We start from the raw sequence: 57671 nt of genomic DNA on the forward strand, positions 1-57671 counted from the left end.
AAATCTCTAGAGCGAAGGACTTCGTCGCCAGCAGCGCCGCCGCCCTCGTTCAGTGAGTGGGCTTATAGATCCTACCCCTTTTCTAAGTCAACAGCGCAAAACAAAGTTTTTTGACATTTTTGTAACACGCTGATTCGATTGACGGATTTTCGGGAGGTGCGGTTTTGGCCGTTCTCAGGGCACCGGAACGGCGACTCTCGGCTGTGCTTTTGGCGCAGCTTCCATTTTCAGCTGCAGAATCCCTCTCTCTTACCTCTGTGGCGGTCCCGAAGAGAGACGACTTGCGCAAAGGCGCGGTGTCAGTAGGTTCACGAGCGATGCAACCCCGGGGAATGACCGCATGCCGATCCTGACGGAAATGCGCCCCGCCCACGCTTATGAGATGAAGACGCGCACGTGACCCGCATGACTTTGCCGGACCTTCCGGTCTCAGACGTTCTCCCGGATATCGGCGCGGCGCTCGCCGCAGAGCGTCGCGCGGTGCTGTCTGCCCCTCCCGGCGCCGGCAAGACTACGCTTGTACCCCTTTATCTGCTTGATCAGGATTGGCGTGGGGATGGCAAGATCGTGCTTCTCGAGCCGCGGCGTCTGGCAGCCAGGGCAGCGGCAAGCCGTATGGCATCGTTGCTCGGTGAGACCGTAGGTGAGACCGTCGGCTATCGCATGCGCCTCGACACCAGAATATCGGCCAAGACCCGCATCGAGGTAGTCACGGAAGGCGTGTTCGCACGCATGATCCTCGATGATCCGGAACTCTCGGGCGTGTCGACGGTGATCTTTGATGAGTTCCACGAGCGTTCGCTCGACGCCGACTTCGGACTGGCGCTGGCGCTGGACGTACAATCCGCTTTGCGCGAAGACCTGCGGGTGCTGGTGATGTCAGCGACGCTAGACGTCGCGCGCATCATGACACTCCTGGACCAACCCCCGCTCGTCGAAAGCATGGGGCGCAGCTTTCCGATCGATATCCGCTATCAGGATCGACCTGCAAGCGAGCGCATCGAAGAAACGATGGCGCGCGCCGTCACTAGCGCGCACGCCAGCGAAAGCGGATCGATCCTTGCCTTCCTGCCCGGCCAAGCAGAAATCGCGCGCACCGCTGAGCGGCTCGAAGGGCGCTTCGGGTCACAGACACTGATCGCTCCGCTCTACGGCAATCTCACACAGCGGGAACAGGACGCGGCGATCCGGCCGGCCGAGCCAGGAACGCGCAAGATCGTGCTCGCCACCTCGATCGCCGAGACATCAATCACCATCGACGGTGTGCGGATTGTTATCGACAGCGGTCTGCAGCGGCTACCGGTGTTCGAGGCGTCGACCGGCATCACGCGGCTGGAGACGGTGCGTGTGTCGCGCGCCTCGGCGGACCAGCGCGCCGGGCGCGCCGGCCGAACCGAGCCGGGTATCGCCATCCGCCTGTGGCACCAGGGACAGACTGCCGCACTGCCGGCATTTACACCGCCACAAATACTCTCCAGCGATCTCTCCGGCCTTGTCCTCGACTTGGCGAATTGGGGCGTTCAGGACACGCGTTCGCTCTCCTTCGTCGATCAGCCGCCGGAGACGACGCTTTCCGAAGCACGTACGCTGCTAGTTCAGCTCGGTGCACTCGACAAGGAAGGTGCTTTGACGCGGCGCGGAAAGATGATGCGCGATCTTGCCCTGCCACCGCGTCTGGCCGCCATGGTGATTTCGGCAGGCGAGACGGGGCATGCAAGAGATGCAGCGGAGCTTGCGGTGCTGCTGACTGAACAGGGGCTCGGAGGCCCCAGCATAGACCTCGAAGAGCGGATGCGGCGCTTTCGCTCGGAGCGTGGCGATCGCGTCGAAGGCGCGCGTCAGCTGGCGGCTCGACTGGCCAAGGGTCTCGATGTCACCAAAGCAACGGAACCGAGCCAGACGGGACGGCTGTTGCTGCACGCCTTTCCGGACCGCATCGCACTGCAGCGCGGCGGCAGAGGCCGCTTCCTGATGGCGAACGGGCGCGGCGCCGAACTGCCGGAAACCGAACGGCTCGCCGGCAGCCCGATGCTCGTCATCGCAGACTTGACGGGTCGGGCCGCGCAAGGGCGCGTCCTGTCGGCAGCCGAGATCTCACGCGCCGACATCGAGGAGGACCTGCCCGGCGCCATTTCGACCGGCGATCAGATCGTCTTCGACCGGCAGAGCCGGCAGGTGAGAGCCAGGCGGGCGACACGGCTCGGCGCCATTATCTTCGACGAGACACCTCTGCCCCGCCCCACCGGCGAAGCCGTCAGCCGCGCGCTGGCAGACGGTGTGCGCGAGTTGGGGTTGGAACAGCTGCCGTTTTCCAAAGAAGCCATGCAGTTGCGCGAACGCATCGGCTTTCTTCATCGCAGCATCGGCGGCCCGTGGCCTGACGTCAGCGACGCGGCACTGGTTGCGCGCCTGGACGATTGGTTCGTTCCCTACCAGACGGATGCCCGGGGGATTTCCGACATCTCTTCGTCCGCACTTTCGAACGGGTTGATGGCGCTGATCCCGCACGAGCTGCAGCGCGATCTCTCACGTCTCGCGCCGACGCATTTCGAAGCGCCGACCGGACAGCGGCATCCAATCCAATATAGCGGCGAGGAGCCTGTTCTGACGATCCGTGTGCAGGAGCTGTTTGGTCTCAAGCAGCATCCGGCGATCGGCGGCGGACGACTGCCATTACTTCTCGAGCTGACCTCACCGGCGCACCGGCCGATTCAGACGACGCGTGATCTGCCCGGATTCTGGGCCGGATCTTGGAAAGATGTGCGGGCCGAGATGCGCGGCCGCTATCCCAAGCATCCCTGGCCCGAACGCCCGGAAGACGCCATGCCGACGACACGGGCGAAGCCGCGTGGTACATGAGCCCTAGCATAGCCCATGGGGATATCAGATGGTCGATAATGTCGTGAGTTCGCCGGAAGAAGATAGGCACAGCAGCAGGCGCCTGAGACTTCAAACGCTGGTGCGGCTGCGATGGCTTGCCGTGGGCGGCCAGGCTGTGACCGTGTTCATCGTTGCCTTCTGGCTCAAGTTTCCGCTTCCACTTGGTGCCTGCGCGGCGCTGATCGCAGCCCTGGCGGCCGTCAATTTCTACCTGATGATCCGCTATCCGCCGACACACCGGCTCTATCCCGGCGCGGCCTTCGTGCTGCTCGGCTTCGACCTTCTGCAGCTCTGCGCACTGCTCTTCATCACCGGCGGCCTGGCCAATCCCTTTGCGGCCCTCGTCTGCGTTCCCGTCATCATTTCCTTCGCATCGCAGCCGATCCGCTTCAGCACCGTGCTTATTCTGATCGCGATGGTTTGCATCACTATCCTCGCCTTTTCCCCCTTTCCCTTGCCGTGGTTCGATGGGGTCGAGATCAACGTCCATACCGTGATGCAGTTCGGTGTCTGGTGCTCGATCGCATCGACCATGGCTTTTGCCGCTTTCTATGCATACCGGGTCTCGATGGAAGCGAGCCAGCTGGCCGATGCGCTGGCGGCCACCGAGTTGGTGCTGCAGCGCGAGAAGCACCTTTCTCAGCTCGACGGTCTTGCTGCCGCCGCCGCACACGAACTGGGAACGCCACTCGCCACCATCAGCGTCGTTGCCAAGGAAATGGAGCGCGAACTGAAGAATGACGACCGCTTTCGCGAGGATGTGCAACTGTTGCGCAGCCAGAGCGAGCGGTGCCGCGACATCCTGCGGCGGCTGGCAACGCTTTCCGCGGAAGGCGAAGCTCATCTCCGGCGGCTGCCTTTGTCGTCAATGATGGAAGAGATCGTGGCGCCTCACAGAGAATTCGGGATCAAACTCGAACTGATCGAGAAGAGCCCGCGCAAGGGCGAGCCAGTGACTGACCGCAACGCCGGCATTATGTACGGGCTCGGCAATTTGATCGAAAACGCTGTCGATTACGCGCGCGACGAGGTGATCGTGACCGTCGAGCATGATGTCAGAAAAGTTCGCATCACGGTGGAGGACGACGGCGACGGTTATTCCCCTGATATCCTGACCCGGATTGGCGAGCCCTATGTCACCAAGAGGCAGAGGGAAGACCGGGCCGGCGGGCTGGGGCTCGGCCTCTTCATCGCCAAGACTCTCCTCGAACGATCGGGCGCGTCGCTGGTGTTCGAGAACCGCATGCCCGAGACGGCTGGAGCGCGGGTGCGTGTCGAATGGCCGCGCATGCTGATCGATGCAAATTCGACAAAATGACGCTATCGGCTTAATGAACAGCGGGACACTTGACTTTTATCAGGCAGGCAGCTGCCGGGATTGACGAACATGAACGAGCTTGACCACGACTCCTCCCTCGCAGATGCGGATCATATTGGTCCGGATGCCAGCCTTCTGATCGTCGATGACGATGGCCCGTTCCTGCGCCGACTGGCGCGCGCGATGGAGACACGTGGCTTCAAGGTCGAGACTGCGGAATCGGTCGCGGAGGGCGTTGCCAAATCGAAGAGCCATCCGCCCAAATACGCAGTGGTCGATCTGCGACTTGGCGACGGCAACGGGCTGGATGTGATCGAAGCCATCCGCCAGCGCCGTGATGACACCCGGATCATCGTCCTCACGGGGTACGGAAATATTGCGACCGCTGTTACGGCCGTGAAACTTGGCGCCGTCGACTACCTGGCGAAGCCCGCCGATGCCGACGACGTTTACGCCGCCCTTACCCAGCGCGCCGGCGAGAAGGCGGAACTGCCGGAGAACCCGATGTCGGCCGACCGTGTGCGCTGGGAGCATATCCAGCGGGTTTATGAGATGTGCGAGCGCAATGTTTCGGAGACTGCACGACGGCTCAACATGCATCGCCGCACGCTGCAACGGATCCTTGCCAAGCGCGCACCGAAGTAACGTCAGATATCGTCGACCTCAAACGGCTTGCCATTTGCCCACTCGGCCATCAGCAGGCGCTGGGCGGCTGCGCGGGAGAAGTTCAGGGTGACCGATTTGCGGGTAGCGGGCGCAAGCCGATGTTCGGGCGCCTCCCTGATCATATGCGCGCCGTAGCCATCCGACAGAAACAAGCCGCAGTCCTCGGGGAAAATCTCGAGCGGAACATCTTTGTGCGTGGCGAAGAATAGCCGATCGCAATGCAGGCGATAGTCAGGCCACTTGCGGTCGACACGGAAATCCTCGATCGAGGTCTTGATCTCGATGATCCAGATTTCACCCTTCTCCGAAATGCTGATCAGATCAGCCCGTCGCCCGCTCGCAAGCGACAGTTCCGGCAAGACGGCGTGACGCATCTCATGAAGTAAAATCTGAGTCCCGCGACGGACCAGCATAGCTCTGTCCGACTGTCGCCCGTCTATTAACGGATTGTTATTGTAAACACTCAAAATCGTCATGGATAACCGTAGGTCTGGCGCGCGTGTTGTTGCAAAAAAACCATGCGATTCTAATTTGCCGCTGCGTATTGGTTTTGCCGCACTGCAACAGCTTGCAAAGGCAAAGTTAATCGAAAATAAACCATAATCAAAGATGGTTCAAAAGACCGTTCCTCCCTGCCTATTTCTTAAGAGACATCCATGCGCATCCGCAATGCATTTCCTGTATTCGGCCTGATGGCGACGCTCGCTCTGGCCGGCTGCTCCTCGACTACCGAGAGCGCCTCCGTCGAAGCCACGGTCGCGCCGGGGCCAACCGTTCAGACCGCGCAGATCTTCGACGACGCCTATGGCGTGACGACGGATGCCGGATATTCGCTGCCGGCGATCCCGATCCAGAAGGTCAAGCCGCAGTTCCGCCGCCAGATCGTCTCTTACGAAACCACCGAGCGCCCGGGCACGATCATCGTCAACACCCGCGAACGCTTCCTCTATTACATCCTGCCCGGCGGCCAGGCGATGCGTTACGGCATCGGCGTCGGCAAGCAGGGCTTCGCCTGGGCCGGCACGGCCTACGTTGCCTGGAAGCAGGAATGGCCGACCTGGCATCCGCCGAAGGAAATGGCCGAGCGCAAGCCCGAGGTCGCCAAGTACGTCGAGGAGGGCATGGGCCCCGGCCTCAGCAACCCGCTCGGCGCGCGTGCCATGTATCTCTTCAACGACAAGGGTCAGGACACCCTCTTCCGCCTGCACGGCACGCCGGAATGGGCTTCGATCGGCACCGCTGCCTCCTCTGGCTGCATTCGTCTGATGAACCAGGACGTCATCGATCTCTACAGCCGCGTACGTCCGGGCAAGACGACCTCGAAGGTCATCGTTATCCAGTAAGCTGTCGCTGAAATGGGGTATTAAAAAGGCCGCCGGAACATCGTTCCGGCGGCCTTTTCCATTGATTTGTCCTTATCAGATTGTCTGCTTGGCCTTCAGCTCGAGGCGGCGACGATGGAGGACCGGCTCGGTATAACCGTTCGGCTGTGCCCTACCCTTCAGGACAAGATCGAGTGCCGCCTGGAAGGCGATCGAACCGTCGAAATCGACGGCCATCGGCGCGTAGGCTGGATCGGATGCATTCTGCTGATCGACGATCGCGGCCATACGCTTCATTGTCTCGACGATCTGCTCTTCGCTTGTCACCTTGTGATGCAGCCAGTTGGCCATATGCTGGGCGGAGATGCGCAGCGTCGCACGGTCTTCCATGAGGCCGACATTGTTGATGTCCGGTACCTTGGAGCAGCCGACGCCCTGATCGACCCAACGGACAACGTAACCCAGAATGCCCTGGGCATTGTTGTCGAGTTCGCGCTGGATTTCCTCAGGTGTCCAGTTCGGGCGGACGGCGACGGGGACCGAAAGAATATCGCACAGCTTGGCGCGCGCACGATCCTTCAGGCCCTGTTGGACGCGGGCGACATTGACGCGGTGATAATGGGTGGCGTGCAGCGTCGCGGCGGTCGGCGACGGAACCCAGGCGGTATTGGCGCCTGCCTTCGGGTGCGCGATCTTCTGCTCCAGCATCGCCGCCATCAGATCCGGCATGGCCCACATGCCCTTGCCGATCTGCGCATGGCCGGAAAGGCCGCATTCGAGACCGATATCGACGTTCCAGTTCTCGTAGGCGGCGATCCAGGCGGCCTGCTTCATGTCGCCCTTGCGAATCATGGGCCCGGCTTCCATCGAGGTATGGATTTCGTCACCGGTACGATCGAGGAAGCCGGTGTTGATGAAGACGACACGCTCGCGGGCAGCGCGGATGCATTCCTTGAGGTTGACGGTGGTGCGCCGTTCCTCGTCCATGATGCCCATCTTGATCGTGTTGCGCGCCATGCCGAGAGAATCTTCGACGCGCGAGAAAATCTCAGCCGCGAATGCCACTTCCTCGGGACCGTGCATCTTCGGCTTGACCACGTAAACCGAACCGGTGCGGGAATTCTTGCGGCGGCCATCCGGACCGACGTCATAGAGCGCAATCATGCCAGTGATCATCGCATCCATTATCCCTTCGGGCACTTCGTTGCCATCGCGGTCAAGGATAGCCGGATTCGTCATCAGGTGGCCGACATTGCGAACCAGCATCAATGAGCGGCGATGCACTTCGAACGGCGTGCCTGACGGATCGCTGTACTGCAGATCAGGATTGAGTTTGCGAATGAAACTCGAGCCGCCCTTCGACACTTCCTCCTGAAGGTCTCCCCTCATGAGACCGAGCCAATTGCGATAGACGACGGCCTTGTCCTCGGCGTCGACGGCAGCAACCGAGTCTTCGCAATCCATGATCGTCGTGATCGCCGATTCCAGCCAGACGTCGGAAATATGGGCCAGATCGCTCTTGCCGATAGCCGTCGAGCCATCGATGACGATATCGATGTGGATGCCGTTGTTCCTCAACAGGATGTGCGTCGGAGCGGAGGCGTCGCCCTGATAGCCGGCAAAATGCGCTGGATCGGTCAGCGAAACATGCTCGCCGTCGGTCGAGGTGATCGCGAGAGCCCCGTCCTTGACAGCAAAGGTCGCAACATCCTTCCAACTCCAGCCATCGAGCGGCGCGGTGGTGTCCAGGAAATCGCGAGCCCAGGCAATGACCTTTTCGCCGCGTTTCGGATTGTAGCCTTTGCCCTTCTCGGCGCCATCGGTCTCGGGAATCGCATCCGTGCCGTAGAGCGCGTCATAGAGGGAGCCCCAACGAGCGTTGGCGGCGTTCAGCGCGTAGCGCGCGTTCATCACGGGAACGACGAGCTGAGGACCGGCAATCGAGGCGATCTCAGGGTCGACGTTCGTCGTCGTGACCTGGAAATCCGAGCCTTCCGGCAGGATATACCCAATGTCGCGAAGAAATGCCTGGTACGCTTCGATATCGGTCGGCGCACCGTGCTGGCGGTACCAATCGTCGATGCGAAGCTGGAGTGCATCGCGCTTGGCGAGCAGCTCGCGATTGCGCGGCGCCAGATCGTGGACGATGGCCGAGAAATCGGCAAAGAACTTTTCGGCGTCGATCTTCAAGCCGGGCAGCGCTTCCTTGACCAGGAAATCATGAAGGACGGCCTCAACAGCAAGACCGTTTTTATCGATGCGGCTCATTCAATATCTCCTTAGACCCACACGGGGTTTTGCATGCTGCCACTTTGCCCGGCTTTCATTCATAGTCAATTATGCAATAGTTCTAAAGATTTATGTCCGTTCAGGAACATATCTCGACGTGACGCGCATCGGTAGACCGTTTTGCGGCTGTGTCGTCAGTTTCTGCACCGGCCATGGATTGGTCTGGTTTGTCACATCGAAGCGGAAACGGTGCATCAGCACGGCGAGAGCGATGACAGCCTCCTGCAGCGCAAAGGTTGCGCCGATACAGACACGCGGCCCGGCACCGAACGGCAGGAACTGGAAGCGCCCGATGCTACTGCGGTTCTCCGGCAGGAACCGCTCCGGGATATAGGCGCGCGGCTTGTCCCAATAGAGTTCGTGGCGATGCAGCGTCCACGGCATGATGAGGACGGTGACACCTGCCTCGATCTCCACCGTTTCGCCTTTCGCGTCGGTCCAGCGATCGGCGGTGATGGCGGCGCGATTGATCGACGGCGCCGGCGGATAGAGCCGGAGCGCCTCCTCAAAGGCGGCGCGCGTATACGGCATCAGGTCGAGCCACTTCACCGGTTCGACATCCTGGGCCAGAACGCGATCGATCTCCTCCTCCATCGCCCCGCGGATGTGCGGCGTGTTGGCCACGCAATAAAGCGTCCAGGCAAGTGCGCGTGCCGTCGTCTCGTGGCCGGCGCCGATAAAGGTGAGGATATTGTCCTCTATTTCGTCATTCGTCAGTCCGCCGGTCTCAGCCTGATCAAGGAGCAAGGTCAGAAAGTCGTCCGGTGTGGAGGCTCGATCGGCCTGCATGCGAGCCAGGCGGGCATCCATGGTCTGGCGCACGATGTTGCGGAATTTGTCGAGCACTTTCTGCCCGCCGATACGCGTGACGCGCGGAACCCAAGACGGGGCGCGCAGCAGGTCCATCGGATCGACGCGGCCCATGCGATGCAGCAGGGCGTTTACGTCGTCGGCAAAGCTGTCGGAGGAGGTGACGATCTCGCCGGAAAACAGCGTATCGGCAAGAATGGCGAAGGTCAGCTCCGTCATGTCGGCGGCAACCTCGAAGACCTTGCCGTCACTGCCGGCTGCTTCGTATTTCCTCGCATAATCTTGGGACTGGCGCAGCATCTGCCCGGCAAAACCGTTGGCATGACGAGGCGTGAAAACCGGCGCCACCGCCTTTCGAGAGCGCTTCCAGACGTCCCCCTCCGCCGTCAACAGCCCGTCGCGCAGGATCGGACGCAAAATAAGCTGGCGAATATCCGACATACGGTAGTTCGCGGCGTTATCGACAAGAACATGACGGATCAGGCCGGGATCGTTGACGATCAGGGTCCTTTCGCGAAAGAACCGTGTCTGAATCCACGGCAGCGTGTAGGAGGGCTCGCCCCAGAGCTCCAGCGGGTTGCGCAGAATGGTTCGAATTATCTGAAGACGGCTCGGCGGCACCGTACGAGGTAACGGTGCGGGCGGTACGAAGGGATCCGGACGCATGTCCATCAGAATTCAGCCTTTTCGCAGGAGATCTAGGCTCTCCCGGCAAGGCGAAAGCTAGAGCAGACGCTCCAGCTCGTCCAGCTTGTCGTTGACCAGCCAGCCGTAATAGTTTTCTTCCGGCCAGACGGTTTCACCGGAAGCACGGTTCTTGGCAGCGAGAGCCGCCGCGCGCTGGCGCGAATTGCCGACATTGTAGAGCGTCGCGGTCAGTCCCGGGTTCCTCGAGATATCCATGTCGGCGATCTGCTTATAGTCGTCGATCGACCGCCGGATGGAGGCAGCGACAAAGGCGAGCGAGATATCCGGCTGCATGATCGCCTTGTAAACGGAACCGGCGTCCTTCTCGTTCAGCTTCTCGTAACCCGAGACCTTGGAGACCAGATCGGTCAACATCAGGGCCGTCAGCGGGTTGATCTGCCCAAGACCGAAGGTCTGGCCGGCGTAGAAAGGCTGGAAGAAAACTGCGCTGAAGCGGTTGTTCGGGTAGCTCTCGCCATCGACGGTCTTGCCTCGGAACTCGCTTTCCCAGATGTCCTCGCGGCAGCTCCACAGCGTGTAGGAATCGCCCTTGCCATTACATTCGGCAAATTGCGGCCGCCTGACGAAGTCATCCACATCCTCGCCGTTGTAGGCGAAGCGGAAGCTCTCACCCGCGTAGGACGCAGCCTTCACGTAGTAGGACTGCAAGCGGTCATAGGCGTCGACATTATAAGTATGCTCGCCGACGATCGCGCCGATCACATGGATCGGATCGATGCCGTAAGCGGCCGACACCTTTTTGATCTTGGCCATCAACTCGTGATCCGACGCCAGGAGGTCATGGACCTTGTCATACTTGCGATCGAACGAGCTCTTCGTGCCCTTGGTGCGGCGAACCGAGGCGCCCGGAATATCCGGCTGCTCGGCGTGACGATTGCCCGGCGGCACCACCTGCATGGCGAAGGCAGGTGCCGACGTCAGCACGACAGCGGCAATCAGGAGGCTTGTCAGAAGGCGTCGCACGATCAGCGTTCCCGTCGGTTCATGGCAATGTCGCGAAGCGCGCTGACTGGACCACAATCTTGGCCGAATAATGCTGGCGCCGACAACAAAACGGGCCTTTCACTAAAAAGTAAAAGGCCCGCTGTCGAGAGTTGAAGCTATCAAAATCGTGGCATCACATCAGTAAGGCGCGCCCCGATGCTTGTTCATCACAGGATGAAGCGTGACAGATCGGTGTTTTGCGCCAGATCGCCGACATGCTTGCGGACATAGTCGGCGTCGATCGTCACGCTTGAGCCGCCGCGATCCGGGGCATTGAAGGAGATTTCGTCCAGAACACGCTCCATCACCGTCTGCAGGCGGCGCGCACCTATGTTTTCAACGGACGAATTCAAATGAACAGCAACGTCCGCCAGGGAATCGATGCCATCGTCGGTGAATTCGAGGCCGAGGCCTTCGGTTTCCATGAGAGCCTTGTACTGCCTGATGAGGCTCGCCTCGGTCTCCGTCAGAATACGGCGGAAATCTTCCTTGGTGAGCGGGCGCAGCTCGACGCGGATCGGCAGACGGCCCTGAAGTTCCGGCAGCAGATCGGACGGCTTGGAGACGTGAAAAGCACCGGAGGCGATGAAAAGGACGTGGTCCGTTTTCACCGGGCCGTACTTCGTCGACACCGTCGTGCCTTCGACCAGCGGAAGCAAGTCGCGTTGAACGCCTTCGCGCGAAACGCCGGCGCCCATGCCGCCGTCGCGAGCCGCGATCTTGTCGATCTCGTCGAGGAAGACGATGCCGTCATTCTCGACGGCCCGGATCGCCTCGCGCTGAATGACTTCGTTGTCGATCAGCTTGTCGGATTCGTCGCGGATCAGATCCGTATAGGATGCCTTGACCGTCGTGCGGACCTTCTTGGTACGACCCCCCATCGCCTTGCCGAACATTTCGGAAAGGTTGAGCACGCCGATATTGCCGCCCTGCATGCCGGGAATATCGAAACCGCCCATGCCTGTGCCCGTATCGGCGATCTCGATATCGATTTCCTTGTCATCAAGCTCGCCACTGCGCAGCTTCTTGCGGAAGCTGTCGCGGGTCGCCGGCGACGAGGTGGCGCCGACGAGCGCGTCGAGAACACGCTCTTCAGCGCTCATGTGCGCCTTGGCCTGCACTTCGCTCCGCTTCTTTTCGCGAGCGAGGCCGATGCCGACCTCGACGAGGTCGCGGATGATCTGCTCGACATCGCGGCCGACATAGCCGACTTCGGTAAACTTCGTGGCTTCGACCTTGATGAACGGCGCGCCGGCGAGCTTGGCGAGGCGACGGGAGATTTCCGTCTTGCCGACGCCGGTCGGCCCGATCATCAGGATGTTCTTGGGCATGACTTCGTCGCGCAGATCCGGATCGAGCTGCTGGCGCCGCCAGCGGTTGCGCAGCGCAATCGCCACTGCGCGCTTGGCCTCATGCTGGCCGATGATATAGCGGTCGAGTTCGGAAACGATCTCGCGGGGGGAAAATGTGGTCATATCGAATATCCCATCAGGGCGTGGATCTTTGAAACCGGATCAAGCTTCGGCATCGAGCGTCTCTACGACCACGTTGTGGTTGGTGTAGACGCAGATATCAGCGGCAATATCGAGTGCTCGACGCGCGATCTCCTCGGCCGACTTGTCGGTATCCATCAAGGCGCGGGCCGCAGCGAGCGCAAAATTACCGCCGGAGCCGATTGCCATGGCGCCGTGTTCGGGCTCGAGAACATCGCCATTGCCCGTTATTGCAAGCGTCACCTGCTTGTCGGCGACGAGCATCATGGCTTCGAGGTTGCGGAGATACTTGTCGGTGCGCCAATCCTTGGCGAGCTCGACCGCGGCGCGCATCAGCTGGCCGGGGTACTGTTCGAGCTTCTTTTCGAGACGTTCGAGAAGCGTGAAGGCATCGGCCGTGGCGCCTGCGAAACCGGCAATGACCTCACCCTTGCCGATGCGCCGCACCTTGCGGGCATTGCCCTTCATCACGGTCTGGCCGAGGCTTACCTGGCCATCGCCGGCCATGATGACCTTGCCGCCCTTTCGAACTGTAACAATCGTTGTCATCTACTATACCTTTGCCCGTCTGCCGGGCTTGTTGCGTCGGGCCGAACGCCGGCCCTGTCGAGCCCTATGTAAGTGCGTGAAAGCCGATTGCAAATGGCGGCGTTTTCTGCCGCCGCGGTTCTGGATATTTCACGGCTCGCCTGATAAGGAACCCCCGTATTTCCTGATGGAGCAGCCATATGGCCGAGACCGCAGCAAGCCGCACGGGTACCGTGTCCCGCAAGACGAACGAGACTTCGGTTTCGGTTTCCGTCAATCTCGACGGTACTGGAAAGTCGAAAATCTCGACCGGCGTCGGCTTCTTCGATCATATGCTCGATCAGCTTTCGCGACATTCGCTGATCGACATGGAGATCGAGACCAAGGGCGACCTGCACATTGACGATCACCATACGGTGGAAGACACCGGCATCGCGATCGGCCAGGCGATTGCCAAGGCGCTCGGCGATCGCCGCGGCATTGCCCGCTATGCCTCGATCGACCTCGCGATGGACGAGACAATGACGAAGGCTGCCGTCGACCTCTCCGGTCGCCCCTTCCTCGTCTGGAACGTCGCCTTCACCGCGCCGAAGATCGGCACGTTCGACACCGAGCTCGTTCGCGAATTCTTCCAGGCGCTTGCCCAGAACGCCGGCATCACCTTGCATATTCTCAACCACTATGGTGCCAACAACCACCATATTGCAGAGACGTGCTTCAAGGCCGTTGCCCGCGCGCTGCGTACGGCGACAGAGATCGATCCGAGACAGGCGGGCCGTGTTCCCTCGACGAAGGGCACGCTCGTCTGAGCCCCCTAGGGAGCTTGACGATATGACTTCCAGCTATCTGGTTCTGACTGCGCCTGGCGGAACGGACACCAACCGCGAGAAGACGCGTTTCATTCGCGACGGCTTTACCGTGCTCGGTTTTCTCTTCCCCTGGATATGGCTCGCCTTCCACAGACTGTGGCTCTACGCCATCGCAGCATTTCTCCTGCAAAGCCTCGGCGGTGCGCTAGCGGACCGGGCCGATCTCTGGCCAGTCGGCGTCGCAATCACCTTCGGCACCAGTTTGCTGGTCGCGCTTGAGGGTCAGAATCTTCGCGCCCGTAATCTGGTTGCGAAAGGCTGGGGCGAAGCCGATCTCGTTTCGGCCGATTCGCTTGCGACCGCGGAAGAAATCTACTTTTCGAATATCCAGACCGATGCCGGCGACAGCCGACCGGCGCCCTCGCCGCAATGGGATCAAGCAGCCCATGCACCGCGACACGGCAACGCCACTTCGCTCGGTCTCTTTGGTTTTGATGGAGGACGCTGAATGCGCGTCGCAATTATAGACTACGGATCCGGCAATCTGCGTTCGGCGACGAAGGCCTTCGAACGGGCAGCGCGGGAAGCCGGCATCGACGCCGTGATCGAACTGACGGACAAGGCAGAGGCTGTGGCGGCCGCCGATCGCGTCGTGCTGCCGGGTGTTGGCGCCTATGCCGATTGCCGGCGCGGGCTCGATGCCGTTCCCGGCATGTCGGAAGCGTTGATCGATGTGGTCCAGAGGAAGGCCCGGCCGTTTCTCGGCATTTGCGTCGGTATGCAGCTGATGTCGTCGCGCGGTCTCGAGAAGACCGTCACCGATGGCTTCGGCTGGATTCCCGGCGATGTCGTTGAAATGACGCCTGATGATGCCAACCTGAAGATCCCGCAGATCGGCTGGAATACGCTCGATCTGAAATCCCCTCACCCGCTGTTCGACGGAATTCCGACCGGACCGAACGGGCTGCATGCCTATTTCGTGCATTCCTACCATCTGGCGGCGAAGAACCCCGGCGACGTGATTGCGACGGCCGAGTACGGCGGCCCGATCACCGCTTTCGTCGGGCGCGACAACATGGCCGGAGCCCAGTTCCATCCTGAAAAGAGCCAGAAGCTCGGCCTCGCCCTGATTGCCAATTTCCTGCGCTGGAAGCCCTGAGCTCGCGCACTGCAAGGACTGACAGAATGATTCTATTTCCAGCAATCGACCTCAAGGATGGCCAGTGCGTTCGCCTCAAGCTCGGCGATATGGAACAGGCGACCGTCTACAATCCCGACCCCGGTGCGCAGGCGAAGGCATTCGAAGATCAAGGCTTTGAATGGCTGCACGTCGTTGATCTCAATGGCGCTTTCGCGGGCGAAAGCGTCAATGGCGCCGCGGTCGATGCGATCCTGAAGGCAACGAAGAACCCGGTTCAGCTTGGTGGCGGCATTCGCACGCTCGACCATATCGAAAACTGGCTATCTCGCGGTCTTGCCCGCGTCATTCTCGGGACCATCGCGGTGCGCGATCCGGCGCTCGTGATCGAAGCCTGCAAGAAGTTTCCCGGTCGCGTTGCGGTCGGAATCGATGCCAAGGGCGGCAAGGTCGCGGTCGAAGGCTGGGCCGAGGCATCCGAGCTCGGTGTTATCGAACTCGCGAAGAAGTTCGAAGGCGCCGGCGCTGCCGCGATCATCTACACCGATATCGACCGCGACGGCATCCTCGCCGGCATCAACTGGGCATCGACGCTCGAGCTTGCCGAAGCCATATCGATCCCGGTTATCGCGTCCGGCGGCCTTGCTTCGATCGACGACGTGAAACGGATGCTGCAGCCCGACGCACGCAAGCTCGAGGGTGCGATCTCCGGCCGCGCGCTCTATGATGGACGCATCGACCCGGCAGAGGCGCTGGCGCTGATTTTGGCCGCGCGCGCAAAGGAGATTGCACAATGACCCTGAAGGCTCGTGTCATTCCCTGTCTCGACGTCAAGGACGGTCGCGTCGTCAAGGGCGTCAATTTCGTCAATCTGGTCGATGCCGGAGACCCGGTCGAGGCTGCCAAGGCTTATGACGCCGCCGGCGCCGACGAACTCTGCTTCCTCGACATCACCGCATCCTCGGACGATCGCGAAACGATCTTCGATGTAGTCGCGCGTACCGCAGAGCAGTGCTTCATGCCTGTCACCGTCGGTGGCGGCGTTCGCACCATCGCCGACATCCGCAAGCTGCTGCTCTGTGGCGCGGACAAGGTCTCGATTAACTCGGCGGCCGTCAACAACCCCGACTTCGTTGCGGAAGCCGCCGACAAGTTCGGTGACCAATGCATCGTCGTCTCGATCGACGCCAAGAAGCGGACCACGCCTGCCCAAGGCGACGTCAGCGCCTGGGAGATCTACACACACGGCGGCCGCAACGCGACCGGCATCGACGCCGTGGATTTTGCTCGAAAGATGGTCGAGCGTGGGGCGGGTGAACTGCTGGTGACCTCGATGGATCGGGACGGAACCAAGGTCGGCTACGATCTCGAACTGACACGCGCCATCGCAGATTCGGTTCGGGTGCCCGTTATTGCCTCCGGTGGCGTCGGCGACCTCGACGATCTCGTGGCGGGCGTCAAACAGGGACATGCCAACGCTGTGCTGGCCGCTTCGATCTTCCACTTCGGGACCTATTCCGTCGGGGAAGCGAAGCGCTATATGTCTTCTTGCGGCATCGACATGCGTCTGGACTGAGTGGGAAGCAGAATCATGAGCGAATTCACCCTCGCCGACCTCGAAAAGATCGTCGATGCCCGGTCGAAAGCCTCGCCGGAAGAGTCCTGGACGGCAAAACTCGTTGTTGCAGGCCAGCCAAAGGCGGCCAAAAAGCTCGGCGAAGAGGCGATCGAGGCCGTGATGGCCGCGATCACCGATGACCGCGAGAACCTCACCTATGAAGCCGCCGATCTTCTCTATCACCTATTGGTCGTATTGAAGGTGGCGGGCATTCCGTTGCAAAGTGTGATGGCGGAGCTTGAGCGGCGCACCGCTCAATCCGGCCTGACAGAAAAGGCGAGCCGGCAAAGTTCATGAGTATCGCAAGACAACTCATCGGAGCGCCCGAGACGCTCGATCATTTTCAGGCGAATGCGTATTCGCCCTACCACTTCTTTTCCTCCGAGGAATGGGCACGCTTCCGTGCCGATACACCGCTCACGCTGAAAGGCGACGAGGTCAAGCGGCTACGCTCCATGGGTGATCCGATCGATCTCGATGAAGTGCGGCGGATCTATCTCTCGCTTTCGCGGCTCCTCTCGGCGCATGTGGAATCGTCACAGCTGCTTTTCGAGCAACGCAATCGCTTCCTCAGCCTCTCTGACGTAGCAAAGACGCCGTTTGTGATCGGCATCGCGGGGTCGGTGGCTGTCGGCAAATCCACCACGGCCCGTATCCTGAAGGAACTTTTGACGCGGTGGCCGTCGAGCCCGAAGGTGGACCTTGTGACCACCGACGGCTTCCTGCATCCGAACGCCGTGCTGCAGCGCGAAAACCTGATGCAGCGCAAGGGCTTTCCCGAGAGCTACGATACCGGCGCGATCCTGCGTTTCCTGGCGGCGATCAAGGCGGGCCAGCCGAACGTCAAGGCGCCGTCCTATTCGCATCTGGTCTACGACGTGCTGCCGAACGAATACAAGATCGTTGACCGGCCCGACATTCTGATCTTCGAGGGCATCAACGTCCTCCAATCACGCGACCTGCCGGCCGGCGGCAAGATCGTGCCGATGGTTTCCGACTTCTTCGACTTCTCGATTTACATCGATGCGGATGAAAGCCGGATTCACGATTGGTATGTGGCGCGCTTCATGCGACTGCGTGAAACAGCGTTTCGCGATCCCCATTCCTTCTTCCACCGCTATGCCTCGATCAGCGAGGAGGAAGCGCTGACGATCGCCGAAGGCCTTTGGGAAAACATCAACCTGAAGAACCTGCGGGAAAACATCCTGCCGACACGCCCGCGGGCCGATCTGATCCTGCGCAAGGGCAATAATCACCTGATCGAACAGGTAGCTCTGAGAAAGCTCTAGGGCGTTACCCGGCGAAGCGTCAGGTTGATGCGACCACCGTTCTTCAGCAGCGTCGATGTTGATGGATATATCTTGTCGACGCCGTGGAAGCAAAGGCGCCCTTCCGCTCCCAAGACCACGACGTCACCGCTTGAGAGCTTGAAGGAAAGCGTCCGGTCGTTGCGCCCGAGACCACCAACGCGAAACAGGCAGCTATTGCCGAGCGAGATCGACACGACGGGGGCTGCGAGATCCTGTTCGTCCTTGTCCTGATGCAGTCCCATACGCGCCTCGTCGGAGTAGTAGTTGACAAGGCAGGCCTGCGGCGGCTTGTCGTGGCCGGAGACATCGTTCCAGATTTCCAACAGTTCCGCAGGGATACCCGGCCAAGGTTTGCCGGTCACAGGATGGGTCGGCTGATAGCGATAGCCACGCTCCTTGTCGGTGACCCAGCCGAGCGGGCCACAATTCGTCATGCGAACCGACATCGGCTTGCCGGTGCCGGGCATGATGGGCACAAACAGCGGCGCGTCCGCGACGATCGACCTGATGATATCGACCAATGCCTGCTGCTGTGGCCGGTCCAGATAGTCAGGGCGGTGACTGACGCCATTCGGCAGCTTCAGCATATCAATCACCGAGCGGTCGTCCGCGCATCTTCTTCACCTCCGACCGACCCGACTTCTCCTTCAGCCGACGTTCGACTGATCCTTTAGTCGGCTTGGTCTTCTTGCGCGGCGGCGGAGGCGGTTTTGCCGCCTCGAGGATAAGCTCTTTCAGCCGCTCTCGCGCGTCTTCCCGGTTACGATCCTGGCTTCGGAAGCGGCTTGCCTCGATCATCAGCACGCCTTCCTTCGAAAGGCGCTTGCCGGCGAGCTTCACGGCATTCCCCTTCACGCGCTCGTTCAGCGAAGGGGAGTTCGGAATATTGAAGAACAGCTGGACGGCTGTCGAAACCTTGTTGACGTTCTGCCCGCCAGGGCCGCCTGCGAGGACAAATTGCTCGGTCAGCTCCCACCCGGCGACGGTGATTCGATCGTTGATGTAAAGGGGTTCGCTGGCCATGCGCTTTCTATCTCATATCGGCCGGCCCTTGGAAACAGACAAAGAAACCCGACGGAGGCCGCCGGGTTTCACGTGAATCATCAATGTTTTGGCGCGTCACTCAGCGGCGGCGCGAAATCCCGGGGCCGCATCGCGCACCCCACCATCGACATGGCCTTCGAACTTCGCGAAGTTCTCGATGAACATCGTCACCAGCTTGCTGGCCTGCGCGTCATAGGCGATCGCATCCTGCCACGTGGAACGCGGATCGAGGATAGCCGTGTCGACACCCGGCACCGTAACAGGAACGGCGAAGCCGAAGTTCGGATCGACACGGAAATCGGCCTTGCCGAGGTCGCCCGAGAGGGCTGCAGCGAGCAGCGTGCGGGTCGCCTTGATCGGCATGCGCTTGCCGGTGCCGTAAGCGCCGCCAGTCCAGCCGGTGTTAACAAGCCAGCATTCAACGCCGTGACGACCGATGAGATCCTTCAAAAGATTGCCGTACTCCGACGGATGCCGCGGCATGAACGGAGCACCGAAGCAGGTCGAGAAGGTTGCTTCCGGCTCCGTCACGCCGCGCTCGGTACCTGCCACCTTGGCCGTGTAACCGGACAGGAAGTGGTACATCGCCTGATCCGGCGTCAGCTTGGCGATCGGCGGCATGACGCCAAAGGCATCTGCCGTCAGCATGATGATCGTCTTAGGATGACCAGCAAGGCCTGTCTTCGACGCGTTCGGAATGAAATCCAGCGGATAGGCGCAACGCGTGTTTTCGGTCAGCGACCCATCGTTGAAGTCGGGCTCGCGCCGGTCGTTGAGGACAACGTTTTCGAGGACGGTGCCGAAGCGCTGCGTCGTTGCGTAGATTTCCGGCTCCGCTTCGGCCGACAGGCGGATGGTCTTGGCGTAGCAGCCGCCTTCGAAGTTGAAGATGCCGTCCTCGCCCCAGCCGTGTTCGTCGTCGCCGATCAGCGTGCGGGCAGGATCTGCGGAAAGCGTCGTCTTGCCGGTCCCCGAGAGACCGAAGAAGACCGCGGCATCGCCGTCAGGACCGACGTTGGCCGAGCAGTGCATCGGCATGACGCCCTTTGCCGGGAGCAGGTAGTTCAGCACGGTAAAGACCGACTTCTTCATCTCGCCGGCGTAGAACGTACCGGCGATCAGCACTTCGCCGTTCGTCAGGTCGCAAGCGATGACGGTCTCGGTGCGGCAGCCATAGCGTTCCGGATCCGCCTTGAACGTCGGTAGGTTGATGATCGTCAGCTTCGGGGCGAAGGTCGCAAGTGCCGAGGCCTCCGGACGGATCAGCAGGTTGCGAATGAAGAGCGAATGCCAAGCAAGCTCGGTGACGACACGCGTCGGCAAGGCATTGTTTTCGTCGGCACCGCCGATGAGATCCTGAACGAACAGGTCCTTGCCGGCAGCGTGCGCGAGCATGTCCTGCTTCAGCAACGCGAAGTGCTGCGGCGACATCGGCTTGTTGTTGTCCCACCAGATCTCATCATCGGTGTTCCCGTCACGAACGACAAACTTATCGCGCGGCGAGCGGCCGGTGTGCTGGCCGGTCAGGGCGCGCAAGGCACCATGGGCGGTCAGCTGAGCCTCGCCCCGGCGAATCGATTCTTCATAGAGGGAGGCGGCCGTAAAGTTATAACGAGCACTGTTTGCGCTCCCCAAACCGATCGTCGCCAGCTCTATCGCCGGGTTGTGGACTCCGAACAGCTCCATGGTCTTTCCCTTCCCTTGAGGCTCGTGCCGTTAAGAACTGAGGGTGACCGTACGGGCGGTTTTTTTAAAACGCAATAGAGGAAAATTGATAAAATGTAGTAATATCAAACTATTAATCGATTTAAATTTTCCTGCCTTATTTTAAATCGTTTGAATCAGAAGTGGCCACGCGGATTTTCGATACATCTCTCGGTTGCGCTCAAAACTTTAGAACAATCCAACCCTTTATCTTTGCCACAATTTGTTCCACCTTTATCCCGATAAGCGCATCCGGTTCAGAGAGGCCGCCTGGGGACCTTCTAAAATCCTGGAGACGCGCATAGATGACGGAGACGAATACCATGCCGACAATCGCGCTCGTTGATGACGACCGCAACATCCTTACCTCGGTATCGATTGCACTCGAGGCAGAAGGATACAAGGTCGAGACGTATACGGACGGCGCCTCAGCCCTCGACGGTCTTCTTGCTCGCCCGCCACAGCTTGCCATCTTCGATATCAAGATGCCGCGCATGGATGGTATGGAGCTCCTGCGCCGCTTGCGGCAGAAATCCGACATGCCGGTCATCTTCCTCACCTCCAAGGACGAGGAAATCGATGAGTTGTTCGGCCTGAAGATGGGCGCCGACGACTTCATTACCAAGCCCTTCTCGCAGCGTCTGCTGGTCGAGCGCGTCCGCGCCGTCTTGCGCCGGGCATCGAGCCGCGAGGCTGCTGCTGCCGCCGGTGGTGCTGCACCAAAGCCGGGCACGGCACAACAGCTCGCTCGCTCGCTGGAGCGCGGCCAGCTGGTCATGGACCAGGAACGCCACACCTGCACCTGGAAGGGTGAGCCGGTGACGCTGACGGTGACCGAATTCCTTATCCTGCATTCTCTGGCCCAGCGTCCGGGCGTCGTCAAAAGCCGTGACGCATTGATGGATGCGGCCTATGACGAGCAGGTCTATGTCGACGATCGCACCATCGATAGCCACATCAAGCGGCTCCGCAAGAAATTCAAGATGGTCGATACCGACTTTGATATGATTGAAACGCTCTACGGAGTGGGCTACCGCTTCCGCGAAGCAGCCTGACGCCGAAGCGGCGCGGCATCTGATAATTGTCGAGAGTGACGATCGCGAAAGCGGTCCGCTCTCCGAAAGGGCCTGTGGTTGGCACAGTTGGTGCAGGAAAGAGATCTGGATGAGGCGGAAGGCGTGAGCAGCCGCCGCTTCAGGGGACGGCGTTGGTCGCACCCCTTCACGATCATCCGCCGCATCTTCGGCAACGCCGTCTTTTCGAGCCTGACGCGTCGCATCCTTTTCTTCAATCTGGCCGCGCTGGTCGTTCTCGTCGGCGGCATTCTCTACCTCAATCAGTTCCGCGAAGGGCTGATCGACGCTCGCGTCGAAAGCCTTCTGACGCAGGGCGAAATCATCGCCGGCGCGGTTTCCGCGTCCGCGTCGGTGGACACCAACTCGATTACCATCGACCCCGAGAAGCTGCTCGAACTGCAGGCTGGCCAGAGCATTACCCCGGTTCCGAACGACGAGGATCTCGAATTCCCGATCGATCCGGAAAAGGTCGCGCCTGTGCTGCGTCGGCTGATTTCTCCGACCAGAACCCGCGCACGCATTTTTGACGCTGACGCCAACCTGCTTCTCGACTCTCGCCATCTCTATTCACGCGGCCAGGTCCTACGTTTTGATTTGCCGCCCGTCGATGACGAGGAGCAGAGCTGGAGCCAGTGGTTCACGACGATCTTCAACAAGGTCCTGCAACCAGGAAACCTCCCCCTCTACAAGGAAGCTCCGGGTGGCGACGGCTCGATTTATCCCGAGGTCATGAACGCACTGACTGGTGTTCGCGGCGCTGTGGTTCGCACCACAGAAAAGGGCGAGTTGATCGTTTCGGTTGCCGTTCCGATCCAGCGGTTCCGTGCTGTTCTGGGCGTGCTGCTCCTGTCGACCCAGGCCGGCGATATCGACAACATCGTTCACGCCGAGCGCCTCGGCATCATGCGCGTCTTTGGTGTCGCGACACTCGTCAACGTTCTGCTGTCTCTCGTTTTGTCCTCAACAATCGCCAACCCGCTGCGGCGCCTGTCGGCTGCCGCCATCCGCGTCCGCCGCGGCGCGAAGGAACGCGAAGAAATTCCCGACTTTTCCGCACGGCAGGACGAGATCGGCAACCTCTCCATTGCGCTGCGCGAAATGACGACCGCGCTCTACGATCGCATCGACGCGATCGAAAGCTTTGCGGCCGACGTCAGCCACGAACTGAAGAATCCGCTGACGTCGCTCCGCAGCGCCGTCGAAACGCTGCCTCTGGCAAAAACAGACGAGTCCAAGAAGCGGCTTCTTGATGTCATCCAGCACGACGTTCGCCGGCTCGACCGTCTGATCAGCGACATTTCCGACGCCTCTCGTCTCGATGCTGAATTGGCGCGCGTTGACGCCGGTTCGGTCGATCTGGAGATTCTGCTTCGCGATCTCATCGACGTATCGCGGCAAATTCGCAATCGCAGAAAAGATGTACAGATCGAATTCGCGATCGAGCGCAAGCCAGGCGTGAAGACACGTTTTGTTGTGAACGGCCATGACCTGCGCATCGGGCAGGTCATCACCAACCTCATTGAAAACGCCCGCTCGTTTGTTCCGGAGCATGACGGCAGAATCACCGTGAGACTGGTGCGAACGCGCTCTCGCTGCATCGTATACGTCGAGGACAACGGGCCGGGCATCCAGGCAGAAGACATCGACCGCATCTTCGAGCGCTTCTATACCGACCGACCGGAATCCGAAGGCTTTGGACAGAATTCGGGCCTCGGGCTGTCGATCAGCCGTCAGATCGCCGAAGCACATGGTGGCTCGCTGCGTGCGGAAAACATCATCGATCCCGAGACCGAAAAACTTCTCGGAGCGCGCTTCATTCTCGCCCTTCCCGCCGACACTACCCTGTGATGGACAAGCCTTCAAACATCCACGCAACCGCCATCGTCATCGGCAAGACCGGCCTTCTCTTCCTGGGGCCGTCGGGCTGGGGGAAATCGATGCTGGCGTTCACCTGCATCAACGAAGCGCAACGCATGGGCATCTTTTCCTCGCTCGTCGCCGACGATCAGGCGCTAGTTAGCGAAGTGGACGGAGCGGTGATAGCAACATGTCCTGCCTCGATTGCCGGTTTGCTCGAATTGCGCGGCACTGGCCTTGTCCGCGTGCCGTACATTGTCAACGCAACAATTCACTATGCCATTCTTCCCGGAAGCCCGTCTGGCGAGAAACGGTTGCCGCCAGACGGTGAGCGAACAACTATTGCTGGTAGCATAGAACTACCGGTCATTCGATTGCTGGCTAATACTCCGTTGCCGCTGGCGATATTGATGGCAAAAGCACCGGACATCGGACAGTAATGCCCGCAAAATCGGCAAAACGGGCCCATAAAGTCGTATTTTTGTCTTGCACTTCGGCTTTTGATCGCCAAGATGTGCCCCCACGGTGGACGCGATTGCTGCATTGCGATATTGGGGCCACCGTTTGGAATATGCCATTAGGAGCAGTAATATCATGATCGGACTTGTGCTTGTCACTCATGGCAAGCTGGCTGAAGAGTTTCGTCATGCGGTCGAACACGTTGTCGGTCCTCAGAAATTCATCGAAACGGTCTGTATCGGTCCCGAAGACGACATGGATCAGAGGCGACAAGATATTCTGGAAGCAGTATCCCGTGCCGATGACGGCCATGGAGTTGTCATCCTGACAGACATGTTCGGTGGTACCCCCTCCAACCTGGCAATTTCAGTCATGAGCAGCGGCCACACGGAAGTCATTGCTGGCATGAATCTACCGATGCTCATCAAGCTCGCGGGTGTACGCGGCGAGAACAACATGGAGAAGGCGCTCGTCGAAGCCTCCGAGGCCGGGCGGAAATACATCAACGTCGCGAGCCGCGTTCTCAGTGGCAAATAGTGAGCACATCGCGCCCATGACGGCACTCTCCCGTGAAATTCTGATCATCAACAAGCGCGGATTGCACGCACGGGCTTCGGCAAAATTCGTACAGCTGGTCGAGAATTTCGATGCCGCCATCACTGTATCGAAAGATGGAATGACGGTCGGCGGGACATCGATCATGGGATTGATGATGTTGGCGGCAAGCCCGGGCTCCAGCGTCTTGATCTCGGCCAGCGGCAACCAGGCTGCACAAGCGCTCGATGCACTCGACGAGCTGATCCAGAACCGGTTCGGCGAGGAAATGTGAGCCGCTCCCGGCTCATATAAACATATAAAGACTTCTTTATATCATTATTGCCTTCGTCATAGAAGCCTGCTAAACGGCCTTTCATCGCCGCGCAGACTGCGTGGACGCGTTTGGTGCCCTTTGTGCGCCTTTGAATTTTTGAGCCGCTTTTCAGCCTGGAGAAAACCCAATGAGCACTGAAAAAGATTATATCGTCGCCGATATCGGCCTCGCAGACTTCGGTCGCAAGGAAATCACGATCGCTGAAACCGAAATGCCGGGCCTGATGGCCTGCCGCGCTGAGTTCGGCGAGGCGAAGCCCCTGAAGGGCGCGCGCATCACAGGCTCGCTGCACATGACGATCCAGACGGCCGTTCTCATCGAGACGCTCGTTGCACTCGGTGCTGAAGTCCGTTGGGCATCGTGCAACATCTTCTCGACGCAGGACCATGCTGCCGCCGCGATCGCCGCTTCCGGCGTTCCGGTTTTCGCCATCAAGGGCGAGTCGCTGCATGATTACTGGGTCTACACCGACAAGATCTTCCAGTGGACCGATGGTGGCTTCTCCAACATGATCCTCGACGATGGCGGCGATGCCACCATGTACATCCTGCTCGGCGCCCGCGCCGAAGCTGGCGAAGACGTACTGTCGAACCCGCATTCGGAAGAGGAAGAGATCCTCTTCGCACAGATCAAGAAGCGCCTCGCCGCTTCGCCGGGCTGGTTCACCAAGCAGCGCGACGCGATCAAGGGCGTAACCGAAGAAACCACCACTGGTGTTAACCGCCTGTACCAGCTCTCCCAGAAGGGCCTGCTGCCCTTCCCTGCCATCAACGTCAACGACTCGGTCACCAAGTCGAAGTTCGACAACAAGTACGGCTGCAAGGAATCGCTGGTTGACGGTATCCGCCGCGGCACCGACGTGATGATGGCCGGCAAGGTTGCCGTCGTCTGCGGTTACGGCGACGTCGGCAAGGGTTCGGCTGCCTCGCTTCAGGGCGCCGGCGCCCGGGTCAAGGTTACCGAAGTCGACCCGATCTGCGCGCTGCAGGCAGCCATGGACGGCTTCGAAGTCGTCACGCTCGAAGACGTTGTGTCTTCTGCCGACATCTTCATCACCACGACCGGTAACAAGGACGTCATCCGCATCGACCACATGCGCGCGATGAAGGACATGGCGATCGTCGGCAACATCGGTCACTTCGACAACGAGATCGAAGTCGCTGCCCTGCGTAACCTGAAGTGGACCAACATCAAGCCGCAGGTCGACCTGATCGAGTTCCCGAAGGGCAACCGCATCATCCTGCTGTCGGAAGGCCGCCTGCTGAACCTCGGCAACGCGACCGGCCATCCGTCCTTCGTGATGTCGGCTTCGTTCACGAACCAGACGCTGGCGCAGATCGAGCTCTTCACCAAGCCCGGCCAGTACCAGAACCAAGTCTACATCCTACCGAAGCACCTCGACGAGAAGGTCGCGCGCCTTCACCTCGATAAGCTCGGCGTAAATCTGACGCAGCTTTCTGAGGAGCAGGCTTCCTATATCGGCGTAAAGCCGCAAGGCCCGTTCAAGGCTGACCACTACAGATATTGATCGCAGGATTGATATCCACAACATCTAGAGGGCGCCGCATTGACAAACGCGGCGCCCTTATTTTTTGGCACACACCTTCCCGCCGATTCCCTTCCGAAGTATTGTTTTAAAACTCGATTCGTAGCCACGGACGTGTCCGTTTGCTTCGAAAATGGGATGTCTTGTCGTGATGCGGCACATTAAAGGACGGAGACATACCGCGCATGTCGGAAATGATGCACAGCCCGGTCGAACAGGCAGAGGTTGGCGCCTACGCTGACCACTGCCCGGTCCATTCGGGCGAACGGAAACCTGTCAGCACCGGCATCGTGTCTCGCGTGGCACGGATTTTTGCCGCTGGCACGGCCATCGCATCGATTGCGCGGCCGGTTTTCGCACAGGTCGAGACCGAGACGGTTGCAGCGGCGCATCTTTTCACCTCATCGCAGGTTGTTGGTCTCTCCGTGGTGATCGGCGTGATTTCCGCCGCGCTGCTTTCGACCCTTTGGGTTGTGCGCCAGCGCGGAAACCTCGAAAGCGAAAGCCGTGAAATCCGCTCCGCCCTCTCTGACGCGCAACAGCGTATTTCGCAGTATCAGGCCCTGATTGCGGACAAGAACCGTCGGATCGTCATCTGGGATGGCGGCGAGCGTCCTGAACTGATCGGTCAGCTGCCGGCCGAAACCGGCGCGCCGCAGGACAGCGAATTCCTGGCCTTCGGATTGTGGTTGAAGCCGCGGTCGGCATCTGAGCTTGAGCGTGCGATCGATCGCCTGCGCGGATCGGCCCACAGCTTCGACATGGTTGTCGAAACCCATCGCGAAGAAATCCTCGAGGCGCAGGGCCGAGTTTCGGGCGGACGTGCATTCGTCCGCTTTGTTGCGCTGAACAATCTACGGGCCGAGCTTGCCGAACTGAAGATCGAACGGGACAGACTATTGTCCTCGATCTCGGCATTCCAGAGCATGCTCGATGCAATCGACCTTCCAGCCTGGCAGCGTGATACCGAAGGCCGACTGACCTGGGTTAATCAGGCCTACGGCGAGGCCGTCGAGGCAACCACGCCTGAGCAGGCCGTCAATGAGGGTCGTGAGTTTCTAACAACCGTTGCCCGTGAGCGGATCCGCGCGACGGCGACAACTGAGTCGCCATTCCACGACAAGATCTCCACCGTGGTGTCCGGCAACCGAACGTTCTTCGACGTCGTCGATGTAAAGGTCCCGAGCGGCTCCGCCGGGATCGCTGTCGACGTTTCCGGCATCGAAGCTGTTCGCGCCGAGCTCGAGCGCACGCTAAAGAGCCACGCCGAAACACTAGACCACCTCGCAACGCCTGTCGCAATCTTCGACGGTGACCGTCGGCTGCAATTCTATAATCAGGCTTTCGTCTCCCTCTGGGAATTCGATATCGCGTTCCTCGAGAGCCGCCCGGACAACGCAGAACTGCTGGAGCGCCTGAGGGCCGCCAAGAAGCTGCCTGATCAACTCAACTGGAAATCCTGGAAGGAAGCCGCGCTTTCGGTCTACCGTGCGCTCGATACCCAATCTGACCTCTGGCACCTGCCGAACGGCCAGACGTTGCGGGTCTTTGCAACAGCACATCCTCAGGGTGGTGCGACCTGGGTATTCGAGAACCTCACCGAACAGGTCGACCTCGAAACACGCTACAATACGCTTCTCAAGGTACAGGGCGAGACGATCGACCATCTATCGGAAGGTGTGGCGGTCTTTGGGCCCGACGGGCGCATTCGCCTCTCGAATCCCGCTTTCCGTGCACTCTGGGGAGTTACCGAGGCCGAGGCGAAGGCGGGCACGCACATCCGTGCCCTTGGAGAGTCATGCTCTCAGTCCTATGATCGTCCGGACGGATGGAAGACCTTTGGCGAGTTGATCACCAGCTTCGACGACGAGCGGCGTTCCAGCCAGGGGACGCTCGAACTATTTTCAGGCCTCGTGCTCGACTATGCAGTCATTCCGTTGCCGAACGCGCAGACGATGCTGACCTTCGTCAACATGACCGACAGCGTCCGTGCCGAGCGCGCCCTGACGGAAAAGAACGAGGCACTGCGCAAGGCGGACGAGCTTAAGAACGACTTCGTCCAGCATGTATCCTACGAGCTACGCTCGCCGCTTACCAACATCATCGGCTTCACCGATCTGCTGCGCACGCCGGGGCTCGGACCGCTGAACGACCGGCAGGCCGAATATATCGATCACATTTCCACGTCCTCTTCGGTATTGCTGACGCTCGTCAACGATATCCTCGATCTAGCCACCGTCGACGCCGGAATCATGCGGCTCAACTATTCGGCGATTGATCTTGGCGACCTGCTTGACGACGTGTCGATGCAGATTGCCGACAGGCTGCAGGAAAGCGGCGTAACACTGGAGATTACGGCTCCCGCACATCTGGGCTCGATCGTTGCTGACCCGCAAAGGCTGAAGCAGATCCTCGTGAAGCTGCTTTCCAATGCCGCCAACTTCTCGCCGGAAGGGTCGTCAATCTCGCTTGAATGCAAGCGTGAGGGCATGGATTTCGTCTTTGCCGTCAGTGATCGTGGCCCTGGCATTTCGCAGGATATGATCGCCAATGTGTTCGACCGATTCGCCACCGGCGCAACAAATGGCAAGAGGGGCGGCGCCGGCCTTGGGCTTTCGATCGTCGACAGTTTCGTCAGTCTTCACCACGGGACGGTCACCATCGACAGCCAACCGGGCAAGGGCACGATCGTGACCTGCCGGATTCCTTCGGTCGATCTTCCGACGTCCGTCGCAGCCGAATGATGGCTCCCGTCATTTCCCTCTTCCTCCAGGATGAGGCTGAAACGATCCGCTTTGGCGAAGATTTGGCGCTGGCGTTGAAGCCAGGTGATTGCCTTGCGCTGTCCGGCGATCTTGGCGCGGGGAAATCGTCGCTTGCCCGCGCATTTCTGCGGGCCATGGCGGATGACGCCGAGCTCGAGGTGCCGAGCCCCACCTTCACGCTTGTGCAAACGTATGACCTGCGCATTCCGGTCGCGCATTTCGACCTGTACCGTCTTGGCGATCCGGCCGAGCTGACCGAACTTGGCTTTGATGAAGCGCTCCAGGACGGCATCTGCCTCGTGGAATGGCCTGAGATGGCGGCCGGCGAGCTGCCGGGAGACCGGATTATGCTGACGCTGGAGCACGAGGGTGCAGGTCGACGGGCAACCATCGTTGCGCCGGAAAAGCAGGCGGCACGAATCCACCGTGTCCTTGCAATACGCGATTTCCTTGATAACGCAGGATATTCCGGCGCAAAGCGTCGTTTCCTGACAGGAGATGCGTCACTCCGTGCCTACGAGGCCATCTATGCCGATGACGCGAAGCGACGGGTGCTGATGGACTGGCCGCCGCTGCCGGAGGGGCCCCCGGTCCTGGATGGCAAGCCATATCCAAAGGTCGCGCATATCGCGGAAAATGCCTATCCCTTCGTTGCCATTGCCAATGTGCTCAGGCGGGAGGGTTTTGCAGCACCCGAAGTCTACAATGTCGATTACGATCAGGGCATTCTGCTTCTGGAAGACCTTGGCGCGGACGGCGTTCTCGACGCGAAGGGCCAACCTAACGTCGATCGTTACCGGGCAAGCGTCGCCTGCCTTGCACACCTCCATTCGCTGACAATCCCGCAGGACATCCGAGTCGCGGTCAACCATGTCCATCACATCCCGGATTTCGACCGAACGGCGATGAAGATGGAGGTGCGCCTCGTTCTCGATTGGTACCTGCCCTGGAAGCGTGGGGGCATCGCAGCCAGTGATGCCGAGCGGGACGAATATCTTGCCATCTGGGATAGGCTGATCGACGAATTGGACACGGCGGAAAAGAGCCTTCTCCTGCGCGATTTTCACTCACCCAACATCATCTGGCGAGAGAACGAGAGAGGCATTGAGCGCGTTGGACTGATTGATTTCCAGGACGCAATGATCGGCCCGACGGCCTATGACCTTGCTTCTATAGTGCAGGATGCACGTGTCACGATCTCTCCGGATCTTTTCCAGCAATTGATGGACGACTATCTATCACTGCGCAGAGTAGAGGGCAGCTTCGATGAAGTCCGCTTCCTGAAGAGCTGGTCGATCATGTCGGCGCAGCGCAACTGCAAGCTTGTCGGCCTGTGGGTTCGCTTGATGCAACGAGACGGAAAGCCTGGCTATATGAAACATATGCCGCGCACCCTGTCCTATCTTTCCGTTGCGCTGAAGCATGAAGCGCTTGCCCCCTTGCGCGACTGGTGCGTAAGGGCTGGAATAGTACCAAGCGAATCATAATTTCTCGGATCAGATGAGTATCAAGCAAGCAATGGTTCTCGCTGCAGGTCTTGGGACCCGCATGCGGCCAATTACCGACACGATCCCGAAGCCGCTCGTGAAGATCGACGGCAAGGCGATGATCGACTACGCGCTGGATTCACTTGCCGAAGCCGGAGTCGAAAAGGTCGTGGTCAACGTTCATCACCACGCAGACCAGATGCTGGCTCATCTGGCTTCTTACCGAAACCTCGAGATCATTATCTCCGACGAGCGCGAGAAGCTGATGAACAACGGCGGTGGGCTTGCAAAGGGCCTAAAGCTGCTTGTTCCCGGCGAGGTTTTCGTCACGAATGCCGACCTCTTCTGGATCGGGGAACGCCCAAACGTTCCGAGCAACCTAACACGCTTAGCCGGATTCTTCCGACCGGAAAGCATGGATATGGCGATGCTCTGCGTGAAGCTGGAAGATACAACCGGCCACAACGGCAAGAACGATTTCAACATGGCCCGGGATGGCCGGTTGACGCGTTTTGCTGAGTCCGGGCCGGGTCCGGTCGTTTACGCCGGCGCTATTGCCATGAACACGTCGTTCCTGGACGACGCTCCAGCCGATGCCTTCAACCTCAATCTATATTTCGACAAGGCGATCTCCCAAGGCCGGCTCTATGGTACGGTGCTCGAAGGACACTGGCTCACAGTCGGGACACCCGAAGCCATCGGCGAGGCGGAGGAAACGATCCGGCGATACCGGACGTTTGCATGACGGATGGCCGAGCATCACCGGCCGAGGGTCTTAACCATCCCCGCGGGGCTTCCTTTTCTGAGGACCCTTGCCGAAAGCCTTTGTGACGGCCGGCTGACACCGCAATTCCGGTATGATCCCGACGATCCTCTATCGCTTTCTAAAACCACGATCTATCTGCCGACGAGGCGTGCGGCACGTGTGCTTCGCTCGGAATTCGTCGACCTGCTAGGCGGTCGATCTGCGATCCTACCGGTCATCCGCCCACTCGGCGAAACCGATGACGACAGCGGCTATTTCGACGAGGCCTTACCGGAAACCTTGGATCTTGCCCAGCCGCTCTCGAATACCGCCCGGCTGCTGGAACTCGCCCGCCTCATCCTCGCCTGGCGAAACAAACTCCCGGAAATTGTCCGCAGCATCCATTCCGATTCGCCACTCGTTGCGCCGGCAAGTCCCGCCGACGCCATCTGGCTTGCGCGGAACCTTGCGGAACTCATCGATGCGATCGAAACCGAGGATCGGGATTGGAGCGAGCTGTCCCGATTGAATGCCAAGGATTATGCGCTTTGGTGGCAACTGACGGCCGAATTTCTGCAGATCGCCAGCACCTTCTGGCCGGAGAGGCTGAACGAGCTTGGCAAGTCGTCGCCGGCGCGGCATCGAAACGCCATCCTTCGGGCGGAGGCGAATCGTCTTGCGACAACCCGACCGATGGGACCCATCATCATTGCGGGATCCACCGGTTCGGTGCCGGCGACGGCCGACCTTATCGCGGCGGTCGCCGCCCTTCGGGAAGGCGTGATCGTTCTACCGGGCCTCGACCTCGGGATGCCGGATGAGCACTGGCGAATGGTGGCACCGGACGATCGGAAGCCAGCGGATCCCGCGAGCCGCAGTCACTCACAATACGGCCTAGCCCAGTTGCTGAAGCGACTGAAACTGATGCGCGAGGACGTTGTGCCGCTTGCAGAGCCACCAGAGGAACTGCAGCGCCGCGCTGAAATCCTGTCGCATGCGCTCGCCCCTGCCGAGGCCACCAGTGACTGGGGAAGCTGGAAGGCGAAGCTACCCGCCACGGCCATCTCGATAGCGTTTGCCGATGTCTCGCTGATCGAGGCAGGCAACGAGCGAGAGGAAGCGACCGCGATTGCGATCGCCCTGCGTTTGGCACTCGAACGGCCCGGCAAAGACGGCGAGAGCCGGGCGGCATTGATCACGCCCGATCGAAACCTCGCCCGACGCGTTAGCACCGAACTCGCGCGTTTTGGCATCGTTGCGGATGATTCTGCCGGCACGCCGCTTTCCGCAACACCACAGGGAACATTGCTGCAGTTGCTGCTCGAAGCAACGCTTCGCCCCGGTGATCCGGTCGCCATCGTCGGGCTGCTCAAGCATCCATTGGCCCGCTTTGGGCTGGAGCGTAGCGCGCTTGTCGAAGCCGTCGCGGCACTGGAGCTTCTTGCGCTCCGGGGTGGCGTAGCCGAGGTCGACATCTCTGCGCTCGAACCGCTTTTCGAGCAGCAGCTGTCCAAGCAGGCCCAGGATCGTCACGCGCCGCAATGGCGAAAGGCGCTCCCCGCCGGTGCAGTCGATCACGCCCGTGCCCTTGCCCGTCGCATTGCCGAAGCCACCGAACCGCTCGCCTCGGCGCTCGTTCGAAGCCTACCCGAAGAGCGAGGACTGACCACCAGCTTTGCCCTTTCCGAATGGGCGAAGCGCACCGGGCGCGCCCTGGAGGCCGTGGCCGGCGACGATCGCGGTGACCTTGCCGGGCTCTGGTCGGGGGAAGCGGGCGACACGCTGGCGTCAATGCTTGGCGAGGTTATTGAAACCGAAGGACGGATCAACGCCGACGGGCCGCAATGGATCGATATTGCCGCAGCGCTTCTCGCAGGCCAGGCAGCAAAGCCGCGGGCGCTAAGTCATCCAAGGCTGTTCATCTTCGGCACGCTGGAGGCTCGCCTGCAGAGCGTAGACACGCTCATCCTCGGAGCGCTGAACGAAGGGTCGTGGCCGGGGCAAACGTCCAACAATCCCTTTGTTTCCCGCACCATGAAGACCGAGATCGGGCTCGAACCGCCGGAGCGACGGATTGGCCAACTGGCGCACGACTTCGAAATGGCCAACGGCACGCGTCATCTCATCTATTCGCGGGCGCTCAGGCAAGGTTCGACGCCAACTGTTGCGTCGCGGTGGCTGCAGCGACTGCTCGCGTTTGGCGGGAAGGAGTTCGAGGCAGAGCTGAAGGGTCGTGGAGACCATTTTGTGCATTGGGCGAATCTGATCGATCAGGGCGATCGCCAGGCACCGGCACAACGCCCAAGCCCAACGCCACCACAGGAAATGCAGCCGAAGTCCTATTCGTTCAGTGAGGTGGGGCGGCTTCGTCGTGACCCCTATGCGATATACGCACGCCGGATTCTGCGGCTCGACCCTGTTGCACCCTTCAACCGGGATCCGGGTGCCGCCGAACGAGGAACGCTCTATCACAAGATCATCGATCGCTTCATCCGCGAAGGTCACATCGCGGGAACACCCGCGGCGGAAACGGCGATGGAGGTCATTCTGGCGGAGTTGTTCGACACGGAACAACTGCCCGCACACATCGACATTGTCTGGCGCCCGCGCTTTCGCGAGGTTGCCCGCGCCTTTCTTGATTGGGAGGCACGACGACGACCGGATATCCGAAAGACGCTGACGGAAGTGCGCGGCGGCGTCGAGTTGGAGCAAATCAATCTCAGGCTCAGCGGTATCGCCGACCGGATAGACATCACGGGGACGGGAGCTGCCGATATCATCGACTACAAGACCGGATACAATCCTTCTGCGTCTCAAGCTCGCGCCCTTCTCGATCCCCAGTTGGCGCTGGAGGCCGCTGCGCTTCACGCCGGCGCCTTCCGGGACGCCGGCAGTCTCGTTCCGCAGAATCTTCTCTATGTGCGACTTCGCCCGGGAGATCGTTTCCAGGTCGATGCCGTCAACAACGAGACGTCGACGAGGAACGACAAGACAAAGTCGGCTATGGATCTGGCGGTCGAGTCGATCGATCAGCTCATAAAGTTTGTCTCGCTTCTGCAGTCGGGTGAAAAGGGCTTTACGTCCCGGCTTCTGCCGGCACAGCAATTCGACTTTGGTGGCGACTACGATCATCTGGCCCGCGTCTCGGAGTGGTCAGCGGCGGAGAGCGACGAGGCAACCGGCGATGAATGATGAAACAACATTGCCCGAGGGCGACGATCCCGTTGCCTGGACGAGTTGGACGACCATCCAGCAGTCCATCGCATCCGACCCTCAACGCTCTGCCTGGGTTTCGGCCAATGCGGGTTCCGGGAAGACACATGTCCTGACGCAGCGCGTCATCCGACTACTATTGGCCGGGGCGCGCCCGTCGGCGATTCTCTGCCTGACCTATACGAAGGCGGCAGCATCCGAAATGTCGAACCGAGTGTTCGAAAGGCTCGCCGAATGGGCCGTTTTGACCGATGTGGAGCTTGAAGAGCGCATTGCGCGGATCGAAGGCAGGACACCCGAGCCTGCAAAGCTTGCGGAGGCGAGGCGGCTCTTTGCCAAAGCGCTCGAGACTCCGGGTGGACTGAAGATCCAGACCATCCATGCATTCTGCGAGGCGCTGTTGCATCAGTTTCCCCTGGAAGCGAACGTGGCCGGGCATTTTTCCGTGCTCGACGATCGAGCGGCCGCGACGCTTCTTTCGGACGCGCGTCGATCACTGCTCACGGCAACGACACCAGAGGATGACCCGGCGCTCGCGGAAGCCTTCGCCTATGTGCTCAATCTCGGCGATGAGTCAGGCCTCGAAAACCTTCTCGGGGAGATCATCGCCAACCGCAATGCGATCCGAGCGTTTACCCAGGATGCCGAGCGTCGGGGCGGCATCGAAGCCGTGCTGCGCACGAAGCTCTCCCTCTCCGAAAATGACACTACGGTTGGCATAGCCGAGGCCTATTGGCCACTCGACGGGCTGCGTGGCGGCGTGCTTGACCAGTATCTAAACCTTGCGGACCAGAAGGGCGGGGCCAAAGCACATGTCATTGCAGCCGCCTTGCGGTCAGCCTCACGCGAACGCGACTATGCGCGGCGTGCTTTGCTGCTGGAGAAAGTCTTCCTTACGGGAAAGGGAGAGCCAAAGGCGGATTCACAGTTTTTCGTGAAGGCGATGTTGAACGAGGCGCCAGAACTCGTTGATGCCGTCGCAACGGCACGAGCGCACGTCGTATCGTGCCGGGATCGATTGAAAACCGTGCGCATGTACGAGGCCACCCGCGCCGCGCTGGTCCTCGCCGACCGTCTCAACAAGGATTACGACGACCTCAAGAGACATCGTAGCCAACTCGACTTCGAGGATCTGATAACGCGGACTGCAGAGCTGTTGAACAAGAGCGACGTTGGCCCGTGGATCCACTACAAGCTCGACCAGGGCATCGACCATATTCTCGTCGACGAAGCACAGGATACCAGCCCGATCCAATGGAGCGTCATCCAGTCGCTAGCCGAGGATTTCTTTTCGGGCGAGAGCGCCCGCACCGCCGTGCGGACCCTGTTTGCCGTTGGTGACGAAAAGCAGTCTATCTACTCGTTCCAGGGTGCCCGCCCCGAGCGCTTTTCCGAAGAAAGCCAACAGACGCGCCGGCGCGTTTCCCAGAGCGGACTTGCTTTCTCGACGGTGCGGTTACCGCTGTCCTTCCGCTCAACCTCGGACGTCCTTGCCGCTGTTGATCACATTTTCACGCCAGCTGAGAATGCCCGTGGGCTGAGTGCGACAGGCGAACCAGTGGTTCACCGTTCCAACCGTATCGGCAACCCCGGCGCGGTCGACCTCTGGGAGATGGTGGCGCCGGAGGCGACGATAAAGGAGGAAGACTGGACCGCACCCTTTGACGCTACACCGGAGAGCGCGCCAGCGTCCATTCTTGCGCGTCGCATCGCCAACACGATTGGCAATCTGGTTGGCAAGGAAACGATCGTCGAGAAGGGTAAAGAGCGACTGATCGACGCCGGCGATATCCTCGTGCTCGTACGCAAGCGCGATGCCTTCGTCAACGCGCTGACACGCGCCCTAAAGCGTCGCGGCGACATACCGGTCGCCGGTGCTGACCGCCTGCGCCTGACGAGCCACATCGCGGTGCAGGACTTGGTGGCTCTCGGCCGCTTTCTGCTGTTGCCGGAAGATGATCTCTCGTTGGCCGCGCTGATGAAGAGCCCGCTTCTCGATCTGAGCGAGGACGACGTCTTTGCAGTTGCTGCCCTTCGTGCGGAGGGCGAGAGCGCCTGGTCTCACGCGCAGAAGTTCGCCGCCGATGGCAATTCGCGCTTCGAAGCGGCGGTTTTACGTCTCAAACTCTTCCTCGATGAATCGAAAGCGCTGTCGGTTCACGATTTCTACGCGCGCGTGTTGGGATGCCACGATGGCCGACGACAGTTCCTTGCCCGCCTCGGAACCGAGGTAAGCGACATTCTCGACGAGTTCCTGACATTCGCGCTCGATCACGAGAACTCGGGCCTGCCCGGCCTGCAGTCCTTCATTTCGACGCTCGAAATTGAGGCGCCGGAGGTTAAGCGCGAGCAGGACAAGGGGCGGAACGAAGTCCGGATCATGACCGTCCACGCTTCAAAAGGTCTGGAGGCGCCGATCGTGTTCCTCGTTGACGGCGGATCAAAGGCCTTCATACACTCGCACATGCCCAAGCTTCGGCTTCTTGAACAGGAGCATGGCGAACCGCCGATGCCAGCCTGGGTTCCGCTCGGCGATCTCAGCAACTCGCTCACCCAAATTGACGCGGCGCGCCTCCAATCGCTCGCGGAACAGGAATATCGCCGGCTACTCTATGTGGCGATGACGCGAGCTGCGGATCGCCTAATCGTTTGCGGTTACCGGGGCATTCGTCCGAACACCGATACCTGGCATGCAATGATCTCGACAGCGATGACGGACAGTCATCCGCATGTCTCCGCTGCGACATTCTCCGGACCGGACGGCACCTGGGCCGGTATCGAATGGCGCGTGCCCCGAATTGAGCGCAGGTTCGAACGGCTGGTACGCACCGAACAGGCCGCAAGGCCGGAGAATATCCCCCCGAGCCTGGCAAAGCCGCTGCCGCCGCGAAGACAGTTGCCCCGACCGCTCAGCCCTTCCGGCGTCGGGACCATTGTGGACGATGGTGCTGATGATCTTCTGGTCACCTCCCCGCTCTTTGACGAAAAGGGCAAACCGGATCGCTCCCTGCAAAAAGGGCGGCTCCTACACCGCCTGCTGCAGACGCTGCCGGATCTGCCGCGCGGCGAGCAGGCCGATGCAGCAGCGCGCTACGTCGAGCGCGCTGTGCGCTTCTGGCCGGAGAGCGAGCGTCGGCGACTCGTAGATTCGGTCCTGAAACTATTAGGGGATCCCGATCTGAAGGCCGTGTTCTCAACTCACGCGCAGGCGGAAGTCGCGGTCATGGGCACCCTGACGATCGCCGGACTCGACCACGCCGTTTCCGGCCGCGTTGATCGGATGGCAGTCTTCGAGGATCGGGTGGTGGTGCTCGACTACAAGACCAATCGCGTTCCGCCACAGACGGCAGAGACGATTCCTTTTTCCCACAAAGCTCAGCTTGCAATTTATCGTGAAATCCTGGCGCCGCTCTATCCCGGCAAACGCATCGATTGCGTACTGGTTTACACCGAGAATGGTTCCGTTCACACCCTGACGCCCGATGCATTGGCGTCGGCGCTTGCGCAGCTCGAAACAAAGTGAAATACCGGGCATTGAAATTCCCGCACCGCACGCTCACATGTGTTTCAACAGGAATCCGTAAAGGAGCAGCCTATGGCTACCGTAAAAGTCGATATCAACAACTTCCAGTCGGAAGTTCTGGAATCCGCAGAACCCGTCGTCGTCGATTTCTGGGCTGAATGGTGCGGCCCGTGCAAGATGATCGCCCCCAGCCTCGAAGAACTCGCTGTCGAGTTTCAGGGCAAGGTGAAGGTCGCCAAGCTCAACATCGATGAGAACCCGGAACTGGCCGCTCAGTTCGGCGTCCGCTCCATTCCGACGCTCGCCATGTTCAAGGCCGGCGAAGTTGCTGACATCAAGGTTGGCGCTGCCCCGAAGACCGCTCTTTCGAGCTGGATCTCAAGCGCCGCTTAAGCATTGCCTATCAGCAGATTTGAAGAAGCCCGGCATTTGACCGGGCTTTTTTCATTTCGGGGGTGTGCCGTTGTCGGCAAGCACATCGCCGACGAGATAAAGAGAACCACCAATCAGGATACGTGGCGGGTGGGCCTGTTCGAAGGCGCCTTCCTTGACTGCTTCCAACGCGTCGCGGACAGTCGACATCGGCTCCGCGACGAGGCCCGCATCATATGCGGCGTTTGCCAGGATAACCGGGTCAATCATCGAGTCGCTGCCACGGATCGGCACGCAATAGACCTTTTCGGCAAGTCCCTTGAAAGCCTTGAAGTAGCCGACCGGATCCTTGGTGTTGATCATCCCAATGATCAGGAACAGCGGCCGTGACTGCTTTTCCTCGAAATTCGCCATGGCTTCGGCGATGACTTCCCCAGCGCCAGGATTGTGGCCGCCATCGACCCAGATTTCCGCCTTGGCCGGGGCACTGGCCATCAAATGCCCGTCGTTCAGTCGCTGAAGGCGACCCGGCCACTCGACCGACAGCAGCGCCTTTTCCATCATGGTCTCGGTAACCGTGAAGCCGGCAGCCTTGACGGCGCGGATCGCTGCCGCAGCATTGGCATACTGGTGGCGACCCGGAAGACGCGGCAACGGCAGGTCGGCGAGGCCAAACTCGTCCTGATAGACGAGGCGTCCATATTCCTCATGTGCCATATAGTCCTGGCCAAAGACGGCCGTCGGGCAATTCAGTCGCTCCGCAGTCGACATCAGGACGTCGAGCGCGGCATCATACTCCTGCTTGCCGATAACGACCGGGCAACGGCGCTTCATTATGCCTGCCTTTTCGGCCGCAATCAGTTCGACGCGATCGCCGAGATAAGGCTGATGGTCCAGCGAAATCGGCATGATGACGGAGACGGCGGGGTCGGAAATCACGTTCGTCGCATCGAAACGGCCCCCGAGGCCGACCTCGATGATAGCCGCGTCCGCCGGATGCTCGGAAAAAAGGATGAAGGTGACGGCGGTCAGGATCTCAAAAACAGTGATCTTCTGACCATCATTGGCTGCTGCGACGCGTCGCACAGCCTCGGCGAAAACCGCATCATCGACCAACTGGCCGCGGCTGCCTTTGACACCGATCCTATAGCGCTCGTGCCAGTTGACCAAATGCGGAGAGGTATGGACGTGGGCGCTGTAGCCGCCGGCTTCCAGCAAAGCCCGGCAAAAGGCAGTTACCGAGCCCTTGCCGTTGGTGCCCGCCACGTGAATGACCGGCGGCAGCTTTGTCTGCGGATCACCGAGAACGGAAAGAAGCCGGGTAATGCGGTCAAGGGATAGATCGAAGCCCTTGGGATGCAATCCCATGAGCTTGTCGATTTCCTGTGCTGCTTCGCTCACTGCGGCCTGGCCCCTTGGTATCATCGCGCGACCCGCCTAGTCGGCTCAGGCGCTCGCGGCGATCGCGAGCGTCCCGCTTTCCTTGTTGAGGTTTGCTGCAGGCTTCTTGGTCAGGATCTTCAAGACGCGAGCCAGCGTATCCGGAATATCGTGGCGCTTGACCACCATGTCGACCATGCCGTGTTCCAGCAAGTATTCCGACGTCTGGAAGCCTTCCGGCAGCTTTTCGCGGATCGTCTGCTCGATGACGCGCTTGCCGGCAAAGCAAATTTCCGCGCCGGGCTCTGCCAGGTGCAGATCTCCGAGCATCGCGTAAGACGCCGTGACGCCACCCGTGGTCGGGTTCGTCAGAACGACGATGTAGGGCAGCCCCGCTTCCTTCAGCATGTCGACGGCAACGGTCGTGCGTGGCAGCTGCATGAGCGACAGGATGCCTTCCTGCATGCGAGCACCACCCGAGGCCGGGAACATAACCAGCGGGCACTTCTCCGCAATGGCGCGCTCGAAGGCCTTCACGATTGCCTCGCCGGCCGCAATGCCGAGCGAACCGCCCATGAAGTTGAACTCGTGAACGACGGCGACGAGCTTCAGGCCACGAACCTTGCCGACGCCGGCAACGATCGTGTCTTCCTGCTCGGTCTTAACGCGGCTGTCCTTCAGGCGGTCCGTGTATTTCTTGGAATCGCGAAACTTCAGCGGATCCTGTGCGACCTTCGGCTGGACGAGCGCTTCGTAGGCGCCGTCATCGAAAAGATCGGCAAGACGAGCCTTTGCCGGCATCTTCATGTGATAGCCGGACGCCGGAATGACCCACTTGTTGCTCTCCAGATCTTTATGGAAGACCATTTCACCCGTTTCCGGGCACTTGATCCAGAGGTTCTCCGGCACTTCGCGGCGGCCCAGCATGGAATTGATGCGGGGGCGGACGTAGTTGGTGATCCAGTTCAAGTCGAAAACTCCTGATTGACTATTGCCAATGTGGGGAAACTATTCGGCAGCAACAAGGCGCGCCGAACGTGTCCCCGTTGACAGTCCACGAACAAGCGTGGCGACGGCCTGGACGGTATCGGCGGTTGCCTTCCCATCCTTAGTGAGGCTTGTTGCCACCTGATTGACGATTGCGGTGCCGACGACGACGCCATCGGCCGAGCTGCCGATCACCTTTGCATGGTCGGCGGTCTTGACGCCGAAGCCAACGCAAACCGGCAGGTCGGTATGCTGCTTGATGCGCTTGACGGCGCCGGAGACGAGAGATGTATCCGGTAGCGCCGAGCCGGTGATACCGGTCATCGACACGTAATAGACGAAGCCCGATGTGTTCTTGAGAACGGTCGGCAGGCGCTTTTCATCCGTCGTCGGCGTTGCCAGGCGAATGAAATTAATCCCCTTCTTGAGGGCGGGGATGCAGAGTTCGTCATCCATCTCCGGCGGAAGATCGACGATGATGAGGCCATCGATGCCGGCAGCCAGCGCATCATCGACGAACTTGTCCACGCCATAGATATAAATCGGGTTATAGTACCCCATCAATACGATCGGTGTTGCGTCATCGGCTTTGCGGAAATCGGCTGCAAGCTGCAGTGTCTTCTTTAGGGTCTGACCGCCCTTCAGAGCGCGCTGGCCAGCCATCTGGATCACCGGGCCATCGGCCATCGGATCGGAGAAGGGCATGCCGAGCTCGATGACATCGGAGCCCGCCTCCGGCAGGGCCTTCATGATGCCGAGCGAGGTTTCGTAGTCGGGATCGCCGCCCATGAAATAGGTGACGAGTGCCGGCCGGCCTTCCGCCTTCAAATCGGCGAAGCGTTTGTCCATACGTGCGGTCATGACTTACTCACCCATTCCCAGAATCTTGCCGACAGTGAAGATGTCCTTGTCGCCGCGGCCGGAGAGATTCATCAGGATGATCTCGTCCTTGCCCATCTTCGGGGCGCGCTTGATGACTTCCGCCAGCGCGTGCGACGGCTCGAGCGCCGGAATAATGCCTTCGAGGCGGGTGAGCGTCTGGAAGGCTTCGAGCGCCTCATGGTCCATGATCGGAACGTATTCAACACGGCCGATGTCATTCAAGTAGGAATGCTCCGGGCCAATGCCTGGATAGTCGAGGCCAGCCGAAATCGAATGACCTTCCTTGATCTGGCCGTCGCCATCCTGCAGTAGGTAGGTGCGGTTGCCATGCAAGACGCCGGGCGAGCCTGCGGTGATCGAGGCGCAGTGCTCATCGCCATTGAGGCCCTTGCCGCCCGCTTCGACGCCGACGATCTTGACGCTCTCATCGTCGAGGAACGGATGGAAGATGCCGATCGCATTGGAACCCCCGCCTACGGCGGCGATAACGAGATCCGGCAAGCGCCCTTCGGCCTCCAAAATCTGCGCACGAGCTTCGGTGCCGATGACTGCCTGGAAGTCACGGACCATTTCCGGATAGGGATGCGGGCCGGCAGCCGTGCCGATCAGGTAATAGGTATCATCGACGTTGGTGACCCAGTCACGCAGCGCCTCGTTCATGGCGTCCTTGAGCGTGCCATGGCCGGCCGTGACGGGCTTCACCTCGGCGCCAAGCAGCTTCATGCGAAACACGTTCGGCGCCTGACGCTCAACGTCGGTTGCGCCCATGTAAACGACGCAAGGGAACCCGAAGCGGGCGGCAACCGTTGCGGAGGCAACGCCATGCTGACCGGCACCGGTTTCCGCGATGATGCGGGTCTTGCCCATACGCTTGGCGAGCAGGATCTGGCCGATGCAGTTGTTGATCTTGTGCGAACCGGTGTGGTTCAGCTCTTCGCGCTTGAAGTAGATCTTCGCGCCGCCGAGTTCGGCCGTGAGGCGCTCAGCGAAATAGAGCGGGCTTGGGCGGCCGATGTAGTGGGTACCAAGCTGCTTCAGCTCCGCCTGGAATTCCGGATCGTCCTTTGCCTTGTTCCACTCGTCCTGAAGGTCGAGGATCAAAGGCATCAGCGTCTCGGCGACGAAGCGGCCGCCGTAAATGCCGAAACGGCCGTCTTCATCAGGGCCGGAACGGAAGGAATTCGGTTTTGGCGTCTGGTTCACTCTCAACTCCCTGAGGCCGCTTCGGGCTGGCAGGCCCACTCGACCGCATCGAAAAACTCATCGATCATTGCCACATCCTTGACGCCCGGCGCGCTTTCGACGCCGGAAGACGCATCGATCCCGGGCGCCTTGGTCATGGCGAGCGCCTCGGCAATGTTGGCTTTGTTCAAGCCACCGGAAAGCATGTAATCCACATTGTCGTCAAGCCAAGAGAGCAAGCTCCAATCGAAGGAAACCCCGTTGCCACCGGGCAAATCGGATCCCTTCGGGGGCTTGGCGTCGAACAGGAAACGATCGGCAATGCCAATGTAAGCCTCGACCCGCTTTAAGTCGTCGGCCGTCCGCACGGAGAAAGCCTTCATGACCGGCAGTCCATACACCGCCTTTATGGTCAAAACCCGCTCAGGGCTCTCGTCACCGTGCAACTGCAGAATATCCGGCTTCAACAACGCCACGATCTCATCGAGATCGTCGTTGCTCGGATTTACGGTGACGGCAACGATCTTGGCCTTGCCGCGAGCCGGCTCTGCAAGCCTGCCGGCGATATCCGGCTCGATGTAGCGTGGGCTCTTCTCGAAGAAAATGAAGCCGATATGCGTGGCGCCCCTTGCCAAGGCGCGATCGATCGCTTCAGCTGTCTTCAACCCGCAGATTTTGATATCTGGTTTCATGGCAGCGAAGTGACACGAAATACGCTTAGAGTCGAGCCAAATCGCGACAAAAGCTGAATTTTCGAGGCTTCGATCAATCAAAATCGATGGCGTGAAGCTGGCTGCCGTGACGCTTCAACCAGGCTTTTGCCTCTTCCATGTGAGGGCAGAGCTTTTTGCAGAGCGCCCAGAAGCGCGGTCCGTGATTCATCTCCCTGAGATGGGCCACTTCGTGCGCCGCCAGATAGTCAACGACCGACGGTGGCGCCATGACGATGCGCCAGGAAAAGCTTAGATTGCCTTCGGACGAGCAGGATCCCCATCGACTGCGAGTGTCCTTTATGGCGATCGACTTGATCGGTGCATTGATTGATCGGGCGTGCAGCGTTGCCAACCTCTCAAGATCGGCTCGCGCCTCCTTCTTCAGGAAAGCCGCAATGCGTCGCCCGACATGCTCGGGCATCCCGCTGACCTTGAGCACGGGTTTGCCATCGACGACGACGCCCTCCGTCAGCCCGCGAAGGCTGCCCGTATGGTAAATGCGATGAGACACGCCACGGAAAGGAATAGTGCCGCCGTCACGAAGAGAGCCATCAGTGGAGAATTTGGCAAGCTTCGTCAGCAGCCAGCCCTGATGACGGTCAAGGAACGCATTCACCTCCTGCGGTGCTAACCCACTCGGGATCGTCATCTTCAGTGCCCGGCCACCCGGCTCGATACGCAGGGTAATACGGGTCGCCCGCTCGTGTTGCTTGATCGTCAGCGGCATCAGGCGGCCAGCCACGTCAAGCGTTCGGGTCTCCGGCGGAGCCGGCTTCCGAACGCTGCGGCGTGGCTTTACGAGAAGCGGGAACATGGGTTCTTTCTATATGATTCGCCTGTCCTGCAGACAAAGAAAAGCCGGCATCAACGATGCCGGTTCAAGTTTCAGTGCTGAACAGTCCTGGAATTACGGCGTCTGGTATTCTGCTACCGGGCCATTATCGTCACGCTTGGCGTTCTTGCGATCGCGCATGAAGCGGTCGAACTCTTCCTGGTCCTTGGCGCGGCGCAGTTCGCGTACGTAGGAATCGAACTCTTCGCGCATCTCATCCAACTTGCGACGTTCTTCTTCGAGCCGGTCGAGCTCGGCCTTCCGCCAGTCGTCGAAGGCGACGTTGCCCGTCGAGAAATGCGGGCGATAGCGGCCATGCGAACGTCGGCAGCCGGCAAAGAATCCATCCGCGGCATTGTTGGCGTCGCGCTTGAAACCGCGCAGACGCTCCCCGAAGATGATGTAGGCGAGCATGGCCAGACCCAGAGGCCAGAAGACCACGAAGCCGAGGATCATCAGGGCAATGGTAGCCGGAGTCCAATCCGGGCGAAGCAATGCTGACTGGTTCATCGTGCGGTGTCCTCGCATTTTCCGCGCCCGGCAAGATGCCGAGCGCTAGAATCGATGTGGTTACACGGCCAGGAAGCTTCAAGACGGGGCACGTCTAAATCGCACAACACCTTGAAATACAATTACTAATTCAGAATCCACTAAATCAGCTGGACTTACCGCCTTTGATCACCCGCTTTACAGCAGGCTTTCCTATACGCGCATGTTCCCTGACGAAATTGACGATGCGTGGAGCGATTTCGCGGCGGAAGCGCGAGCCGTTAAAGACGCCATAGTGGCCGACATCGGGCTGCAGGTAGTGCATGCGCATACTGTCGGGGATGTTGATGCAGATGGTCTGGGCAGCCTGAGTTTGGCCAACGCCCGAGATATCGTCATTCTCGCCTTCTACGGTCAGAAGGGCAACGTTGCGGATCGCGGCGGGATCGACAAGCTTGCCGCGGTGGACCAATTCGCCCTTCGGCAGCGCGTGCTTGATGAACACCTGGTCGACCGTCTGAAGATAGAACTCGGCCGTCAAATCCATGACCGCCAGATATTCGTCGTAGAAATCACGGTGCTTCTCGGCCGGCTCGCCGTCATTCTTCACGAGATGCATGAAGAATTCCTTGTGCGCGATCACGTGCCGATCGAGGTTCATCGACATGAAGCCGGACAGCTGCAGGAATCCTGGATAGACCGGGCGCATGAAGCCCGGCTGAGGCCACGGCACGTTCATGATCACGTTGTCGGCAAACCACTCCAGCGACCGCTCCTTGGCTAGCTGGTTCACCGCCGTCGGGTTGATGCGCGTATCAATCGGTCCGCCCATCAATGTCATCGAAGACGGCGAAAACGGATCGTTTTCCGCCTCCATCACCGCGGCCGCGGCCAGTACAGGTACGGACGGCTGACAGACGGCGATGACGTGGGTGTCTGGACCGAGGAAGCGCAGCATTTCGATGACGTAGTCGACGTAATCATCGAAATCGAAGTTGCCCTCCGTCATCGGCACCATGCGAGCATCCATCCAGTCCGTGATGTAGATGTCAGCATTTGGCAATAGCGCCTCAACCGTACCGCGCAGCAGCGTCGCATAGTGCCCGGACATCGGCGCAACAACGAGAATGCGCGGGTCTGGCACATGACCACTCGGAACATTGCGGGCGAAATGGAGCAGGCTGCAGAAGGGGCGTGACCAGACAATCTCTTCTCGGACAGCAACCTTTCGGTCGCCGATGACGGTCTCTTTCAGATCGAATGAGGGTTTGCCGTAGCGGCGCGTTGTGCGCTCGAACATTTCGAGACTTGCCGCCATAGTGCGGCCCCAGGGCGTCTGCGAAATGGGATTGAACGGATTGGCATAGACCATGCGCATGATATCGGCGAAAGCACGATAAGGCGCCAATGCAGCATGGTTCAATTCATAAAGCTGATAGAACATGAGATGCGCCACCTTTCTCTAATCTGGAAGACGACGCCGATTGAAAAGGCATCGGATTCTTTCCAACGACGTGCTGGCACCTCAACGCAGATTAACAGGTTTTTGTTGCGCAGCAACATTGGCATCCGCACCGCAAAAAGAAATGCCGGGAAAATTATCCCGGCATGATGGTGCGCTCGAATGCTTAATGATCTCGGAATGGCGTCTCAGCGGTCAGCCGCGAAGGTCTGCTTCTGTGAGCCCAGACCCTCGATGCCGAGCTCAACGACGTCACCGGACTTAAGGAACCGCGGTGGCTTCATGCCCATCCCGACGCCAGGAGGCGTCCCGGTCGAGATGACATCGCCCGGATGCAGGGACATGAACTGGCTGAGATAGGACACCACGTAGGCAACGCCATAAACCATCGTCTTCGACGAGCCGTTTTGCATGGTTTCGCCATTGACCTTCAGCCACATCCCGAGGTTTTGCGGATCCACGATTTCGTCCTTGGTGACGAGCCAGGGGCCGATCGGACCAAAGGTGTCGCACGACTTACCCTTCGTCCATTGACCGGCACGCTCCGTCTGGAAGGCCCGCTCGGAGACGTCGTGGGACACACAATAGCCGGCGACGTAATCAAGCGCATCGGCTTCGCTGACATACTTCGCCGTTTTGCCGATGACGACGCCGAGTTCCACTTCCCAGTCGGTCTTCTCGGAGCCGCGCGGAATGAGGACATTGTCGTTCGGCCCCACGATTGCCGACGTTGCCTTCATGAAGATGACGGGCTCCGGCGGGACGGTTGCGCCAGTTTCCGCGGCATGATCGGAGAAATTCAGGCCGATGCAAATGAACTTTCCGGTTCCGGCAACGCAGGCGCCGATGCGGCCGGGTGCCAATTCCGGCAGGCTCTTCGGGTCAATAGCCTGAAGCTTCGACAAGCCTTCGGGCGAGATCGCTTCGCCGCCAATATCCGCGACATGCGCGGAAAGATCACGGATCTTGCCATCGGAATCGAGCATGGCGGGCTTCTCATGGCCAGTCTCTCCAACACGCATAAGCTTCATGAAATTCCTCCTCAGAAAAAGCGACGTTATGATCACCTATGAACGACATATTCACCGGTGTCATTACGGCTTTTTGGCGAAGCGGTACGCAGCTCCAGAAAATTTCCGTAGATCCAGCCTTTCCGACGATCAATCTTTGACCAGGCCCCACCCGCAAGAAGATCAGTTTCCTTTCATCACTTTGCGACGCGTGCGCAGCTAGTGACAAGAGAGACTTGCGCTCTCCCAGCAAGCGACCATCGCTTGCCAAGCGCCTCTGATGAAGCCTAAGACAAGCGGGAAGGAGCTTGATATGCAAGGTCGACTATCGCCAGCGCCCATGCCAGCAAGTATCTTCTCTGCCAAAAACTCAACATCCACTAGGATATGTGAGAAACCGCACTCGGAAGCGCAATGACAAAGAGCAATAGCCGTGAATCCCAATATGCGATCGACCCGTTGTTCCTCGACCGCTGGTCACCTCGCGCCTTTACCGGAGAAGTGATTGATGAATCGGTTCTTTTGACAATTCTCGACGCAGCGCATTGGGCACCGTCGTCCGCCAATCAGCAACCCTGGCGTTTTGTCTATGCACTCAATGGCTCGGAGGACTGGAGCAAGTTCGTCGACCTTTTGGTCGAGTCGAACCAGGAGTGGGCGAAAAACGCTTCGGCGCTCATCTACGTTGTTTCAAGGAGTTTCAACGGCGACTTTTCCGAAGGAAGGAAGAGCTACACGCACTCGTTCGACGCCGGCACCGCCTGGGGCTATCTCGCGCTGCAGGCCCGGCTTTCAGGCTTCTATGCCCACGGCATGGGCGGCATCAAGCACGAGGAAATCCACAAGGCGTTCTCGATTCCCGACAGCTACCGGGTCGAGGCAGGCGTAGCGGTTGGTCGCCTTGCCGACAAGAGCGTGCTTTCAGAGCGCAACCAGGAGCGGGAAGTTCCGAGCCAGCGCAAGCCTCTTTCCGAGGTCGCCTTCCGCGGCAAGTTCATCGCGAACTAGGATTTATAAAGCAAAGCCCCACGTCGAAGCGCGGGGCTTTGGATACAAATCTGAGGTTTCGATATCTTAGATATCGAGGTTTGCGACGCTGAGTGCGTTGTCCTGGATGAACTCCCTGCGCGGCTCGACTTCATCACCCATCAAGCGAGCGAAGAGGCCATCGGCATCCGTAGCGTCGGCAACTTTGACCTGGAGCAGTGAACGAACGTTCGGATCCAACGTCGTTTCCCAGAGCTGTTCGGCATTCATTTCGCCGAGACCCTTGTAACGCTGCATCGTCAACCCCTTGCGACCGCTTGCGAAAATCGCGTCCAGAAGTGCTCGGGGGCCGGAAATTTCCATGTTGCCGTCGCGCCGGGAGAGCGATGGAGGTGTCTGATAGATTTCCTTCAGTCGAGCCGACAGCTGATCGATAAGCCTTGCGTCCTGCGAGCCGATCAAGGCCATGTCAAGGACGACGACTTCCTTGACGCCACGCACCATGCGCTCGAGCTTGAGGCCGCCTTCGCTGGTCACGCCCCCTTCCCAACCCCGCTCGGTGTCTTCCGCAATCAGATCGAGCCTGCTGGCAACTTCGCCAGCCAGCTGTTCTGCTCTCCCGCGGTCGCTGACCGCTTCGGCATTCAGAGCGCCGGCGATCGCTGCCTGTTCGACGACAGCGCGATTGTAGCGCGAATGCAAGTTGTCGAGCAGCGCGCGAAGCCGCAATGCGTCGCCGATCACCTCACCAACGTCCTGCCCTGTGCGCACTTCACCGCTGCCGAGCTTCAAGGCAGCATCTTCCAGGCCCTGGGCAATAAGATAGTCCTCAAGGGCTTTCTCGTTCTTCAGGTACTGGATCGATTTGCCCCGCGAGACCTTATAGAGCGGCGGCTGAGCGATATAGAGGTGGCCGCGCTCGATCAGCTCAGGCATCTGACGGAAGAAGAACGTCAGAAGCAGCGTACGAATGTGGGCGCCGTCGACGTCAGCGTCCGTCATGATAATGATCTTGTGGTAGCGCAGTTTTTCCGCGTTGAATTCGTCCTTGCCGATACCGGTGCCGAGCGCGGTAATCAGCGTACCGATTTCCTGGCTGGACAGCATCTTGTCGAAGCGAGCACGCTCGACGTTGAGGATCTTGCCGCGCAGCGGCAGGATAGCCTGGTTTTCGCGCGAACGCCCCTGCTTGGCCGAACCACCTGCCGAGTCGCCCTCGACGAGGAAGACTTCGGACTTGGCGGGATCGCGCTCCGAACAATCAGCAAGCTTGCCGGGCAGAGAGGCAATGTCGAGGGCACCCTTGCGGCGGGTGAGTTCGCGCGCCTTACGGGCAGCTTCGCGCGCCGCGGCGGCTTCGACCACCTTGCCGACCAGAACCTTGGCTTCCGACGGATGCTCTTCGAGCCACGTGCTCAGCGCTTCGCTGACGAGGTTCTCGACAACGGGGCGAACTTCCGAGGAAACCAGCTTGTCTTTGGTTTGCGACGAAAACTTCGGATCCGGCACCTTTACTGAAAGAACGGCCGTCAGGCCTTCGCGGCAATCGTCGCCAGTCAGGGTCACCTTTTCCTTCTTCGTGATGCCCGACGTGTCGGCGTAGGAGGTAATCTGGCGGGTCAGCGCGGCGCGGAAACCGGCCATGTGCGTACCGCCGTCGCGCTGCGGGATGTTGTTGGTGAAGCAAAGGACGTTCTCGTGGTAGCTGTCGTTCCACCACATCGCGACTTCGACGGTAATTCCGTCCTTCTCCCCGCGGATCGCCACCGGCTTGTCGACAAGCGGCTTCTTGGCGCGGTCGAGATAGGAGACGAAGGCTTCCAGGCCGCCGTCGTAGATCATCTCTTCCTGCTTGATATCCGAATGGCGCTTATCGCTGAGCAGGATGCGGACACCGGAGTTCAGGAATGCGAGCTCGCGTAGGCGATGCTCCAGCGTGCCGTAATCGAATTCGGTCATCGTAAAGGTTTCGGTACTCGGCATGAAGCTGACTTCCGTACCCGTTTCATCGCCAGCGTCTCCAATCATCTTCAATGGTGCGTCGGCCACGCCATGCGTGAAGCTCATTTCATGGATCTTGCCCTGACGGCGGATCTTCAGCCTCAGCCAGACGGAAAGCGCGTTGACGACGGAAACGCCGACGCCGTGCAGACCGCCGGAGACCTTGTAGGAATTCTGGTCGAACTTACCGCCGGCGTGCAGCTGCGTCATGATGACCTCAGCGGCCGACACGCCTTCGCCGCTATGAATGTCCGTCGGGATACCGCGACCGTTGTCGGTGACGGTGACCGACCCGTCGGGATTGAGCGTCACGGTCACGATATCGGCGTGGCCGGCGAGAGCTTCGTCGATCGCGTTGTCGACGACCTCATAAACCATGTGATGAAGGCCGGAGCCGTCATCGGTATCACCGATATACATACCCGGGCGCTTGCGCACCGCATCAAGGCCCTTCAGAACCTTGATCGAGTCTGCGCCATATTCGGTGCTAACGCCGTTTTCCGTCGTGGGTATATCGGTCATACTTTTCGAGAATTTCCCTGTTGTCGGGGCAGAGAAGAGACTTGCGAATCACCTGCCTTTTACATGCCAGAATATAGGGTTTTTGATCGAAGTTCCCAATGCCAGCGGGCTCAAACTGGCCATAAATCAGGGGATTATGACCGTTTTCCGTCCGCTTTTCCGCCGTTTTCGAGAATGCTTGTCAGTTCGCCAAGCGTCGTTTGGTCGAGATCGCGAATACGGCCGGCCAGAAGGTTCGCAAATGCGGTATGTTCGGCCGACAAACCGGAGGTATCCACCACCACGCGGGGGTCGGAAGAACGCGCCAAAAGGAAAAGTTCCTCTGCTTCATCCCAGATGATGTTGAAGTAACCAGCGATCCGCTGGAGCAGATCGAAGCTGGGCAAGCCGCGCTTCCCATGCTCGAGTGCAGAGAGATAGGCCGGAGAGACATTGAGGGCAGCTGCCATCTGCTTCTGCGAGACACCTTTGCGCTCGCGCAGCTTGCGGATCGCCTCGCCGAACGGCGTCACAACCTTTCTCCATGGCGGCGTGACAGCCTGATATAGAGCGCGCCCTCACCCCCGTGATGTTGGGCTGCCGTTTCATAGGATGAGATGAAATAGCGAAACTCGGGCTTCGAAAACCACATCGGGACAGCACGCTTCAGTGCGCCTTCGCTGCCAAGCGAACTGCCCTTGCCGGTAATGACGAGAACATGTCTCATCCCCCGCTCGTGGGCCCTTATGAGAAATTCGAGAAGCAAGATGTGGGCTTCGCTTTGAACCAGCCCATGTAGATCGATACGGGCTTCGAGCGGCAGCCGCCCCTTGGCGATCTTACGTTTGACCGGTCTTTCGAGTGGGTGATGGAGACCTGATCGCGATTTCGGAGCCGGCGGCATAGCTGCGACCAAGCTTTCAGACGATGATTTCGGGCTCGCTGCCCTCCCGCTTTCAGCCTCCGCCTCTGTCAGAAAAGCGTCGAGCTCGGTCAAGTCGTCCTGCCTGCCGGCCATAGGCCGCGTACTACGTGCCACCTTGCCCCAGAGTATCCTTTCATCCGTACTGAGCTTTCGGTCGCGTGCCATCAGGCGAACCTCTCCGCTGCAGCGTTCGGAAGCAGGATAAAGAAGTCGGCATCGTGACGCACTGTTCCTGCAAGGTCCCCCGCTTGGTCCCCGGATCCGGTAAAGATATCACCTCGCGCCGGGCCGACGATAGCCGACCCGGTATCGAGCGCCAGCATCAGCCGCGCGAACGGTCGTCCCCCGTCCAGGTGGACCAGGTTTTCGGAGCGAATAAAGAATGGAAAGCCAAATGTGTGAATGAGCCGGTCAATGGCCAGCGAACGACCGGCAATCAACGGCACTTTTGCCGCCGCAATGGGGCCGGCGTTCAAATCCGCCGACGGAACTTCCCGGAAGAAAATATAGGAACGATTATGCCAGAGAATTTCATCAACCTGACCGGGGTGTGAAGCCAGCCATCGCCGAATGGCCTGCATCGAAATTTTCGAGCGTTCGATTTCTCCGCGCTCGATCAACAACTTGCCAATCGCCGAGAACGGATGTCCGGCCTTCGCTGCATAGGTAATCCGGCCAATGGCGCCGTCCGGATATCGCAGGCGTGCTGCACCTTGCACATGAACAAAGAAGACGTCGACCTTCGACTTTGCCCAGGCAATCTCCAATCCTCGGCCAGCCAGGAAACCCTCGTCAATCTCACGACGATCCGGATAGGCGTCAATTGCGCCATCTGTCAGCCTGCCGAACGCATAGCCACCAGGTAAAGTGGCCGGACGATTACCCTCATCAAGATCGATCAGGTCGTCGGGGCGCCGATAGAAGGGAAAGCGATAGTCTTCGTCCGGTACCGCCGAAACCAAAACCTCAGGCTCATAGAAGGCAGTCACGAAACCCGGACTGCCATCCATTCGGCAAATTCGGAAGGGTCGACAGTGGGATTGGAGGAAAGCCCGGGCATCGGCAGCCGATGAAATCCTCGCACTCCGCGCCGCTTCGAGCAGCGGCAAAAGATCCTGTGCCGTCAACCCGAGCGAGCCCGTCCGGTATGCCTTAACCTCGCTGATCTGCCGGCGACATGCCTCCATTGCTTCAAAAAGGCTGGAGGGATCATCATCCTTCCAGCCTTCCAGATCATCGAAGCTTATTGCTTGCAGGGCAAAGCCCGGGGTTTCCTCACTCATGCTTCCGATTCGGTGGCCACGAGTTTCCAGTTGGGATCCCGCGAACGGGTGTCGCGTGCGAAAGTCCAGAGATCGTTGACCTCCGCGACATTCTCCGCATCGCCATCAATGAGCTTGTCAGTGTTGTCATAGGTGGCTGAGATCAACTGGCTGACGAGGCGAAGCGTAATCTGCACCTCCGTGCCTTTGATTTCGGCGCTGGTGATCTCGGCCTTATCGATACCGACGAAGGTCGACTTCACCTTCTCACCCCTGGATTCACGGTCTGAAATGGCGGCATCGAAGCCGTCATAAACCTCGCGCGATAGGAGGTTCTTCAGAGCCTTGCGATCGCCATCCGCAAACGCCATCACAATCATTTCATAGGCCATTCGGGCGCCGTTCACGAATTCCTTCGGATTGAACGAAGCATCAGCCTTGTTGATTTCCCGGAGCGATTCGTTCAGCGACGTGCCGGCTGGAGCAAAGGCGTCGATTGCGGCAAAACGATCGTCTTCTTCGGCCGACGCATCGCGACGCGGCAGTGTTACTACCTTTCCAGCATCCGGCGAGTCAGGCGCAACGGCGTCGCGCGGCGTGTAAAGATCGCGCGGGGGCTTCTCATTTCCCGTACGGCGACCGAGAACGCTGCGCAGTTGCAGAAAAATCAGCACCGCCGCCACGAGAAAAAACAATGTGATGAAGTCGTTTGAACCCATATCCCGCCGCAGCCGCTGTTAACATCCCTGATTTGTACTCCCATATAGTCCGCCTATACAGATGATTCAAATGGGGTCTGCAACGCGACCCTCCAACGGAGTCCGGCTTAGGCCGGAATTAGACGATGCCCTTGAAGATCCTGCCTGGTTTTCTGCTGCTGCTGCCGCTCGCTGAGATTGCCGGTTTCGTGCTTGTCGGACGGGTGATCGGACTTTGGCCGACGCTGGCGCTGGTCATTCTAAGCTTCATGGTCGGCATGGCCCTGCTCAGGCGTCAGGGCGTCGGAATCCTGCGCCGCATGTCCGCGGAAGGGCGAAACGGCATGGTGCCGGGGCGAGAGCTGCTTCGTCCGGCGATGTTCGTGATTGCGGCATTGTTGCTGATGGTCCCTGGCTTCATCACCGACATCGTGGCGTTGCTGATCTTCATTCCAGCTGTGCGCGATCTCGCCTGGCGGTATGTCAGCCGCCGTTTCGTCGTCGTAGGCCCAACGGGCGGCTTCAGCTCCTCTGGCCGCTCCAAGGACTCGAAGATCGTGGACCTGGACGACGATGACTTTCGGCGCGAGCCGGACGGCAACTCTCCCTGGTCGGGAAAGCATCTGGGCAAGTAGGAGATGGTCGAGGCGGCAAGCTGGCTCAGGGTTGTAAGGCCATGCCCGAAATGATAGAGCGGCACCATCCAATGCCCTCGAGGAAAAGCCAATGGCCGACGAAAACAGCAATAACGGTGCAACGAGCCCGAGCCTTACCATCCTTGCCCAGTACACCAAGGATCTCTCCTTCGAAAATCCGGGTGCTCCGCGTTCGCTGCAGGCGCGTGACAAGGCTCCGGCCATCAACATTAATGTCAACGTCAACGCTAATCCGCTCTCCGATACGGATTTCGACGTCGTTCTGTCTCTGAACGCCGAAGCCAAGGATGGCGACAAGACGGTGTTCCACACTGAGCTCGTCTATGGCGGCGTCTTCCGGATTGCCGGTTTCCCGCAGGAACACATGCTACCGGTCCTCTTCATCGAGTGCCCCCGCATGCTCTTCCCGTTCGCACGTCAGATCATTGCCGACGTCACGCGTAATGGTGGCTTCCCGCCGCTGATGATCGATCCGATTGATTTCTCTCAGATGTTTGCGCAGCGGGTTGCCGAAGAGCAGGCCCGTGCCAAGGTCCAGGCAACCACGAACTAAAAGTTCGCGCATAGCACGCTGGAACAAAATCGAATGCCCGGGCCGCCCCGGGCATTTTTAGTTTGCGAGATCGTATTTTCCCCAGACACCCTTGGCGCCGAGTTTGGCAATGAGCCCCTCATGGGCTTGCTGCTCGGCTTCGCTGAGACGCGGCGCAAGGGGCCGCGGCCGTTCGAGCGTCCCGACGATGATTTCCTCGACCACGATTTCCTGGCCTGCCGAATTGCTCGCGGCGGTTCCGAGGCCAAGGGCGGCCTGACGGCCACCGATCATCTCGATGTAGACATCGGCCAGCAGTTCGGAGTCGAGAAGCGCGCCGTGCTTCGTTCGATGTGCATTGTCGATGCCATAGCGGCGGCAAAGCGCATCGAGCGAGTTGGGTCCCATCGGATGCTTGCGGCGCGCCATCGACAGTGTGTCGAGCACGCGGTCAGGCAGAATCGGCGGCAAATCGAGCCTTGCGAGCTCAGCGTTTATAAAGCCCATATCGAACGTGGCATTATGCGCGATCCATTTCGCGTCGCCAAAGAAATCGATAATTTGCTGCGCAACATCTGCGAACGAGGGCTTGTCCTTGAGGAACTCATCGGTGATGCCGTGAACGGCAAGCGCGTCCGGGTGTACTTTCTGATCGCCCGGATTGATGTAAATATGGATCGTATTGCCGGTCGGAAAATGATTGAAAAGCTCGATGCCGCCGATCTCGATAATGCGGTCCACACGGTTATCGAGGCCCGTGGTTTCCGTATCGAAGATGATTTCACGCATTCAGGAAGTCCCCGCTGGCGAGCCGCCGCTTCAGGTCCGAGATAATCTCGGCGACCCGTGTTCTGGCCGTTTCGATGCTATGCCCGGTATCGATCACATAATCGGCTCTTGCTCGCTTTTCCGCATCCGGCGTCTGGCGCGCAAGAATCATATTGAATTTTTCCACTGTCATTCCCGGCCGCGCAAGTACGCGGTCGCGCTGTATCTGTGGATCACAGCTGACGACCACGATGACATCGACCCTGTTCTCAGCTCCTGTTTCGAACAACAGCGGGATATCGATCAACACCATTGGCGAGCCGCGTTGCCGCTCACGTTCGATGAATTCTAACTCGCGCTTTCTCACAAGCGGATGGACGATGGCTTCGAGGCGTCTGAAGTCGTCCGGGCTTCCGGCCAACTGACGACCGAGCTCTTGCCGATCGACGGCACCGTCCTTCATCGTGCCGGGAAAGGCCGCATCTACAAGCGGCGCTGCCTCGCCGGCGTAGAGGTCATGGACGACCGCATCGGAATCATTCACGGGCACTCCTGCTTCAGCGAAGAGCTTTGCCATGGTTGATTTGCCCATTCCAATCGAGCCGGTCAGTCCAATCCGCAACATCAATGCCTGTCCATATCCTCAATGATGATCGCACGCAGATTCTCGTCGACCGCCGGGCGATGCCCGAACCATTTCTCAAATCCGGGCACGGCTTGGTGCAGCAGCATGCCGAGCCCGTCGACAACAGCGAAGCCTTGCTGTTGCGCCTGCACCAGGAAGGGTGTCATCAGGGGCACGTAGACGATATCCGTTACAACGGCGTCGGAGAGTAGCGGCGAAAAATCGATCCGAGGCGCCCCTTCGCCATCCATACCCAGTGACGTCGTGTTGACGAAAAGACCCGCGCCGCTCATGACTTCAGGTAGCGCAGCCATCGAATGAGCATGTATCTTGGGTCCAAACCGATCCGCTAATTCCTTGGCGCGCTCGACCGTTCTGTTGACTAGATGAATTTCCTTGACGCCTCGATCGCGCAGGGCCTGGATGATGGCTCGGCTTGCTCCTCCCGCGCCGAGGACCACTGCCTTCTCGGCTACATCCCAACCGGAATGCCGCTCATCCAGATTGGCCGTAAAGCCGCGTCCATCCGTGTTCGTCGCCTTTAGCCGGCCGTTGTCCATCCAAAGCGTATTGGATGCGCCCAATTCTTCGGAAAGTTCATCGGGATCGTCGGCAAGTTTGAACGCCATTTCCTTGTGCGGGATGGTGGCATTGCCGCCTACGAAGCCGGATTCGCCGTTCTTCAGAGAATCTACAAAGGCTGCAAAATCGTCAGGCGCAACCTCGTGGGCGCAGTATGAACCAGGCAATCCAAGGGTCTTCAGCCAGTAGCCATGGATGAGAGGCGACCTGGAATGCTTGACGGGAAAGCCCGTGACGAAGGCCTTTGGCTCGAATGTTTCACGTGAATCATGCATCGATGGCACCCAATTCTCTAAGCTTCTCCAACAGCGGCAACATCGGTAACCCCAAGATTGTAAAATAGTCTCCATCGATTTTCGAAAACAATTGAAGCCCCTCTCCCTCGAGTTGATAGGCACCGACGCTGCCGAGTGCCCTCTCCCCCACCCGGTTCAAATGCCGCGCGATGAAATCGGTGGTCAGCGGTCGCATCGTTAGGTCCGCGTGCGAGACATGCTCCCAGACGATGTTGCCGCCGTAGGCAATCGCGATCGCGCTGTTCAGGCGATGTGTCTTGCCCGAGAGCACGCGAAGGTGGGCCGCCGCATCCGCCATGTCCTTTGGCTTGTGGAAAGTCTGCGGCCCAAGCGACATCGTCTGATCGGAGCCGATGACGAAGCACG

At 59.7% G+C, this 57671-nt stretch carries 53 protein-coding genes (1 of these 53 running past the window's edge); 26 read left to right on the forward strand and 27 right to left on the reverse strand.

From position 1 onward, the window contains the following. Positions 1-405: 405 nt before the first annotated feature. From hrpB to FHT77_RS10000, 3 genes are all read left to right on the forward strand, one after another. Entirely contained in the window at positions 406-2859 is a 2454-nt protein-coding gene (gene hrpB / locus FHT77_RS09990; RefSeq protein ID WP_183755319.1) for an ATP-dependent helicase HrpB, read from the forward strand. 28 nt (positions 2860-2887) lie between these two features. After that, positions 2888-4198: an ActS/PrrB/RegB family redox-sensitive histidine kinase gene (locus FHT77_RS09995; RefSeq protein ID WP_183754806.1), complete on the forward strand. Its 1311-nt coding sequence runs from the start codon at positions 2888-2890 to the stop codon at positions 4196-4198. Positions 4199-4267: 69 nt separating this feature from the next. After that, complete coding sequence (locus tag FHT77_RS10000) at positions 4268-4843, forward strand: ActR/PrrA/RegA family redox response regulator transcription factor (RefSeq protein WP_016556903.1); 576 nt, start codon at positions 4268-4270, stop codon at positions 4841-4843. 2 nt (positions 4844-4845) lie between these two features. Here the strand turns inward: FHT77_RS10000 and FHT77_RS10005 are convergent, their stop codons facing one another. After that, a complete protein-coding gene (locus tag FHT77_RS10005; protein ID WP_183754808.1) occupies positions 4846-5340 on the reverse strand; it encodes an MmcB family DNA repair protein in 495 nt (164 codons plus the stop codon). Positions 5341-5520: 180 nt separating this feature from the next. Here FHT77_RS10005 and FHT77_RS10010 point away from each other — a divergent pair, with 180 nt between their 5' ends. Then, positions 5521-6207 carry a L,D-transpeptidase gene (locus FHT77_RS10010; RefSeq protein WP_183754810.1) on the forward strand — a complete coding sequence of 229 codons (687 nt, stop codon included), beginning with the start codon at positions 5521-5523 and terminating at the stop codon, positions 6205-6207. 75 nt (positions 6208-6282) lie between these two features. On the opposite strand, the gene FHT77_RS10015 is transcribed toward FHT77_RS10010, so the two are convergent. The 5 genes from FHT77_RS10015 to hslV form a co-directional block, all read right to left on the reverse strand. After that, positions 6283-8454 (reverse strand): malate synthase G, encoded by a 2172-nt coding sequence (locus tag FHT77_RS10015; protein WP_183754811.1) that lies wholly within the window; start codon positions 8452-8454, stop codon positions 6283-6285. Between the two features lie 90 nt (positions 8455-8544). Then, the gene (locus tag FHT77_RS10020) at positions 8545-9957 is read right to left on the reverse strand and encodes a cytochrome P450 (RefSeq protein ID WP_183754813.1); all 1413 of its coding nucleotides are present in this window, start codon (positions 9955-9957) and stop codon (positions 8545-8547) included. A 51-nt stretch (positions 9958-10008) separates the two neighbouring features. Beyond that, on the reverse strand, positions 10009-10956 hold the full coding sequence (locus FHT77_RS10025) for a DUF1402 family protein (protein ID WP_183754815.1): 948 nt from the start codon (positions 10954-10956) through the stop codon (positions 10009-10011). A gap of 188 nt (positions 10957-11144) precedes the next feature. Then, on the reverse strand, positions 11145-12452 hold the full coding sequence (gene hslU / locus FHT77_RS10030; RefSeq protein ID WP_183754817.1) for an ATP-dependent protease ATPase subunit HslU: 1308 nt from the start codon (positions 12450-12452) through the stop codon (positions 11145-11147). Positions 12453-12491: 39 nt separating this feature from the next. After that, positions 12492-13019, reverse strand: coding sequence for an ATP-dependent protease subunit HslV (gene hslV, locus FHT77_RS10035; RefSeq protein WP_183754819.1), 528 nt, complete (start codon positions 13017-13019; stop codon positions 12492-12494). A 179-nt stretch (positions 13020-13198) separates the two neighbouring features. Here hslV and hisB point away from each other — a divergent pair, with 179 nt between their 5' ends. Genes hisB through coaA form a run of 7 tightly spaced genes read left to right on the forward strand, consistent with a single transcriptional unit; the run spans position 13199 to position 17852 of the window. Then, the gene (hisB, locus tag FHT77_RS10040) at positions 13199-13807 is read left to right on the forward strand and encodes an imidazoleglycerol-phosphate dehydratase HisB (RefSeq protein ID WP_183754821.1); all 609 of its coding nucleotides are present in this window, start codon (positions 13199-13201) and stop codon (positions 13805-13807) included. A 22-nt stretch (positions 13808-13829) separates the two neighbouring features. Then, positions 13830-14315: a DUF2628 domain-containing protein gene (locus FHT77_RS10045; RefSeq protein WP_183754823.1), complete on the forward strand. Its 486-nt coding sequence runs from the start codon at positions 13830-13832 to the stop codon at positions 14313-14315. After that, entirely contained in the window at positions 14316-14966 is a 651-nt protein-coding gene (gene hisH, locus FHT77_RS10050) for an imidazole glycerol phosphate synthase subunit HisH (protein ID WP_183754825.1), read from the forward strand. 26 nt (positions 14967-14992) lie between these two features. Then, complete coding sequence (gene hisA / locus FHT77_RS10055) at positions 14993-15742, forward strand: 1-(5-phosphoribosyl)-5-[(5-phosphoribosylamino)methylideneamino]imidazole-4-carboxamide isomerase (protein WP_183754827.1); 750 nt, start codon at positions 14993-14995, stop codon at positions 15740-15742. Further along, positions 15739-16521 carry an imidazole glycerol phosphate synthase subunit HisF gene (gene hisF / locus FHT77_RS10060; protein WP_183754829.1) on the forward strand — a complete coding sequence of 261 codons (783 nt, stop codon included), beginning with the start codon at positions 15739-15741 and terminating at the stop codon, positions 16519-16521. Before hisA ends, hisF begins: the two co-directional genes overlap by 4 nt. Before the next feature lie 15 nt (positions 16522-16536). Further along, entirely contained in the window at positions 16537-16860 is a 324-nt protein-coding gene (locus tag FHT77_RS10065; protein WP_183754831.1) for a phosphoribosyl-ATP diphosphatase, read from the forward strand. Continuing rightward, positions 16857-17852 carry a type I pantothenate kinase gene (gene coaA / locus FHT77_RS10070; protein WP_016556888.1) on the forward strand — a complete coding sequence of 332 codons (996 nt, stop codon included), beginning with the start codon at positions 16857-16859 and terminating at the stop codon, positions 17850-17852. The genes FHT77_RS10065 and coaA overlap by 4 nt, the downstream gene beginning before the upstream one ends. On the opposite strand, the gene FHT77_RS10075 is transcribed toward coaA, so the two are convergent. The 3 genes from FHT77_RS10075 to FHT77_RS10085 form a co-directional block, all read right to left on the reverse strand. Continuing rightward, positions 17849-18460, reverse strand: coding sequence for an alpha-ketoglutarate-dependent dioxygenase AlkB (locus tag FHT77_RS10075; RefSeq protein WP_183754833.1), 612 nt, complete (start codon positions 18458-18460; stop codon positions 17849-17851). The two genes, coaA and FHT77_RS10075, sit on opposite strands and share 4 nt — an antisense overlap. 1 nt (position 18461) lies before the next feature. Then, positions 18462-18896 (reverse strand): alternative ribosome rescue aminoacyl-tRNA hydrolase ArfB, encoded by a 435-nt coding sequence (gene arfB / locus FHT77_RS10080; RefSeq protein ID WP_183754835.1) that lies wholly within the window; start codon positions 18894-18896, stop codon positions 18462-18464. A 96-nt stretch (positions 18897-18992) separates the two neighbouring features. Further along, the gene (locus FHT77_RS10085; protein WP_183754837.1) at positions 18993-20603 is read right to left on the reverse strand and encodes a phosphoenolpyruvate carboxykinase; all 1611 of its coding nucleotides are present in this window, start codon (positions 20601-20603) and stop codon (positions 18993-18995) included. A 341-nt stretch (positions 20604-20944) separates the two neighbouring features. Here FHT77_RS10085 and FHT77_RS10090 point away from each other — a divergent pair, with 341 nt between their 5' ends. From FHT77_RS10090 to trxA, 12 genes are all read left to right on the forward strand, one after another. After that, positions 20945-21676 carry a response regulator transcription factor gene (locus tag FHT77_RS10090; RefSeq protein WP_189637167.1) on the forward strand — a complete coding sequence of 244 codons (732 nt, stop codon included), beginning with the start codon at positions 20945-20947 and terminating at the stop codon, positions 21674-21676. 78 nt (positions 21677-21754) lie between these two features. Continuing rightward, positions 21755-23545: a sensor histidine kinase gene (locus FHT77_RS10095; protein ID WP_183754841.1), complete on the forward strand. Its 1791-nt coding sequence runs from the start codon at positions 21755-21757 to the stop codon at positions 23543-23545. Further along, positions 23542-23994 carry an HPr kinase/phosphorylase gene (locus tag FHT77_RS10100; protein ID WP_409527443.1) on the forward strand — a complete coding sequence of 151 codons (453 nt, stop codon included), beginning with the start codon at positions 23542-23544 and terminating at the stop codon, positions 23992-23994. Before FHT77_RS10095 ends, FHT77_RS10100 begins: the two co-directional genes overlap by 4 nt. Before the next feature lie 154 nt (positions 23995-24148). Next, on the forward strand, positions 24149-24550 hold the full coding sequence (locus FHT77_RS10105; RefSeq protein WP_007528763.1) for a PTS sugar transporter subunit IIA: 402 nt from the start codon (positions 24149-24151) through the stop codon (positions 24548-24550). A 16-nt stretch (positions 24551-24566) separates the two neighbouring features. Next, entirely contained in the window at positions 24567-24842 is a 276-nt protein-coding gene (locus tag FHT77_RS10110; protein WP_016556881.1) for an HPr family phosphocarrier protein, read from the forward strand. Between the two features lie 169 nt (positions 24843-25011). After that, a complete protein-coding gene (gene ahcY, locus FHT77_RS10115; RefSeq protein WP_183754845.1) occupies positions 25012-26412 on the forward strand; it encodes an adenosylhomocysteinase in 1401 nt (466 codons plus the stop codon). 203 nt (positions 26413-26615) lie between these two features. Beyond that, positions 26616-29174 carry a PAS domain-containing sensor histidine kinase gene (locus FHT77_RS10120; RefSeq protein WP_183754847.1) on the forward strand — a complete coding sequence of 853 codons (2559 nt, stop codon included), beginning with the start codon at positions 26616-26618 and terminating at the stop codon, positions 29172-29174. Beyond that, entirely contained in the window at positions 29171-30682 is a 1512-nt protein-coding gene (tsaE, locus tag FHT77_RS10125) for a tRNA (adenosine(37)-N6)-threonylcarbamoyltransferase complex ATPase subunit type 1 TsaE (protein ID WP_183754849.1), read from the forward strand. Before FHT77_RS10120 ends, tsaE begins: the two co-directional genes overlap by 4 nt. A gap of 13 nt (positions 30683-30695) precedes the next feature. Continuing rightward, on the forward strand, positions 30696-31427 hold the full coding sequence (locus FHT77_RS10130) for a nucleotidyltransferase family protein (protein ID WP_183754851.1): 732 nt from the start codon (positions 30696-30698) through the stop codon (positions 31425-31427). A gap of 3 nt (positions 31428-31430) precedes the next feature. Next, on the forward strand, positions 31431-34619 hold the full coding sequence (gene addB, locus FHT77_RS10135; RefSeq protein ID WP_183754853.1) for a double-strand break repair protein AddB: 3189 nt from the start codon (positions 31431-31433) through the stop codon (positions 34617-34619). Then, positions 34612-38163, forward strand: coding sequence for a double-strand break repair helicase AddA (addA, locus tag FHT77_RS10140; protein ID WP_183754855.1), 3552 nt, complete (start codon positions 34612-34614; stop codon positions 38161-38163). The genes addB and addA overlap by 8 nt, the downstream gene beginning before the upstream one ends. Before the next feature lie 72 nt (positions 38164-38235). Further along, positions 38236-38556 carry a thioredoxin gene (gene trxA, locus FHT77_RS10145; protein ID WP_007528746.1) on the forward strand — a complete coding sequence of 107 codons (321 nt, stop codon included), beginning with the start codon at positions 38236-38238 and terminating at the stop codon, positions 38554-38556. Between the two features lie 51 nt (positions 38557-38607). On the opposite strand, the gene FHT77_RS10150 is transcribed toward trxA, so the two are convergent. The 9 genes from FHT77_RS10150 to FHT77_RS10190 form a co-directional block, all read right to left on the reverse strand. Beyond that, complete coding sequence (locus FHT77_RS10150) at positions 38608-39960, reverse strand: bifunctional folylpolyglutamate synthase/dihydrofolate synthase (protein WP_183754857.1); 1353 nt, start codon at positions 39958-39960, stop codon at positions 38608-38610. A gap of 21 nt (positions 39961-39981) precedes the next feature. Beyond that, entirely contained in the window at positions 39982-40884 is a 903-nt protein-coding gene (gene accD / locus FHT77_RS10155; RefSeq protein ID WP_016556872.1) for an acetyl-CoA carboxylase, carboxyltransferase subunit beta, read from the reverse strand. A 39-nt stretch (positions 40885-40923) separates the two neighbouring features. Continuing rightward, a complete protein-coding gene (trpA, locus tag FHT77_RS10160) occupies positions 40924-41763 on the reverse strand; it encodes a tryptophan synthase subunit alpha (RefSeq protein ID WP_183754859.1) in 840 nt (279 codons plus the stop codon). Between the two features lie 3 nt (positions 41764-41766). After that, on the reverse strand, positions 41767-42987 hold the full coding sequence (trpB, locus tag FHT77_RS10165) for a tryptophan synthase subunit beta (RefSeq protein WP_183754861.1): 1221 nt from the start codon (positions 42985-42987) through the stop codon (positions 41767-41769). 2 nt (positions 42988-42989) lie between these two features. Then, positions 42990-43658 (reverse strand): phosphoribosylanthranilate isomerase, encoded by a 669-nt coding sequence (locus FHT77_RS10170; RefSeq protein WP_183754862.1) that lies wholly within the window; start codon positions 43656-43658, stop codon positions 42990-42992. 73 nt (positions 43659-43731) lie between these two features. Next, positions 43732-44493 carry a M48 family metallopeptidase gene (locus FHT77_RS10175; RefSeq protein ID WP_183754864.1) on the reverse strand — a complete coding sequence of 254 codons (762 nt, stop codon included), beginning with the start codon at positions 44491-44493 and terminating at the stop codon, positions 43732-43734. Between the two features lie 93 nt (positions 44494-44586). Then, positions 44587-45021: a DUF2852 domain-containing protein gene (locus FHT77_RS10180; protein WP_114714233.1), complete on the reverse strand. Its 435-nt coding sequence runs from the start codon at positions 45019-45021 to the stop codon at positions 44587-44589. A gap of 145 nt (positions 45022-45166) precedes the next feature. Beyond that, positions 45167-46444: a polyhydroxyalkanoate depolymerase gene (locus FHT77_RS10185; RefSeq protein WP_183754866.1), complete on the reverse strand. Its 1278-nt coding sequence runs from the start codon at positions 46442-46444 to the stop codon at positions 45167-45169. Between the two features lie 206 nt (positions 46445-46650). Further along, positions 46651-47493: a fumarylacetoacetate hydrolase family protein gene (locus FHT77_RS10190; protein ID WP_183754868.1), complete on the reverse strand. Its 843-nt coding sequence runs from the start codon at positions 47491-47493 to the stop codon at positions 46651-46653. Between the two features lie 393 nt (positions 47494-47886). Here FHT77_RS10190 and FHT77_RS10195 point away from each other — a divergent pair, with 393 nt between their 5' ends. Further along, positions 47887-48480 (forward strand): nitroreductase family protein, encoded by a 594-nt coding sequence (locus FHT77_RS10195; RefSeq protein WP_183754870.1) that lies wholly within the window; start codon positions 47887-47889, stop codon positions 48478-48480. Positions 48481-48546: 66 nt separating this feature from the next. On the opposite strand, the gene gyrB is transcribed toward FHT77_RS10195, so the two are convergent. From gyrB to FHT77_RS10220, 5 genes are all read right to left on the reverse strand, one after another. Beyond that, a complete protein-coding gene (gene gyrB / locus FHT77_RS10200; RefSeq protein WP_183754872.1) occupies positions 48547-50982 on the reverse strand; it encodes a DNA topoisomerase (ATP-hydrolyzing) subunit B in 2436 nt (811 codons plus the stop codon). Between the two features lie 134 nt (positions 50983-51116). After that, positions 51117-51494: a helix-turn-helix domain-containing protein gene (locus FHT77_RS10205; protein WP_183754875.1), complete on the reverse strand. Its 378-nt coding sequence runs from the start codon at positions 51492-51494 to the stop codon at positions 51117-51119. After that, entirely contained in the window at positions 51491-52051 is a 561-nt protein-coding gene (locus FHT77_RS10210) for a Smr/MutS family protein (protein ID WP_183754877.1), read from the reverse strand. Before FHT77_RS10210 ends, FHT77_RS10205 begins: the two co-directional genes overlap by 4 nt. Further along, positions 52051-53169, reverse strand: coding sequence for a murein transglycosylase A (locus FHT77_RS10215; protein ID WP_183754879.1), 1119 nt, complete (start codon positions 53167-53169; stop codon positions 52051-52053). Before FHT77_RS10215 ends, FHT77_RS10210 begins: the two co-directional genes overlap by 1 nt. Further along, entirely contained in the window at positions 53166-53867 is a 702-nt protein-coding gene (locus FHT77_RS10220) for a Tim44/TimA family putative adaptor protein (protein WP_183754881.1), read from the reverse strand. The genes FHT77_RS10215 and FHT77_RS10220 overlap by 4 nt, the downstream gene beginning before the upstream one ends. Before the next feature lie 125 nt (positions 53868-53992). Between FHT77_RS10220 and FHT77_RS10225 the strand changes: the two genes are divergently transcribed. Together FHT77_RS10225 and secB are read left to right on the forward strand one after the other, a co-directional pair. Then, positions 53993-54481: an FxsA family protein gene (locus FHT77_RS10225; protein WP_183754883.1), complete on the forward strand. Its 489-nt coding sequence runs from the start codon at positions 53993-53995 to the stop codon at positions 54479-54481. Between the two features lie 91 nt (positions 54482-54572). Continuing rightward, complete coding sequence (gene secB, locus FHT77_RS10230) at positions 54573-55055, forward strand: protein-export chaperone SecB (protein WP_016556856.1); 483 nt, start codon at positions 54573-54575, stop codon at positions 55053-55055. A gap of 57 nt (positions 55056-55112) precedes the next feature. Here secB and dnaQ read toward each other — a convergent pair whose 3' ends face one another. The 4 genes in view from dnaQ to FHT77_RS10250 are tightly spaced (each overlapping or abutting the next) and all read right to left on the reverse strand, a layout consistent with a single transcriptional unit that may run on beyond the window. After that, positions 55113-55823, reverse strand: coding sequence for a DNA polymerase III subunit epsilon (dnaQ, locus tag FHT77_RS10235; protein ID WP_183754884.1), 711 nt, complete (start codon positions 55821-55823; stop codon positions 55113-55115). Then, positions 55816-56427, reverse strand: coding sequence for a dephospho-CoA kinase (coaE, locus tag FHT77_RS10240; protein ID WP_183754886.1), 612 nt, complete (start codon positions 56425-56427; stop codon positions 55816-55818). Before coaE ends, dnaQ begins: the two co-directional genes overlap by 8 nt. Next, a complete protein-coding gene (locus tag FHT77_RS10245) occupies positions 56427-57284 on the reverse strand; it encodes a shikimate dehydrogenase (RefSeq protein WP_183754888.1) in 858 nt (285 codons plus the stop codon). Before FHT77_RS10245 ends, coaE begins: the two co-directional genes overlap by 1 nt. Then, a protein-coding gene (locus tag FHT77_RS10250) for a Maf-like protein (RefSeq protein WP_183754890.1) crosses the window boundary here: on the reverse strand, positions 57277-57671 show its 3' portion. Its footprint extends 205 nt past the window's final position; only the last 395 of its 600 coding nucleotides appear in the window; its start codon lies off the right edge, out of view; the stop codon is at positions 57277-57279. The genes FHT77_RS10245 and FHT77_RS10250 overlap by 8 nt, the downstream gene beginning before the upstream one ends.

It is taken from the genome of Rhizobium sp. BK181 (assembly GCF_014193305.1).
In the GTDB taxonomy this organism is placed as follows: domain Bacteria; phylum Pseudomonadota; class Alphaproteobacteria; order Rhizobiales; family Rhizobiaceae; genus Rhizobium.

Bases quoted from the DNA above. Each gene is read 5' to 3' on its own strand.
- hrpB (WP_183755319.1), top strand. From the start codon at position 406: ATGACTTTGCCGGACCTTCCGGTCTCAGACGTTCTCCCGGATATCGGC.
- FHT77_RS09995 (WP_183754806.1), top strand. From the start codon at position 2,888: ATGGTCGATAATGTCGTGAGTTCGCCGGAAGAAGATAGGCACAGCAGC.
- FHT77_RS10000 (WP_016556903.1), top strand. From the start codon at position 4,268: ATGAACGAGCTTGACCACGACTCCTCCCTCGCAGATGCGGATCATATT.
- FHT77_RS10005 (WP_183754808.1), bottom strand. From the start codon at position 5,340: ATGACGATTTTGAGTGTTTACAATAACAATCCGTTAATAGACGGGCGA.
- FHT77_RS10010 (WP_183754810.1), top strand. From the start codon at position 5,521: ATGCGCATCCGCAATGCATTTCCTGTATTCGGCCTGATGGCGACGCTC.
- FHT77_RS10015 (WP_183754811.1), bottom strand. From the start codon at position 8,454: ATGAGCCGCATCGATAAAAACGGTCTTGCTGTTGAGGCCGTCCTTCAT.
- FHT77_RS10020 (WP_183754813.1), bottom strand. From the start codon at position 9,957: ATGGACATGCGTCCGGATCCCTTCGTACCGCCCGCACCGTTACCTCGT.
- hslU (WP_183754817.1), bottom strand. From the start codon at position 12,452: ATGACCACATTTTCCCCCCGCGAGATCGTTTCCGAACTCGACCGCTAT.
- hslV (WP_183754819.1), bottom strand. From the start codon at position 13,019: ATGACAACGATTGTTACAGTTCGAAAGGGCGGCAAGGTCATCATGGCC.
- hisB (WP_183754821.1), top strand. From the start codon at position 13,199: ATGGCCGAGACCGCAGCAAGCCGCACGGGTACCGTGTCCCGCAAGACG.
- FHT77_RS10045 (WP_183754823.1), top strand. From the start codon at position 13,830: ATGACTTCCAGCTATCTGGTTCTGACTGCGCCTGGCGGAACGGACACC.
- hisH (WP_183754825.1), top strand. From the start codon at position 14,316: ATGCGCGTCGCAATTATAGACTACGGATCCGGCAATCTGCGTTCGGCG.
- hisA (WP_183754827.1), top strand. From the start codon at position 14,993: ATGATTCTATTTCCAGCAATCGACCTCAAGGATGGCCAGTGCGTTCGC.
- hisF (WP_183754829.1), top strand. From the start codon at position 15,739: ATGACCCTGAAGGCTCGTGTCATTCCCTGTCTCGACGTCAAGGACGGT.
- FHT77_RS10065 (WP_183754831.1), top strand. From the start codon at position 16,537: ATGAGCGAATTCACCCTCGCCGACCTCGAAAAGATCGTCGATGCCCGG.
- coaA (WP_016556888.1), top strand. From the start codon at position 16,857: ATGAGTATCGCAAGACAACTCATCGGAGCGCCCGAGACGCTCGATCAT.
- FHT77_RS10075 (WP_183754833.1), bottom strand. From the start codon at position 18,460: ATGCTGAAGCTGCCGAATGGCGTCAGTCACCGCCCTGACTATCTGGAC.
- arfB (WP_183754835.1), bottom strand. From the start codon at position 18,896: ATGGCCAGCGAACCCCTTTACATCAACGATCGAATCACCGTCGCCGGG.
- FHT77_RS10085 (WP_183754837.1), bottom strand. From the start codon at position 20,603: ATGGAGCTGTTCGGAGTCCACAACCCGGCGATAGAGCTGGCGACGATC.
- FHT77_RS10090 (WP_189637167.1), top strand. From the start codon at position 20,945: ATGCCGACAATCGCGCTCGTTGATGACGACCGCAACATCCTTACCTCG.
- FHT77_RS10105 (WP_007528763.1), top strand. From the start codon at position 24,149: ATGATCGGACTTGTGCTTGTCACTCATGGCAAGCTGGCTGAAGAGTTT.
- FHT77_RS10110 (WP_016556881.1), top strand. From the start codon at position 24,567: ATGACGGCACTCTCCCGTGAAATTCTGATCATCAACAAGCGCGGATTG.
- ahcY (WP_183754845.1), top strand. From the start codon at position 25,012: ATGAGCACTGAAAAAGATTATATCGTCGCCGATATCGGCCTCGCAGAC.
- FHT77_RS10120 (WP_183754847.1), top strand. From the start codon at position 26,616: ATGTCGGAAATGATGCACAGCCCGGTCGAACAGGCAGAGGTTGGCGCC.
- tsaE (WP_183754849.1), top strand. From the start codon at position 29,171: ATGATGGCTCCCGTCATTTCCCTCTTCCTCCAGGATGAGGCTGAAACG.
- FHT77_RS10130 (WP_183754851.1), top strand. From the start codon at position 30,696: ATGAGTATCAAGCAAGCAATGGTTCTCGCTGCAGGTCTTGGGACCCGC.
- addB (WP_183754853.1), top strand. From the start codon at position 31,431: ATGGCCGAGCATCACCGGCCGAGGGTCTTAACCATCCCCGCGGGGCTT.
- addA (WP_183754855.1), top strand. From the start codon at position 34,612: ATGAATGATGAAACAACATTGCCCGAGGGCGACGATCCCGTTGCCTGG.
- trxA (WP_007528746.1), top strand. From the start codon at position 38,236: ATGGCTACCGTAAAAGTCGATATCAACAACTTCCAGTCGGAAGTTCTG.
- FHT77_RS10150 (WP_183754857.1), bottom strand. From the start codon at position 39,960: ATGATACCAAGGGGCCAGGCCGCAGTGAGCGAAGCAGCACAGGAAATC.
- trpA (WP_183754859.1), bottom strand. From the start codon at position 41,763: ATGACCGCACGTATGGACAAACGCTTCGCCGATTTGAAGGCGGAAGGC.
- FHT77_RS10170 (WP_183754862.1), bottom strand. From the start codon at position 43,658: ATGAAACCAGATATCAAAATCTGCGGGTTGAAGACAGCTGAAGCGATC.
- FHT77_RS10175 (WP_183754864.1), bottom strand. From the start codon at position 44,493: ATGTTCCCGCTTCTCGTAAAGCCACGCCGCAGCGTTCGGAAGCCGGCT.
- FHT77_RS10180 (WP_114714233.1), bottom strand. From the start codon at position 45,021: ATGAACCAGTCAGCATTGCTTCGCCCGGATTGGACTCCGGCTACCATT.
- FHT77_RS10185 (WP_183754866.1), bottom strand. From the start codon at position 46,444: ATGTTCTATCAGCTTTATGAATTGAACCATGCTGCATTGGCGCCTTAT.
- FHT77_RS10190 (WP_183754868.1), bottom strand. From the start codon at position 47,493: ATGAAGCTTATGCGTGTTGGAGAGACTGGCCATGAGAAGCCCGCCATG.
- FHT77_RS10195 (WP_183754870.1), top strand. From the start codon at position 47,887: ATGACAAAGAGCAATAGCCGTGAATCCCAATATGCGATCGACCCGTTG.
- gyrB (WP_183754872.1), bottom strand. From the start codon at position 50,982: ATGACCGATATACCCACGACGGAAAACGGCGTTAGCACCGAATATGGC.
- FHT77_RS10210 (WP_183754877.1), bottom strand. From the start codon at position 52,051: ATGGCACGCGACCGAAAGCTCAGTACGGATGAAAGGATACTCTGGGGC.
- FHT77_RS10215 (WP_183754879.1), bottom strand. From the start codon at position 53,169: ATGAGTGAGGAAACCCCGGGCTTTGCCCTGCAAGCAATAAGCTTCGAT.
- FHT77_RS10220 (WP_183754881.1), bottom strand. From the start codon at position 53,867: ATGGGTTCAAACGACTTCATCACATTGTTTTTTCTCGTGGCGGCGGTG.
- FHT77_RS10225 (WP_183754883.1), top strand. From the start codon at position 53,993: ATGCCCTTGAAGATCCTGCCTGGTTTTCTGCTGCTGCTGCCGCTCGCT.
- secB (WP_016556856.1), top strand. From the start codon at position 54,573: ATGGCCGACGAAAACAGCAATAACGGTGCAACGAGCCCGAGCCTTACC.
- dnaQ (WP_183754884.1), bottom strand. From the start codon at position 55,823: ATGCGTGAAATCATCTTCGATACGGAAACCACGGGCCTCGATAACCGT.
- coaE (WP_183754886.1), bottom strand. From the start codon at position 56,427: ATGTTGCGGATTGGACTGACCGGCTCGATTGGAATGGGCAAATCAACC.
- FHT77_RS10245 (WP_183754888.1), bottom strand. From the start codon at position 57,284: ATGCATGATTCACGTGAAACATTCGAGCCAAAGGCCTTCGTCACGGGC.